Genomic DNA, 57,671 nt, shown 5'->3' on the forward strand with positions numbered 1-57,671 from the left:
TAATTTATGGAGATGGAAAAGTATTGTTGGAGCTTAGCCCAAAACAAGCAGGTATCATTGAAATAATAGAGGGGAAGGTGGAGGCTATGGCCCTTTCCAGTAAGCAACGAGAAATTCTGACCGGAGAAATTTTGGATCCAAAATGTTATTTCGGGGTGATGAAACCCGGAGAGGGTAAAATTCATAAGAGTTGTGCCGTTCGTTGTATTAGCGGAGGTATTCCGCCGGTTTTTCGATCCGGAAAGCCGGGGGACTATCAATATTTTGTTTTGTTGGGGGCGGCCGGCGAAAAAATCAATGCGGAAATATTAGATTGGGTTGGAGAAAAGGTGGAAATTGTGGCGGAAGTAAGTCAGTCCGGCGGGTGGCAAATTTGTGCTGTTAATCCCGAGGATATCAACCCCATTTAATCAACCCCTGATATGATTCGTGTGCTGCTAAGCATTAGTCTTTTCTTTTTACTTTTTGCAGATTCTTTCGCTCAGTCAAATGCTCGCATGGCTTCAGAGGCTATAGCGCCAGTTTATAAAGTGAATCGGTGGACTACCGGAGGTACCGTTGTGGTGGGCTATGTTACCAGCCAAATTGGATTCAATTTGCTGGGGAATAAGCCCCGAATTCCGGAAGATGTGGTCCTCGGGCTCAAGCGGGCTAATGTGAATGCCTTTGATCGGTGGGTGTTTAATTTTGATCCTAATGATCGTAAGCAGGCACAGGATATTTCGGATCTGGGGCTTAGGGCCTCTGTTTTGTTGCCTATCGCTTTATTTATCGATAAAGAAATTAGAAAAGACTGGTTGGATGTTTCTTTAATGTACCTGCAGTCCCAGGTCTTAGCACTGAATATTTATACCTACCTTGGAGCTGGCGCATTTGATCGTTACCGTCCGGTGACTTATGTGGAAGAGCTTTCTGTGGAATTTCGAAGCGAAAGTAATAATGCCCGATCGTTTTTTAGTGGGCATACCTCCAATACAGCGGTGGCGACTTTTTTTGCTGCTCAGGTGTTAAATGATTATCACCCTCATTGGTCGACTGGAAAGAAGGCTTTGATGTATGGCCTGGCAGCGGTACCTCCCGCTTTTGTGGGCTATTATAGAATGAAGGGCTATAAACATTTCCCAACAGACGTGATGACCGGCTTTGCGGTGGGAGCTGCCTCCGGAATTTTGATTCCTTATTTGCATAAGCGTAGCCAAAGAAGGAGTAATTTGGTTTATTTTCCATTGATCAATCAGGAGGCGGTGGGTTTGTATCTGGAGGCGCGGTTTTAGGCCGAATTATTCCCTTTAAGATTTAGTTGTTCGGGCTAAAGGATTAATTGTCAATATGTCTTGGGGTGTATGCTGGGTTTGGGTAGGCTTGCATTCTACGCATTTATCTGCTTCATTGGAATCTAGGGAATAGGATACAATCCTATATCTTTCCCGGCTTGCAGCTAAACGAGGATTTAGATAGGTATTATTCGGGATAAGCAGGAATACTCCGGCTTAACAAAAAAATCCCCTCAATTAATGAGGGGATTCAAAATGGTTATGATTGTTTAGGAATTGCTTTTATACATTCGAAGTTATGGCCTGCAGCAGTTGAGGCTTTTGTGCTACTCCAACATTGCGCCAAACGACTTCTCCATTCTTAAATAATAATAGTGTAGGAATGCTCTGTACACCATATTGGGCGGCAGCGGCCTGATTTTTATCCACATCTATTTTGATGATTTTGGCCTTTCCTTCTACCGCTTTGGCTACTTCGGAAAGAATAGGTGTCTGGGCTTTACACGGGCCGCACCAATCCGCATAGAAATCTACCAATACCGGCTGGTCGCCGTTAATTAATTCTTTAAATTTTGACATTTTTATTCCTTTCTTTTCAGTGCAACATTTCGGCAAACGAAAAGCTACCCCCATTTTGTTTCGAATTGTAGTGTTTTTTTTCAACTATAAAGATAAAATGTACAGTAATGCCGTTCAGTGCCATATATCACAAAGGAATTTTAAGGGAAAAATGGAGTGCCGAAAGGAAATTTTCGTAATTTTGCCGACTGCGAAATAATTATTTTCGGATTGAAGATAAAAAACAGTTTACCATGACTTTATCAACAAAGTATAATCCTGCTGAAGTAGAGGATAAGTGGTATCAGTATTGGTTGGAGAATAAATTCTTCGCCTCCAAGCCTGATCCAGAGAAAGAACCCTATACCATTGTAATCCCACCGCCAAACGTAACGGGGGTATTGCACATGGGCCACATGTTGAATAATACCATTCAGGATGTCTTGATCCGTAAGAAGAGAATGGAAGGTAAAAACGCATGTTGGGTACCGGGTACTGACCACGCTTCTATTGCAACGGAAGCCAAAGTAGTAAAGCTTTTGGCAGAGCAGGGCATTAAGAAATCCGACATTACACGTGAGGACTTTTTGAAACACGCCTTCGAATGGAAGGAAAAATACGGTGGAATCATCCTGAAGCAGCTGGAGAAATTAGGCGCTTCTTGTGACTGGGACCGTACACGTTTTACAATGGAAGATGATTTGTCAGCGGCCGTGATTGAGGTCTTTGTCAAATTGTACAATAAAGGATTGATCTATCGCGGAATTCGCATGGTAAACTGGGATCCCGTCGGTAAGACAGCATTGTCTGACGATGAGGTGATTCACCGTGAAGTTCAGTCCAAATTATATTATGTCAATTATCCTGTTGAGGGAGAAGAAGGGCAGTTCGTGACCATCGCCACTACACGTCCGGAGACCATTTTGGGTGACTCTGCGGTGTGTATTAACCCGAATGATGAGCGTTTCCAGCATTTGAAAGGAAAGCGTGTTATCGTGCCAATGGTGAACCGTTCTATTCCGATTATCGAGGATGAATATGTGGACATTGAATTTGGTACGGGTTGTTTGAAAGTAACCCCGGCGCACGATGTGAATGACTACGAATTGGGCATGAAGCACAATTTGGAGACCATCGATGTGATCAATGAAGATGGAACGATGAGCGAGGCGGCGCAATTCTTTGTAGGAGAAGATCGCTTTATCACGCGTAAGAAAATTGCCAAAGAACTGGATGCCCTTGGCCTTTTGGCGAAGGAGGAAGATTATAAGAATAAAGTAGGATTCTCGGAGCGTACCGATGCGGTAATTGAGCCAAGAATTTCTACGCAGTGGTTCTTGAAAATGGCCGATTTGGCCAAGCCTGCTTTGGATGCGGTAATGTCTGATGAAATTCAGCTGCACCCACCAAAATTCAAGAATACTTACCGTCACTGGATGGAGAATGTACACGATTGGTGTATCTCCCGTCAGCTTTGGTGGGGACAGCAGATTCCGGCTTACTATTTACCAAACAACCAAATCGTAGTTGCGCAAACTGCGGAAGAGGCTTTGGTTAAAGCACAGGAAATTGATCCATCTTACACCGCGGCTGATTTGAAGCAGGATGAAGATGTATTGGATACCTGGTTCAGCTCCTGGTTGTGGCCCATTTCTGTATTTGACGGATTCAAAGATCCTGAAAATGAAGATATCAAATATTATTATCCAACGAATGACTTGGTAACAGGTCCGGATATTTTGTTCTTCTGGGTGGCGCGTATGATTATGGCCGGTACGGAGTTCAAAGAGGCGATTCCTTTCAAGAATGTTTACCTGACCGGTATCGTTCGTGATGAGAAGCGTCGTAAGATGTCCAAATCTTTGGGGAACTCTCCTGATCCATTGGATTTGATCGCCGAATATGGTGCGGATGGTGTTCGTACGGGTATTTTGTTCTCTGCTTCTGCAGGTAATGATTTGCTTTTCGACACCAAATTGGTAGAGCAGGGACGTAATTTTGCCAATAAAATCTGGAATGCTTTCCGCTTGGTAAAAGGACTGGAAGTTTCGGATAGCATTGAGGCGGATCATTCGGCTACCATCTCTTGGTTCCGTAACCGTATGAATCAGGTGTTGGCGGAAATTGAAGATCACTTCGAGAAATTCCGTATTCAGGATGCCTTGATGGCGGCTTACAAATTGGTGTGGTCGGATTTCTGTTCCTGGTACCTGGAATTGGTGAAGCCAAATTATGGTGATCCAATCGACCGTAAGACCTACGAAGCGACCATCGCTATTTTTGAGGATCTGGTAAAAATGTTGCATCCGTTCATGCCTTTCCTTACCGAGGAATTGTGGCATCAAATGGCGGATCGTTCAGCAGAAGATGCTTTGATTGTGGCGCAGTGGCCTGCAGGTGGTGCTTTTGATGCCGACCTGATTGCGGCTACGCAAAATGCCTTCGATGTGATCTCTCAAGTGCGTAATGCGCGTTCTTCTAAAGGTCTAAGCCCTAAAGAAGTGTTGGATCTGCATATCAAAGGAGCGGAAGCGAATTATAACGCTTTCGAAACCATGATCAAGAAGTTGGCGAATATCGAGTCTATCGTTTATGTTACGGAAGCACCTGCCAATGCCACTTCTTTCCGTGTGAAGAATGATGAATTCTTCCTCCCAATGGAAGGCCAGATTGATGTAGAGGCAGAACGTGAAAATCTGACGAAAGAGTTGGAATATACGAAAGGATTCCTGAACTCGGTGATGAAGAAATTGTCCAATGAGCGTTTTGTGAATAATGCGCCGGAGGCTGTGGTAGCGGCAGAAACTAAGAAAAAAGAAGATGCAGAAGCCAAAATTAAGACTTTGGAAGAAGCATTGAGCAATTTGGGATAATGACTTTATCCTTATCATAATAGAAAGCGTAGCTCATTCCGGGTTACGCTTTTTTTGTATGCAAAAGGGGCGTTAGGGGCTAGCGAATTAGAGGTGTTATTGGTCTGAAAATAAATATAAATATTCTCACTTTTTATTGAACAGTAGTTTTGGTGGCAGGTTAAAAAAATGATTTAACCAATAATTTACTGACCAATGAAAAACCTAACATTTTACCTTTGCCTGTTTGTCGCCTTTATTTTTACCCTATCCTCCTGTTCGGATGATGATGGTGATTTGCCCATTTCCGAAACTCTGGAAATTAATATTCCCAATCAGGATCCTGAGGAAGGTGTCGCCGTGATTGCCGGGCAACAGATCACGGTCGCATTACAGCTAAGGTCTACCGATAATAATCTGGAAACCTTTAGTATTAATGGCCCCGGAATTGATATTACCTATGAGGATATTTTGGATACGGATGATGATGAGAATCTGGAGGGGATTCGTCCCGGTGATACTTATGATCAGGTGAACAAACAATCGGTTAATTATACCATGAATTATACCGTTTCCACTCAGGATATTGAAACGGCTATTGCAAATGATGGTACGCTGACTTATTTGTATACACTTACCGACAAAGATGGGGAGATTACAGCAGAGGCGAAGTTTACGGTTCCCCAATACGCTTTCACCGATGAGCAGTCCATTACACTAATCTATAAAAGTATTAATCAGACTGATGGAGAAAACCAAAGTGAGGAAGCCGGGATTGAGTATAGTGGGAATGATGTAGCGGCAAATATTGGAGAGATGATGGTGTTCAGCGCCACGGATATGGTGGAGGTTAGTCAGGAGGTTTATGATGCGGTCACTGCCGCGGATACAGATTCCTTCAGTGCTGCCAATACAGCTTATGAAGATGGCAGTAAGATAAGTGATATCGCGATTGGAGCCGATGCGGATTTTGAGGCTAAATATGTAGTGGTGAAAAAAGAGGAGGGGCAGTTTTCTGTGGTCCATTTCGAGGATCTGGAATTTGCTCCCGGTGATAATCGGGCATCGATCAATTTTAAATTGATAGGTTTAGCGACAAATTAAGACGGAAGTCTGAATATTCAGGATGAAAACAAGAGCGGTCATTTGACCGCTTTTTTTGTGGAAAAAATTACATAAGGAAGAGTTTGGGATCTCTTTGCAAACGTTTGTATTATTGTGATATGTATAAATCTTGAGCTTAAATTTTTAATTTATTTAGAATATTTTAAATTTCTCCCCTATTTTTTACATAACCCCCCAGCCAACATGTTAAATTTTTCCAGATTCTTACCAGTGCTTTTGGTGTTCCTGGTACACCTACTTTTTTATTCTAATACGCTTGCCAAGCCCGATTTGACTTTTGAACGATACCCAACGATAAGGGGATTGTCGCATAATACGGTCAATGCTTTTGCCGAAGACGCGAATGGTTATATTTGGGTGGCTACACAGGATGGGTTGAATAGGTTTGATGGAGCTAATTTTCAGCAGTTTAAAAAGCAAACAGTAGATAGCCTTGGGCTAAGAGATAATTATCTAAATGCTTTATACCCAGATGGGAAAGCGGGTTTATGGACCGCCTCTAATAATGGATTTCTAAGTTATTTATCTTTTAAAACACAATATTTCCAACATTGGGCCATCAGCGAGGCAGTATTAACCCACTTAAATAAAACAGCTTCAGGGACTTTATTGGTCGGATCAGATAATGGTCTGTATCATTATCATTTAGGAGAAAAGGCGCCAGAGCTTTTTGAAGGAACAGCCGGTATTTCCATTGTGAATACTGTAGAACACAAAACGCAACAATTATTGGTCGCTACTGATCAAGGGCTCTTTCAGCTTCATCTCTCCTCAGGTAAATGGAGGAATTTGATAGAAATGGAGGAAGGGATTAATGCTTTGGTCTTTGATCAGGTTAATCAAAGGTGCATTTTGGCAACGAACTCCGGAATCTTTGAGTATCAGGTTGGGACTAAGTCCTTGCAGCCACTACTTTTTACCTCAGCGGAAACTATGGTGGAGATTTCTTCCCTGGAATTAAGAGGTGAGGATCTTTGGATTGGAGCTTATAATGGCTTGTTTGTAGCGAATTTGGAAAGTCAAACCGCTGCTTTGTATCAAAATTCCATGATGCCTAATTCCTTAGGGGATAATGAGGTTATGGCATTATTTGAGGATCATTTGGGGGTGATGTGGATCGGAACGCGATACAGTGGGGTGAATAAATGGGCTGCCGGGAAAGCATTCGCCAGTATTCGCAAAACCAAATCAGGCCTCCAGGACAATATTCCGCGTGGTTATGTGGAGGATCTGTCAGGGAACTTGTGGTTTGGTTATGTAGGGAAGAACACCGTTTCAAAGTATAATTTTTCCAATCGCACTTTTGAGCATTTTGAAAATATGCCGGGAACCATTTATACCATTTTGCCAGAGGGAAATGGGAAGTTTTGGTTAGGCTCCTGGGGGGATGGACTGCTGTATTATGATATGCCGCGTCAAAAAATTCTTGGCCATTGGAACAGTAAGAACAGTAATTTACCTCACGATGAGGTGCAGGATATCTTAAAAGATGAAAAGGGAAGGCTTTGGATTGCCTCTAGTGGTGGTTTGGCAGTTTTCGATCCGGTAAAAAAAGATTTTGTTTTATACCAGCAGCAGGAAGCAGGGAATGGCTTGGTGAGCAATTATGTGCAGAATGGAACCGTTCTATTTTCTGATAATGTTATCTGGGTGGGTACCTGGGGGGGCTTGTCCAAAGGTTATCTGAACGATGAGGGCTTGGTTGATCACTTTGAAAATTTTCAGAATGTGGAGGGAGATGCTTCTTCTCTACCGGATTCCCGGATTATTTCTATGCTGGAAAAGGAAAACGGGCATTTGGTGCTGGGAACTTTCGGGGGAGGATTGTTTGAAATTGATCCGGAAGGCAAGGTGCTATGGCGTTTAACCAAACAGGATGGTTTGCCCTCTGAAGTGATTTTGGGCATTCATCAGGATTTGGAAGGACGGTTGTGGATGAGTACCACCAATGGACTGGTCCGGTATCAGGAGGAAATGCAGGAATTAGTTGTTTATGGAGAGAAGGATGGTTTGCAGGGCAATGAGTTTTTCTGGGGAGGGCATTATCAAATGCAAGATGGTCGGATGATTTTTAGTGGTACTAATGGAATGAGTTTTTTCGATCCGCAGGAAATAAAGGAAAACCCAGTAGCGGCCAATGTAATCCTTGAAAATATTTATTTGATGGGGAAAGCTTTGCGGGTAGGGGAGCAATTTCCTAATGGGAAGCAGGTATTGCCGGTGGTCCCTGCATTTTTGGAGAAAATTAAATTGAATCATCGTCAGAATATTTTGAAACTTCAATTTACCGCACTGCATTCCATGTCTCCTGAAAATAATAGAATTCGTTATCGATTAGTCGGTTTCGAAGAGGAGTGGAAGGAGACTTTAGGCGCAAGAAAAGAGGCAATTTACACTAATCTGGAAGCAGGGAAATATGAATTTCAGATGCAGGCTGCCAATCCGGATGGGGTTTGGGGCGCAACAAAAACTTTGGAAATAAAGGTGGTTCCTCCGTTTTACAGTACCATTTGGTTTATCGCTTTGGTCGTATTATTGATTTCCGCCTTAGTGGTCTGGGGAATTCGCTATCAGATTTATAATGAAAGAAGACAACAACAAAAGCTGCAGGAGAAGGTCAATGAGGCGGTTGCGGAAGTAGAGGAACAAAAACAACTTTTGGAGGAAAAACATCAGGCAGAGGCTGTTCAGCGGTGGATGAATGAAGGATTGGCGGTATTTTCGGATGTATTGAATAAAAACCGGGATGAGGTGGCTTCCTTGTGTCAGGCGGTATTGTCCAAATTGGCGGTATATCTGGAGAGTCATTTGGGGATGATTTACCTGTTTGATGAAGATCTAGGGGTTTTAAAACCTTATGCTTCCTATGGGGTGGCGCAAAAGGATTTTACGGTAGAGGTCGGCGAAGGCTTGATCGGAACCGTATTCAAGGATGGAGTGAAAAAACAGTTGGAGCGCTTACCGGAAAATTATTACCAATCGATTAATTCGGGCCTGGGTGCCTCTACCTCCTGTGGGCTGTTATTGGTGCCATTAAAGTATGAGGAAATTGTGGTCGGGGTGATTGAGTTGGGATATTTCGGTGAAATGAAAGCAGACTATGTATTATTTGCTGAACGTCTGGCGGAAATGATGACGCTGAGAATTAATGCGGCTCAAATGGCGGAGAAAACAGCCGACTTATTGGAGACGAGTCAGCAGCAGTCTATGGAATTGCAGCAGCGCGAAGAGGAATTGCGTCAGAACCTGGAAGAGCTGCAGGCCACTCAGGAGGAAAGTAGTCGACACATAAAAGCCCTGGAGGAAAAGCTGTCGGCTAGTCAACAAGTGTGATAAATCGGAAGGGTAGGAATGATTTTTTAAATTATTTCAAAAAAGGTACATGTGAGATTTCCAAATGGAACAAAGTTTCAGTGCTGCCTTTTTTATTGCTTATTAAGGGTAAGTGGTTGATGATCAGATTATAATATTGATTTAATTTAAGCGTATTTTCTTTCTTTATTCTTAAACTTACCTAAGATAGATAAAACTAATATTTAATTTGGTTTAAAAACTTAGCTGAAGTATAAATCTTCTTATTTCTTTGTGGAATATTTTAAAAAATAAGAAGATGAAGAATTTTTTCTACTTGCCATTATTGGCGATGATGACTTTGGTATTTACCTCTTGCTCAGAAACAGAGGATATCCTACCGGACTCCACTACTGTTGAGATTACGGCTACTGGTACCCCAACAGGGGTGATTACACCAGGAACTCAGATTTCAGTGGCTTTAAAGCTGCGCTCTTCGGACAATTCCTTAAAAGGATTGGTGATGAGTGGACCTGGCGTGGAGCACACTTATGAGGATATTGCCAATACCGACAAGGATGAAATGCCTAAAGAAGGTTTGAGATCCGGAGATGAGTATGTTTATACCAACTCCAAGCAGATTGATTATGTAATGAACCATACGGTTTCTCAGGACGAATTCGAAGCGGCTCAGGAGACAGGTAAAATGGTTTATGAGTTCATCCTTTCTGATAAAAATGGTCAGAAAACTACTTCTGTGGAGTTTGAGGTTAGTCCTGATGAAACGCCATTGGTGGAAGATGATTTTGCGTTCGTCAGAGTAGGTACAAATAACCCTGATCTTTCTGAGTATGGTTTGGTATGGGAATCTAATACAAGCGAAGCGGCAATTATTAAAAAAGGTGCTGATAAGTTTGTCGAGTTAGAAGCCTCTACTTATGCTGAAATTACCTCTAAAGAAGGCCTGATTGCGGCTGTAGATGCTGCCGATGATATGGCTGATTTCAGAAAGATAAGCGTAGAACAGAGTGCGGATTACAATTTAGTAATTGCTACCAAAAATGGAGATAAGTATTATATCATGAACATCACCAGAGGAGAAGTTGAAACAGGGGATGCTGCAGGAACGAAAGTTACTATCTCTGGTAAGGCTAAGAAATAATATTTATTTATTGAAATAGCAGAGGCGGCCAAATCGGTCGCTTTTTTTTTGGTAAGGAAATTTTATCACTTGTTATTGTAATAATTGAATCAATCGAATGAAAAAAATAATCATTTCAATTAAGGTGTGGCATTAATTTTGGCTTGTCAGAGGAAACAAACCTACTTTATGATGAAAAAATTATCTATACTGAGTCTGCTGCTGGTGTTAGTAGGATTTTCCGCCTGTCATTGGGAGGAGCCTATTTCCGGAGCCATAATTACAGGGGTAGATTATAATATTCAGGATGGGCTGATCCTGCAGGAAGGGGAAGATGTTCCCGGGCTTAGGGTTAACATACAAACTGAAATGGGGCTGGAGTTACTCTTCGTGCAAGTGAATAAAATAGATGATAATCGGGACCGATCTCTTTACCATATCGAATTGACGAATGCAAGTGATGGAGATTTGATTAATTTTGGTTTAAAGAAATATACTTCCACGAGGTTATTCAATCCGGGACTGATCGGAGAAAGGGATTTGACGATGAATATTCGCAATATAGTGGCACAGAAATGTGTGTTGTATCAACAGGCACAAACGGAATATGCGATAGATATAATGGTGAGAGATCAGGGAGGGGTTGAAACTACCGAAACGCTTTATGTGACGGTTATGCCTTGATTCTGCCGGTTTATAGCGAAGGTATAAGTTCACCTGCTCAGGCGGTGGACTTTTTTTTGTAATGTTTTTCTTAACCCGAAATATTCACCGCTAGTTTTAGTGGCTACCGTAAGAGTTTGCTTATCATTTAGTTGTCATTTGGTCTGCCAAATTTCTGATAGCCCAAATTTGGGTAGGCTTGCCTTCTCCTCATTCATCTGCTTCGTTGGAAAAAACTCGAAATAGGAAACTATTCCTTCATTTTTTCCGCCTGGCAGCTAAACGAGGATTTAAGCATGACTAATCCGGGTTAACAAAAAAATCCGGGACGAACGCCCCGGATTCAGGTATAATCACAGATGATTGTTGTAGATTATTGCTTGTTTGTATTTTTATGCTTCTACTTTATCGTTTTCCGGACGAAGCTGACGAACGGCAGCACCTGCCTGCCACATTTCAGAATCATGCAATTCTTTCAATTCTTCTTCCAGTCCTACACGGTAATCCGCTTTGGAGTTGGCATCAATAGAACGCTGCGCTTCGTTACCCGCTGCTACTTCATCATACAATTCCTGGAATACAGGCGCTGTAGCATCACGGAATTTTTTCCACCAGTCCAAAGCACCACGCTGAGCGGTAGTGGAGCAGTTGGCGTACATCCAGTCCATACCATTCTCAGCAACCAATGGCATCAATGACTGCGTCAATTCCTCTACGGTTTCATTGAAAGCTTCTGATGGAGAGTGACCAGCCTTACGCAATACATCGTATTGAGCAGCGAAAATACCCTGAATGGCGCCCATCAAAGAACCACGCTCCCCAGTAAGGTCAGAATATACTTCTTTCTTGAAAGTAGTCTCGAAAAGGTAACCAGAACCTACTCCAATACCCAATGCCACTACTTTTTCCCATGCTTTGCCAGTAGCATCCTGGAAAATAGCATAAGAAGAGTTCAAACCACGTCCTTCTAGGAACATACGACGAAGAGAAGTTCCTGAACCCTTAGGCGCAACCAAAATTACATCGACATCCGCAGGAGGAACAATACCAGTGCGCTCTTTGTAAGTTACGGCGAAACCGTGAGAGAAATACAAAGTTTTACCTGGCTTCAGGTACTTTTGTACAGTTGGCCAAACGGTGATCTGACCGGCATCAGAAAGCAAATACTGGATAATCGTACCTCGATCCAAAGCTTCCTCAATTTCGAAAAGTGTCTCACCAGGAACCCAACCGTCTTCTACTGCTTTGTCCCAGGTTTTGGAGTCTTTACGCTGACCTACGATCACGTTAAAACCGTTATCTTTCAGGTTCAATGCCTGACCAGGTCCCTGCACACCGTAACCAATAACCGCAATGGTCTCCTCTGCCATTACTGCGCGAGCTTTCTCTAATGGAAACTCTTCACGGGTTACTACATTTTCTTCTACTCCTCCAAAATTAATGATTGCCATAGTGATATATATTTTTAGTTTTTTGAATTAAATATGATAAGTGTTTATTAAACAGCGGCTTTTGCCTTTACCTCCTGAATGTGTTCCTTTAGTTCATCCATAGGCTTGGTGATGGCCACCCGCCCGGAGCGAACAAATTCGGCTACATTGTAGGCTTTCAGTTTCTCGAATAATTGACTTGTTTCTGAGCGGTGCCCGGTTTTTTCAATCACAAAGAAGTTTTCCTCCATGCTTAATATTCTGGCTCCCTCTCTTCGGATCATGCTTTCCAGCTCAATGCCACTCTTTAAGGCTGAAATGGGCAGTTTGTACAAAGCGATTTCCTGATGGATGGTCTCCTCCGCATGATGGTAAAAACAGCGGTACACTTCCACCTGCTTTTCAATTTGCTTGGTGATCAATTGTACTTGTCTTTCGGTGGTGTTAACCACAATGGTGAACCGGTGAACCCCCTCGACCTCAGATTGCGACACATTCAGCGCCTCAATATTGATGTGGCGTTTGGTGAATTGGTTGGTGATTCTGGCCAACAATCCGATCGCGTTTTCGGTAAAAATCGAAACGGTATACTCTTCGTTTAGGGCGACTTGTTTTACCATAGTTTTCTATTTTATTGAGGAAGGTTCCTCTTTGCCTCATTTATTTCAATCTGATGTCCGTTACGGTGGCGCCGGAAGGAATCATTGGAAAAACATTTTCTTGTTTCACAACCATACACTCCAGGAAGGTCGCCTCCTGACTATCACGAAGGTCAGTAAGGGCATCCTGCAATTGGTTTTGTTGGTTGATGCTGCTGGCACGAACTCCATAGGCTTCGGCCAACTTTACAAAATTCGGATTCTTCAGTGGCGTGCTGCTGTAGCGGTTATCGAAGAATAACTCCTGCCACTGGCGTACCATGCCAAGGAATTCATTATTCAAAACCACAATTTTTACCGCTACCGGATGCTCCAGTAAAATCCCCAATTCCTGAACGGTCATTTGGTAACCGCCATCTCCGATAATGGCCACCACTTCCCGTTCCGGGCAGGCAATTTTTGCACCGATGGCTGCCGGCAAACAAAATCCCATGGTTCCCAACCCCCCGGAGGTGATATGTGAACGGCTTTGCTTAAAGGCACTGTATCGGGCCGCTTTCATCTGGTGTTGCCCCACATCAGAAACAATGATGGCATTGCGGTCAAAAGTTTCGGCGATTTGATCCACTACTTGTGCCATGGTCAAACCATCGCCTTCCGGCTGGCACTCTGGTTGGATTACTTCTGCCTTTTCTTCTTTCAGCAGCTCATTGAACTCCTGATACCAATCCGTATAGGCTTTCTTTTCCATGGCCGGAATCAGGGCTTGCAGCGCTTCTTTGGCGTCTGCATGTACTGCTAAATCCGTCGCAATGTTTTTATCAATTTCTGCCGCATCCAATTCAATATGAAGGATCTTGGCTTGTTTGGCATAGGTCTGGGTGTTACCCGTTACCCGGTCATCGAATCGCATCCCAATCGCAATCAAAAGATCGCAGGAATTGGTCAACATATTCGGGGCATAATTTCCGTGCATGCCCACCATACCCACATAAGTAGGGTGGTCTGAAGGAATCGCCGAAAGGCCCAATAGGGTGGATGCAGAAGGGATATTGCTTTGATCTAAAAAGCTTTCCAATTCTTTTTCTGCTCCGGAAAGAATTACGCCTTGTCCCCAGATGACGAAAGGCTTTTCCGCTGCTTTGATCATTTCCACCGCCTGCGCGATTTTGTCCTGATCAAGTTTAGGCTTAGGAATATAGCTGTTAATCATTTGGCAGGGCTTGTAACTAAACTCTACCTCCTGAAATTGTGCATTCTTGGTAATGTCGATCAATACCGGACCCGGTCTTCCGGAACGGGCGATGAAAAAGGCTTTGGCCAACACCTCGGCAATATCATCTGCTTCCGTAATCTGATAATTCCATTTAGTGACTGGCATGGAAATACCGGTGATGTCTGTTTCCTGAAAGGCATCGGTCCCGATTAAATTATAGGCCACCTGCCCGGTTATACATACCAATGGAGTTGAATCCATCATGGCATCTGCTACTCCGGTAATAATATTAGTAGCACCCGGACCGGAAGTGGCTAAAAGCACACCTACTTTTCCCGACGCACGGGCATAGCCCTGGGCGGCATGAATGGCGCCCTGTTCGTGGCGGCCCATTACATGCTTAATGGTACCTTCCGCTTCATAATGATACAGGGCATCATAAATCGGCATGTTGGCGCCACCGGGATATCCGAAAATGGTGTCTACGCCCTCAGCAAGCAATGATTTAACAAAAGCATCAGCTCCTGAGATGGTGGTGATTGTTTCCGTGGTGTTTTGCATTTCACTCATGGTCTCTTTTGTTAAAATCGGTCAGTTACGCAGCCTTGTGAAGCTGTAGAAACTGATTTTGCATATTTATAAAGTACGCCGCGGGTCTTTTTCAAGGGAGGAGCTATCCAGGCTGCTTTTCTTTCAGCCATTTCCTCCTCGCTGATGTGCAGCGTCAATTCATTATTATCCGCATCGATGGTAATCTTGTCGCCTTCTTTTACCAAAGCTAGTGGTCCGCCAACCTGAGCTTCAGGGGTGATGTGGCCCACTACGAAACCGTGCGTTCCTCCAGAGAATCGTCCGTCCGTGATCAGGGCCACATCGTTACCTAAACCTGCCCCCATAATAGCGGCAGTAGGCTTGAGCATCTCCGGCATTCCGGGACCACCTTGTGGTCCTTCATATCGGATAACTACAACATCACCCTTCTTAACCTTGCCGGTGGCGATGCCTTCGTTAGCGTCGAATTCTCCTTCAAAAACGCGAGCCGTGCCGGTGAAGGAAGTTCCTTCTTTGCCGGTGATTTTGGCCACGGATCCCTCAGGAGAGAGATTACCTTTTAATATTTGTAAATGGCCGGTTTCCTTTATTGGATTATCCCAGTCCATGATAATTTTCTGATCGTCCGGTAGTCTAGGCGCATCGGCCAGATTTTCTGCCAAAGTCTTTCCGGTGATGGTCATACAGTCGCCATGCAACAGTCCTTTGTCCAGCAGAAGTCTCAATACTGCCGGCGTTCCACCGATCTCGTGCAGGTCTTCCATCAGGTATTTTCCGGAAGGTTTCAGGTCGGCCAAAAATGGCGTTTCGTCTGAAAGGCGCTGCATGTCTTCAATAGTGAAGGAGATATCCGCCGTATCTGCCAATGCCAGTAAATGAAGTACGGCATTGGTAGAGCCCCCCATAATGAGGGTCAGGCGAAAGGCGTTCTCGAAAGATTTTTTAGTGACAATGTCCAGCGGCTTAATGTCGTTTTCGATCAAGTGCTTCATCATTTCTCCTGCTCTGAAAGCTTCTTCTTTTTTGAGCTTACTTTGCGCAGGAATAGAAGCATTGAAAGGAAGCGCCATCCCTAAAGCTTCAATGGCGGAGGACATGGTATTGGCGGTATACATTCCGCCACAAGCCCCGGCACCATTACAAGCTTTCTGAACTATTGCTTTATATTCTTCCTCGGAAATGGTTCCGGCTACTTTTTTTCCCCAAGCTTCAAAAGCAGAAACGATGTCCAGCTTTTGTCCATTGTGGTTCCCGGAAGCAATGGTTCCTCCATACATCAGGATGGAAGGGCGATTCAGGCGAATCAAACCCATCAAAGCACCGGGCATATTTTTATCACAACCTACTACGGTAACACAACCGTCATAGGCTTGTGCATTAACTACGGTTTCTACGGAATCAGCGATCACATCACGGGAAGGTAAAGAATAACGCATTCCCGGCGTTCCCATGGAGATACCGTCTGATACGCCAATGGTATTAAAAATCAATCCCACCAGGCCGGAAGAAAGCACCCCTTTCTTAACGTCTACGGCTAGATCATTCAGGTGCATATTACAAGGGTTACCCTCATAACCCGTACTGGCAATGCCAATAAAAGGCTTTTGAAGATCTTCCTCCGTCAACCCCAAAGCGTAGTGTTGGGCCTGAGCAGCAGGCTGGGCGTCATCGGTCGTAACTAAATGGCTATATTTTTTATATTGATTCATAATGATATGCTAGTAAATAGGAAGGGTAAATTTTTAATCTCTTTGGCAAGGCATTATCCGACATGCTTGTCGATAAATGAAAGGGTAGAATGAACCTATGCCAAAGAGCGAATGACGACGACAGCTAAAATATTAATGACGCGAATGCGTAGGCGGGAAATGAGGTTACCACCAATCAAAATCAGTCGACGCAATCGGTCGCTTGCCAGGGTTGGCAAGGAATTTTGTTGGTAATATGACTCTTTCGCGTATTCCATAATCTTGTAAAGGAAAAAATATCGTCTTGGTTTACTCTTCAAAAGTAAAAAGTGGAAAAAGTTTATGAGCTCCAATTTTCTTACATTTTACAACGGCTAAAAGGGGTGGTTTTAGGGTAAGCGACTGGTTTTGAGTTTATTTTGCTTTTGTGAAATATGATTGGTTAGCCTTTTATTCTGGTGAAATATTGCCTTAATTTTCATCATGACGCCTCTTTTTTATGATTTTTGACATATTTTCTGTCGAGATCGGTTTGGGATAGGGTTGTGGAGGGCCCGCCTGGCAGTGGGAGATTTTCCGAAGGCTAAGGCCGAATCTATAGGGCAAGAATGATGGGGAAAGCGGGTGGATCCTGCCTTTGGTGCTGGCAAATAAAAATATTTATTATTGTGGGCAGAATAGGCCTGCCTTCGTAACTTCGCCAAAATATACATCAATCATCATTTATGGGGGTCGTTATTAAGCAGGGGGTGCGTGCCTCATTGATTACCTATTTTGGGGTAATATTTGGCGCACTGAATTTTTTATACATCATGCCAAAAATTCTGGAGCCGGATCAAATCGGAATGATTCGTCTGTTGCAGGATCTGGCCATTTTGTTGGCCTCCTTTGTGCAGTTTTCCCTCCCGACGGTTTTGGATCGATTTATTCCTGTTTTTAGGAAAGAAGGAGTGTCCTCTATTCGGTTTGCGCTGATTTATCCGCTTCCTTTTGCGGGAATTTTTCTGTTTATTTTTGCAATGAATCCTGATTTTTGGTCCGCTTTATTGATTCCCGATAATCCGGAAATGCAGCCCTACTTCCTCTTGGTTCCACTTTTGATGGTCATCCTGATCGGGCAGCTGATGATGGAGTCTTTTTATAGAGCGAATCTGAAGATAGCCTTCCCTAACTTTATCAAGGAAGTGTTTGTCCGCATGACGCAGACGCTGCTGGTGGTGGGCCTGGCCTTAAAGCTTTTTGGTTTTGAGACCATTATGCTGGGCATAGTGGTCGCCTATGGGCTTGGAGCAATTTTATTGTTTGCCTACGCCCATTTCAAAGGTTGGCTGGACTGGCGGGGCAGTGTGTTTCCGCAAAAAGAAAAACAAAAGGAAATAGCCCATTATGCCTGGTTTGTATTACTCTCCTCCGCGGGTGCGCTGGTCGCCTCCAAAGTGGATACTTTAATGATCAGTAGTATGGTCGGGCTGGATGCTTTGGGGATTTATGTCATTGCTTTTTTTATTGGGAGTGTGATTGAAATTCCAAGAAGAGCCATTTCCCAAATTGCCATTCCGCTGATTTCAAAAGCCTTTAAAGAAGGGGAGATAGAAGCTATTAGAAAGCTTTACCGACAGACTGCCGGGGTATTGATTGTCGTAGGTTCCTGGTTGTTTTTGGGGATTTGGTGTAATCTGGACTTTGTGTATGATGTAATGCCCAATGCGGAAATTTATCGGACTGGGGCTATGGTGATGTTTTGGATCGGAATGTCTAAGGTGGTAGACATGGTATTTGGCTTGAATAGTGAAATTATCCTACAGTCTGATCAGTATCGAAAGCTGACCTATTTCACCGCAAGTTTAGCCGTTTTATTAGTGTTGACGAACCTATGGTTGATCCCTATATATGGCATTAGTGGGGCTGCCTTCGCGACTTTTCTCTCGATGATGATCTTTAATTTATTGAAGCTGATCTTAATCTTGCGCGTGTGGGGAATTCAGCCTTTTGGCATGGGACACCTGTATTTTATTCCTTTCATCGTTCTGCCTTACATCATTATTCAAAGCCTGCCGGAGTTTAATATGTGGGGGGAGTTTCTGGTACGCGGTATTATAATTACGCTTTCCGTGTATTTTGGGGCCGTTATTTCAGGTGTTTCGGAGGATCTTCAGCAATTAAATAAGCGTATCCTCACTTCTTTTTCTAATTGATTACTAAGCTTTTATTGATTTTGGCGCTTTTCTTGCGCCTGTAAGATTGAATAAATTTTCAATAATTCTGCCTTTTGTATAACAATTTCTGTTCATATTTATTAGTTTGTGAACTGATTGCTATGGTATTGTTGAGCAAATCATAGTGCTACTTTGTTAAGACGAAGGTCAAATAAACAGATTGTATGAAAAACTTTATTAAGAACTTTTTAAAAGGATTCCAGCCGGAATACTCAGTGGTCGTAAAAATGTATCACGTCATTCCAGGCCAGCCCGTTAAAGTAATGGGCAATAAAGAAAAGTTCGGTAAGGGGGAGAAGGACGCTGCATCCGCCTACTTCAAACAGGTGTTACAAACCACTGGTGAGAACAAGTTTATGCCGGTAGAGGTACAACTGGTTAAAGGAAAGAAAGTAATTCGAGCGAAGTCTTTCGGTCCTGTACAGGAGATTAAAACGATGAAATTAGCGGCCTAGGCCGAGCCAAAACTCATAAAAAAACCTTCCGGAGTAATTCGGAAGGTTTTTTTTTCTGTCCTTTTGTTTTTTCGTCCAGCCCGAATGATGCATACCATTCTCCTCCCTCATCTGCTTCGTTGGAAAAAGCTTAAAATAGGGAACTACTTCTTCATTATTCCCGCCTGGCAGCTCAACGAGGATTTAAGTATGAATCATCCGGCTTAGAAAATAAAACCAACGCCAAACTCAATTTGATCCGGCTCCGGAGCACCCGCAAAGTTTTTACGGAACTGATAGTTGGCTTTGAATACCACTGATTTTTTTGGCTGTGCATTAAAACCAATAGAGATTACCTGCAGGTCGTTCATGGCCAGGCCTTCATGAATGCCTTCCAAATCTTTATGAATACGTTGATGGGTATTCAGGCGTTCATAGCGGGCGAATAAGGGTAATTTCCATTCCCCGCTTGCACCAAAGTGAGGCAGGATGTCGTAAGCGGCCTGCAGGTAATAACCGTAAGTTTCTGCTCCCAATATTTGGCCATCAATATGGTATAATTGCTCGGTGCCCGTTAACCACCCTTTGGTGTACAGGCCGAATAGTTCCAAATTTCCAATATTATAGATACCGTGTGCCGAGAACATTCCCATTTGAGAATTCAAATGCTGGCCAGCGTAAGGGTTTTCATAGCTCTTCGCAAAGGTATACCCTTTAGAGGCATCGCCATAGTAACCGGAAAGTCCGATCAGGAAGTCATCCTCATCTCCATATTGCAATTTACCATTCAGCGCCCAGGAAGAAGGAACTTCAAACATATTATGGTTTCGTCCATTTCTGGCCCAGGTGCCGGAGGTGAAATTTGGTCCATTGAAACCATTGGTAAGTCCAAAGGCATATTCAAGATCCGGTAAGGCAAACCCATAAAATAGCACCCCCATTTCCATCCAGGCAGTAGGGATAATCAGTCGCTCAACTTCTGGTCGGTTCACGGTTTTAAAGCCAATAGGCTCGTCATTTTGGTTGACCCAACCAATTCCCATCGGATAGTTTCCCACACGGATATTGAATTGATTACTTAGCAGGAAGTCGACCACTAACTCATAGGCGAAATCTAATTCTCCCTCTCTGAATTGGTCGGTGATGTATTCGGTTTGCAATTCACCAACCATAATGATTTTATCAGTGAATTTATAGCCCAACCAGATGCCTGTTCTGAAAAGGTTGGAATAGTAAAGCTCCATGTCGCCCGAGCTTTTGTCTTTTTGTCCCTGAAAATTCACATAGTTGATTTCCCCGAAGCCACTTACCGTAAATTTACGCTCTGAAGTGAAGATTTTGGAAGAGGCATTCGCAAAGCCCGGTTGTTTCTCATAAGTAAGTTCTTCAAGGAATTTTTTTTCTTCAACGTGTTGATCTTGTCCGAAAACAGGGATATAGGCCATCAATAGGCTTAAAAAGCCCAGTAGAAATTGTTTTTTCATGTCTGATTTTTGCTGGGAAAACACTGTCTCCCATTGATAATTCGAAATTGAGGTGGAGGTGATGCATTCAAAAATTTCCTGTTTCCAGCCAATGGCATGCCTTGCCCTAAAGGGTTTGGGCGCAATAAATTAGGAGCCATGAATGAAAAAACAGCGTGGCCCTGTAGGAAAGTGAAATTTGAAGATGAAAGTTATTCCTCCCGGAAAAGGCATAGTGGCAGGTGTATTCTGATGCCTACCCTAAAACCAAAAAGGAAAAATCAGACCTGTTGAGGGGGAGGGGAAAGTTTTCCCGGATCCGGATCACTATACAGGGTCGCTAGAAAATCCGTTTGTTGACTTAATATGGGTTCTCCTATTTTGGGGCTTAAGTCAAATGGTTCTGTTACTTTTAGGCTTTTGACCACCTTGCCGTAAACCGTAGCAAATGGATTGTCCGGAAAGTGCTTGGACGTTTCTTCACCGAAAACCCAGCAGGCAAAAAGTTCTACAAAACTCTCTCGCTCATAAAGGGCATAGTAGTCTGAGTTTTTAATTTCCGGGCATAGCATGGCATCGTCTGCATCAATACTGAAGTTCAGTAGTATGATGGCAGTCGTTAGGCCAAAGAGGCGAATGCTGCGATATGTACGGAAAAAACTCAACATTTTTGCGGCTGCGAAAGTGCAAAATAATTATGAATATTCTAAGCCATTCTGAGCAAAAAGCTTTCCGATTTAGTAGATTCCATAGAATCTAACAGCATTCTAACTTGAGGTTAATAGTGGTCAGCATTTTGTCTTTCTACTTTTTACTCCAACTTTTCCTCTTGCCTTTATTTTTTGCAGATAATCGGGGATGAAAGGAACTTTACAAGCGGTTTCGCCCATATCTACTTTTACCTTTCCTATTTTTTTACCCATATCCATGGCGGATTCAAAGAGGCTTTTGCAATAAGTGCCCGCCGCAATGATGAACCCGTTTTGGGTATAAGCAACCCGATTTTGGAAAAGGTGCACTTCTCTGGCGGCTCTTTCCATTAATGATTGGATCAGTTCTAAGTCTATTGCTTCATCGGGCAACAGTGCAACATGGTGACTAAGAACAACCCATCCTGCTGCCTGAATATTTTCCTCTGCTCTCTCTATCCATTCCAAGGCTAATTTTAGCCCAAATGGACTTTCAGCAGCCAAAGGAGCAACCGCATATTCCGATAGATAATACCAATAGGCTTCTTTTGCCATTTTGTTCAATTCCAATTCCGTAACAGCATTGGGATCTGCTATCATACCAGCCAGGTACATGGCATCTGAATTTCCGCTAGCCCATAATGGCATGGCCAGGGCATGGTTGACTTTAATCTTTTTCTGTATTTTTTTGAGGTCTGCGACCTGTACACCAAAAAAGGGTTCTCTTGCGCCATGCTTTTTCAAAATATTTTTGGTGCTTTCATTTCCATGGCTTTTCAGACTCGCCATTACTTCATCAAAGGTCATTTTTGTTGGTTTTTAGTGATTGTTGGTTAAATTTCGGTCTTGTCTTGCGGAATTCCATATGATATTTTCAAATTTCTCTATCTTTGTAAAATGAGCATATTCTTCCTCCAAAAAAATGACTTGACCTTCCCGCCGGGGGAACTGGCTCATGATTCCGGCGTCCTGGCCATTGGTGGTGACTTATCTGTGGAGCGTCTTATTCAGGCCTATGGGCAGGGGATTTTTCCTTGGTTTGATCCCCATATGGAACCTATGTGGTGGTGCCCAGATCCACGGTGTGTCATTTATCCCGATCGGGTGAAGGTGACCAAGAGTATGCGGCAATTGCTTCGGGCAAAAAAGTTCCAGGTAACTTATGATCAGGCTTTTGATCAGGTTGTGGAAGGTTGCGAAATGGTTTACCGCCCGGATCAGGATGGTACCTGGATCAATGAAGAATATAAATCCTCCTTTTCCGTATTACACCAGAAAGGATTTACCCATTCCGTAGAAGTTTGGGAAGAAGCGGAATTAGTGGGCGGTTTATACGGTATGGCCATGGGTAAAGTGTTTTTCGGGGAATCCATGTTTGCCCGGCGTAGTAATGCTTCCAAATTTGGTTTTATTCATCTTTGTCACAATTTGGCAGAACGCGGATTTGAGTTTATTGACTGCCAATATCATAATGACCACTTATTTTCTTTGGGGGCAGAAATGGTTCCGCGCGATTATTTTCTCGAGATTGTTCGAGATAATGCCATTGATCATCTTGAGAAGGCGCAGGATTGGAATGAAATTCATCATGGAGCATTTGACTGGAATATCCAGTAGGCTCTCCGTGATCGCCTGAGTTCTTTCCCCTTATTTAACCTCCTATTTCTTTTTTTTCTAATTTAATTCCCTGCCTACAGTCAGGGAGCATATATGAAAAACACCTTTGATGCGCAGGAGCGCCTTATTTTGATTATTCTGGCCGCGGTAAGTTTTACCAATGTATTGGATTTTATGGTGATGATGCCCCTCGGTCACGAGCTTTCTGCCATCTTTGAACTCAGTACCACTCAATGGAGTACGGTCGTTTCGGCTTATACCTTTGCTGCGGCATTGTCTGGATTTGCTTCTATCTTTTATATTGATAAAGTTGGTCGAAAGCAGTTTTTAGTTTTTTTGTACATCGGATTTCTTATCGGTACCTCCCTATGCGCACTGGCGAATTCCTACCATCAGTTGGTGGCCGCTCGTGCCTTTACCGGAATTTTTGGTGGGGTTATAAATGCCTTGCTTTTCGCTATTGTTGGGGATATTGTCGCCCCGGAAAACCGAGGAAAGGGGATCGGTTGGCTGATGATGGGCTTTTCCTCTGCTTCTGCTTTGGGGGTGCCCTTTGGTTTGTATTTTGGGGTGAAGTATTCCTGGAGAGTGCCTTTTGTTGCCATAGTTGGCGTGGGCTTGAATTTGCTGGTATTGGTAATAAAATATATTCCCCGTTTGAGGGACCATATCGGTAAGCAGTCTGCCATCCCTGTTCACCGACAAATTTTGATGGCTGGGCAAAATAAAAACCAGCGCAACGCACTTATCGGTGCTTTTTTAATGTTTTCCGGGCACTTTTTTCTGATTCCATTTCTAGCGCCTTATATGGTGGTAAATGTAGGATTAGCGGAAACAGATCTGACCTGGGTTTATTTTTGCGGAGGAGTAATTACTGTGTTTAGTTCACCTTTTATCGGGAAAATGGCTGATCGCCATGGGAAATTTCCAGTATTTATGGTCTTAACTTTGGTGACTGTGATCCCAATGCTGGCCATTAGTAATTTGTCTGCAGTCCCTCTTTATGTGGTTTTGGCCATTACCACTCTTTTCTTTGTGGTCGGTGGTAGAAGTATACCCGCCAATGCTTTGGTTCTTGGTACGGCCAAACCAGAGCAGCGGGGGAGTTTCATGGGGATTCGGGCCGCTGTACAACAATTGGCCAGTGCTTCCGCTTCTTTTGCAGTAGGCTATGTGGTTACCCAAAATGTGGACGGGAGTTATGCGCATTATCCTTTGGCAGGTTTAATTGCCGTGGTGATTACCCTGAGCTCTATTTATTTTCTGAAAGAGGTGAAAAGTGAGTATTGAGATGGTGCGCTTGGCTTATCACCTTGGCCTTAGAAAAGGTCAATTCGTTTCGACCAAAGTTACTTGTACTATACTGGTGTTTAGGTAATGATTACATTTTTTAAGGGTGAAATGAATGAAGGAGATCAAATCGTAGGTGAAAAAAGGCGTGAATTGAAACGGTAAAATAAGATTATCAGCCTTTTGATTTCAACCACTTTTTCACTTCTCTTTCTTTAACATTTAGAATGTCAGCGATGGTTTTATAATCAAATCCTTTAGAGTACATATTTTGTGCAGTGAGAATTTGATTTTCTAGACGTCCTTCCTCTTTTCCTTCTTTATGTCCTTCCACTCGTCCCTCTTCACGAGCTTCATTTTTAGCATGTTGAATGGTGTTTTTGTAGTCTCCCATCTTCTCAAGGTTCATTTGATAATTTCTCGCTTACTTCGGGGTGATTTACCGATTTTTAAGGGGTTTGGTGTTATGATAATTGTATCGTATCGGGAGGAAAATGTTAATAGAGAAGGAGATCAAATTGCAGGTAAAAAAAGGTATGAATTGAATCAATCAAAATAAGATTTTTAGCCTTTTGATTTCAACCACTGTTTCACTTCTTTTTCTTTAACATTTAGAATGTCAGCGATGGTTTTATAATCAAACCCTTTTGAGTACATATTTTGTGCAGTGGAAATTTGATTTTCTACACGTCCTTCCACTCGTCCTTCCTCTCGTCCCTCTTCACGAGCTTCATTTTTAGCATGTTGAATGGTGTTTTTGTAGTCTCCCATCTTCTCAAGGTTCATTTGATAATTTCTCGCTTCCTTCGGAGGCAATTTAGCAATTTTTGCGCGTTCAAAGAAACGTTGGAAGACCCGGTCCCTGAGAGCAGGTGGTCTTTTGTCCAGTTTTGCCAGATTTTTTAGCAGGAAAAGCCATTTATCTTGTCTGCTTTGAAGTTCTTCAAGAGATTTGTTGAATTTTGGAACTTCTAAATAAATGAAATTGATTTTGTCAGTGATTGGCCTGCCGCTAATTGAATGCCTGATTTGAGCATAGTATATGAGTTGCCTTTTGGGGAAGGCTTTTTCCTTTAATTGGAATTGAAGGATGTTTATGGAATAAACCGTTTGTAATTCATAGTTCCAATCTGGACCTTTTTTTCCTTGTTCCTGCAAGAGAAAAGATAAATAGTAAATACTTCGATCAACGAGGAAGGTTTGCTTCGCGCGTTGTAATTCAATAATGAATTTTTTATTGTCCTGATTGGTGCAAAGCAGGTCAAAAATGGCTATTCGGTCTTCCTCGGTTCTTGGCAGATGTTCATTTTTACCATATTCCAGGCTATGAATTTGATCATGGGTTGGAAGAAATTGATTCAAAAAGTCCATTAGCGCCTCTTTACTTTCTTCTTCTCTAAAGAGTTTTTTAAAGCCAAAATCCGTGAAAGGGTCAATGAATACATCTTTAGGCATGATGTTTTTTTTTATTTCCCCAACCAGAGAAGGCTTGCGAAGTTTTGCGTGTATGATGATTCTCTGAGCGATTCGAAGTATGTTTTTCAGGTAAATTCAGTGAATTAAAAAGATCAGGAGCATTACCTATTATAGTAATGGTCCCGATCGTTTTTGTGGCCTTATTACATTGCCTTATGGGGTTAAAAGAAAAATAGGGTGGCCATGCCGAAATAAATCAATAGTCCTGTGATATCGACAATAGTAGTAATAGCCGGCGAAGCCACAACCGCGGGATCGCCACCAAATTTTTTCACCGTGAGGGGGAGTCCGGTTCCAATAATGGCAGAAGTAATGACTTGAGTGCCTAATGCCAGGGCAATTACACTTGCGATCTCTAGCAGGCTGAAACCCTCGGGTATGTTGGCGGCGCTGGAGAGAAATAAAACTTTGGCCATGGTCAATATAGCCAATAAAAGCGCCAGCATGGCTGATATTTTAATTTCTTTCCAAATTACCTTAACCCATTGTTTTAAGTTGATTTGGCCTAAAGCCATTGCCCGAATAACCACCGTAGCAGACTGAGAACCCGAATTTCCACCGGTGTCGGCCATCATTGGCATGTAGAGGGCGAGAATAATCATTTTCTCCAAGGCATCCTCAAAACGGTGAATGATCATACCCGAGATGATGCCCAAAGCGGCCAGGCCAACAATCCATACCACTCGTTTTTTGAAGTGTTGCAAGGTGGAGGTGTCAAAGTAATTTTCCGGATCTTCCTCCGGCATAATTCCCATGAATTTCTCCATGTCTTCCGTCTGCTCCTGACGGATCACCTCAATGGCTTCATCGTGGGTTACAATTCCGACTAACTGACCGAATTGATTCACCACCGGTAGTGCTACCAGGTCGTACATTTCAATTTTTTGGGCCACTAGCTCCCGGTCGTCACTTACTTCTGAAGCTACATAATTATGGTGCACCACCTCCTTAACCAAGGTTTCAGGAGTAGCCATGATCAAATCTTTCATGGTGAGAAACCCCTGCAAGCGCATATCCTGATCCACTGCGTAGATATAGTAAATCATCTTTTTGGAAGGCGCATCCCGACGTACTTTGTCAATGGCTTCGGCGCATGTCAGCTTTTCCATTACCGTGGCAAAGTCTGTGCTCATAATCCCTCCTGCAGTTTCCGCAGGGTATTTGGAAAGTTCCAGTACCTCCATTCTGACCTCTTTGTGTAAGAATGGGAGTAAATTGATTTGTTCTTCTGGCTCCAGTCGGCGATAGAATTCCATGCGCTCATTGGATTCCATAGCTTCAAAGATTTCCCCAAAGGTCATTTTTTCCGTTTGATGGAAAATCAATAGCTGTTCATCCTCCGGGAAATCTGCAAGAATATAGGCCCTTTGTTTAATAGAAAAGGCGTGGTAATAGGTGGGGATTAATTCATGAGGAAGGTCTTTAAGAATTGAAGCTACCTCTATGGTGGGCATTTCTTTCAGCTGCTCAATAATGTGATCCACATTTTGATGCTCAAGCAACTGGCTTAGCCATTGTTTTTTTTCGAATTTTGTCATTGCTATTCATTTTGCAGCGGCTGCTGCCGTATTACCATTACAATCTAGAGGTAATGGCTCTTCATGGAATAGCAGGACGGTGATGGAAGCGCGCTTCCTGGTGATTATCTTTTATTATTACAAACGCCGTCACCAAAGCGTCTTTGGTAAAACTAGCGTTGCGGGAGTTTGCACACGCACGAAAAGGCACGTAGCAAATCCCTCTGCTCAAAGCGGGCATTGCTAATCTCATGTCCTAATGTCTGTGAATGGGGCTCGGGCTCCATAATCTTTGTTTTGTTATACCAATAAACCTGTCAATGATAAAAAAGACCGACAGATCCTTATTTTTTACAAAGTTTCATAAATTTTCCCGAATATTAAAACCTCCTTTCCCTTAATTTTCTTTTATCGACCGAATTGTGCACTCCATTATTAACCAAATCCAACCAAATGGATTGTTGCAAATTTATTATGGGTGTTTTCCTAATTTTTTATAGTCCAATTTGGGGTAAGCATGCTTGTTCCTCATTCTTCTGCTCTCTTAGAAAATACTCGGAATATGGAAATTCCTTTATTTATCCCGCCTCACAGCTAAAGGAGATTTTTGGCAAACATGAGCCGGGTTAAGTATTTTCTATTTTGTGAAAATCTTTGAAAAAAAAGTATGTCCGGAAAAATCTGCTGTTCAGTTACTTGCTTGAGGTTGCTACATAATCCTGTCAAAAATCCTCGAGCAAGCCTTTGGAAAACCGTTTTAGTCCTTATATTTGCAATCCCAAATGACTGGCCCCGTAGTACAATGGATAGTACGTGGGTTTCCGGAGCCTAAGATCTTAGTTCGATTCTAAGCGGGGTCACAATTGGAATATCAAAACCTTCATCTCACCGGTGGAGGTTTTTTTTGTGCCATTTTCTTCAACGAATTGCGGGATGCTTTGCAGCAATGAGTGGTTTAGCCCCTTTATATCCTTTTTTAAATCATTGCTCATCCTTCGTTTGGATGAGAAAATATGAAAAAACCTTCAGGGTATTCTAAGGATACCAAAGTTGGCTGGGTGTTAATTTCATTTTTTATTATTTCCTTCCGGACTGCCTTTAGATTTGATCATTAATTTAATGCTGCTTTGTTGGATTCTGATGGTTCAATTTCTCACCTGAATTGATTATAGTCTTGATTTTTATCCTTTTCGAGGAGTCCCTTTGATTTTGAAAGTAAATCCCCTTATTATCAAAACTAGCATTTCGGTCTTAGGCCAATAAACGGGAATCCAAATTTTGAAGCATTTCGGGCTCTTCGTCGTAAGGATTGATAAAAACAAATTGCAATGACCGATTCATTAACTGTTTGCCTGCAAGAGATTGAAAATGCCATTCCCCAGGGAGATCTATTGGTGGAGGAGGTGTCTGCTGTATCCACTTACTGGCATCTGTCTCATAGTATGTTGGTGATCATGGGCATTGTAAGGGTGCTGGAACACTCGAAGGCGGATCAATACCGATTAGCTTTAAACCTGAAGTGGTGGTTTATCCGGCTTCGCGGGAGTATTCCAAGAGGTAGAGGGCAGTCACCGAAAATGGTCAGGCCTGAGGGAGAGATCGGTGTTTCCCGATTGGAAGAGCAGCTCGTTCAATGTCAAAAAGCATTGTTGTTATTGGATAGTTTGCCTTCCAGGGCTCATTTCAGGCATCCATATTTTGGTGTATTGAATAAGGAGGAAAGTATTCGTTTCATGACAATTCATAGCCGTCATCATTTAAGTATTGTGCAGGATATTCAGCAGTCAAAAGGGCGTGTGACAAAATAAAAGAGCCGCAATTGCTTACGACCCTTTGGTGATTTTATTCAAGATATGGTTTAAAACCATCCAGCTGTCTGCAAATTCAAATTATGGGAAGTGATTTTGGATAATTTCTCAATAATGGCCCTGCTATTCTCTCAGAATATTCGGGCATCGCCTCTTCAATAATCAAATTTTCGCTATGGATTTGAACTTTTTCCAGGCTTTGCCTAAACGTTTTCTGTTTTGCTGACCGCTGCCTGAATGGTTTCTATGCCTGATTGGAAAAACTTAAAAACTTCTTTGGGCTGATGGCTTTCCTGATTCAGAAATACATCCACCGGGCAAATAATGCCCTGCATACCTTCTTTCACCCATTGACCATACAGGGGAGAACGATTCGGGATTTCTAGTTCTTTGCCCTCTCCGAAGTAGTTGATATAGCCGTATGGGTGAGGGGAAAGGCTATCCGGAATGGCGAGGCCGAAACCAATACTTTCGGTAATATTTCCCTGCTCATCCTGATTTAAAATAATATAATTCCCTAAATCGAAATGGTGTGGCCAAACCCTGGTTTTGCCATGTTGGGTATGGCCCTCCAATATAGATTCCATTGCATCATTAAACTGATCGATTAATAATCCCCACTGTGCCAGCCATCGGTGATCCGGGGAAATAAAAGCCTCTTCCTGGGCTTTAGGGTAAGGGATTTCATAAGGAAGTGCTGTTTCCAGTGGTGTTTTCCTGATTTTCCAATAGGCCAGGCGATCATTCATCCATTGTAAGATTTCTGTCGGTGTCCAGCCTTCGGTAGGTTGTAAAACCTCTTTTTTGTCACAACTGATACCCAGTAGGCCTTCATTGATTTGCAAAAACATTCGGGCACGTGGGTCTGTATTGGAGCCTTGTGTGTAAAGACGTCCGCGGTCTTCATCCCAAAGAAAGTTGGTGTGACTGGTGTCTTCTTTAGCATTTACCAACTGGTTCGCGAAGATGGCCATAAACTGAGAGCACTGGTGCAGGTAAGTAATGGCGGCGTTAAAGTTTTCGGTATTGGTTTTTATTTCCATTGTTATTGATTAGGGTTGATACCTCCATAAGCAATGCCGGTAAGGTGGTGCATCTCCCGGTCGAAGGTGGTTAAATCATGGTGGTTAAAAGCATTAATGTCAGCATACCCGCAGGCCCGGCTGATCACCTTGAGCAGCGATTGAGTACCCGTGAGATAATTGTATAACTGTTGAGCGGACTTTTCGATTTGCAATCGGGCTCTTAAATGATCTTTTTGTGTGGCAATACCCACAGGGCAATTATTGGTGTTGCAGGCGCGCATGCCCAGACAGCCAATGGCTTGTAAGGCTGCATTGGAAATGGCCACTGCATCAGCACCCAGCATCAGGGCCTTAGCAAAGTCTTCTGGCAAGCGTAAGCCTCCGGTAACGATCAGACTAACGGACTTTGCTCCTCTTAAATCCAAATGCTTTCTTGCCCTGGCCAGCGCCGGGATAGTCGGCACATTAATATTATCTCGTAAAATAAGCGGTGCTGCTCCGGTTCCCCCGCCACGACCATCCAAAATGATATAATCCACCTCTATGGCGAGTGCAAAATCAATATCTGCTTCTAAATGGGCTGCTGACATCTTTACTCCTACCGGAATGCCTCCGGTCTTGTACCGTACTTCGGTGGCAAAGGCTTTAAAGTCTTCCACCGTGACCAAATCCGGAAAAGTGGCAGGCGATACGGCATCTTCCCCTTCCTTTAGTCCGCGAACTTCTGCAATTTCCGACGTCACTTTATTGCCGGGTAAATGGCCACCGGTGCCAGTTTTGGCACCTTGCCCGGCTTTAAAATGGAAGGCCTGACATTTCTTTACTTTTTCCCAGCTGAAGCCAAATTTGGCCGAAGCCAGTTCATAGAAATAATGTCCGTTATTTTCCTGCTCCTCGGGAAGCATTCCACCCTCGCCGGAACAAATTCCGGTGCCGGCCATTTCGGCTCCTCTGGCCAGTGCTATTTTCGCTTCCTTGCTCAGGGCGCCAAAGCTCATGTCTGAAATGAAAACCGGCATGGACAGCTTTAAAGGTAAGTCTGCTCCGGGGCCAATGCTGACGGTCGTATTCACCACCGCATCATCAAATAATGGGCGTTTGTGTAATTGGGCAGGTAAAAATTGTATACTAGACCATTTGGGCAAATTATCCCGCTCCACTCCCATAGCGGCAGCTTCTCCGTGTTGGTGGTGCAGCCCGCCTCTTGCCAGGGACTGAATTTGTCGGGTAAAAGGTTCTGGAGCTTCCGGATTCGTATCTGCATATTGTCCTAAATATACATCCCGGTCAAAGGGCTGGGGGTGTTCCTTCAAGTAGGCTTCAATTTCTGCCGAAGACACTTTCAGCCAGCCCTCTTCTATTTTGTGATGAAACTTGTGAAGGGCTTCGGAATTGTTGTATTCTGATACTCCCGTATCAATCCGGTAGTCCCAGTAATGCAGTCCGCAAATCAAATTATGCCCTTCCAAATGCCCGTCCGCGAGTAGTGCGCCGCGATGAAGGCACCGGCCATAGAGGACGGAAATCATTTCCTGATCTTTAATGATCACTAGGTCTAGGCCTAAATGTTGGGCTCCAACGGGTTGGCGTTCGGGAAGGTCTTTAATTTCAAGGAGTTGGTGGTCGCAAGGATAGCTTTGTAGTCTCATAATTTTATTTACGGAATAATACTATTAACAACCGTAAATTGAATTTTTCTTTCGCTAGCCCACTTTTTTTTTGATTCTCCCCTGTGTCAGTGGTTGACTTGGATGGTTTTTCTGTGTTCCTCCGGAAAATATGGATATAAAAAAAGCCCGAACAACAGCTCGGGCTTCAATTTTTTTGGGAAGTGGCTAATTACTCAGCGATCACTTCGAAAGCAACTTCGTGCTTCACTTCTTTGTGAAGATCGATAGATGCAGTGTACTCACCAACGAATTTCACTTCACCGTTGATAGAGATTTGCTTACGATCTACATCGTAACCTTTTTCTTTCAACAATGCAGAGATTTGCGTAGTAGTCACAGAACCGAAGATCTTACCGTTGTCACCTGCTTTAGTAGCGATAGTCAACTTAGTATCACCGATGTTCGCTGCAAGAGCTTCTGCATCAGCTTTAACCTTCTCTGCTTTGTGAGCAGCTTGCTTAATGTTTTCTGCAATCATCTTCTTGTTAGAAGTGTTTGCGATGATCGCGAACCCTTGAGGAATCAAGTAGTTACGACCGTATCCAGGCTTAACGTCAACGATGTCATTTTTGTAGCCTAGACCTTTGATATTTTCTTTAAGGATAATTTCCATTTCAAATACAGGTTTTTAAAAACTACAAATCTTATTTCAATGAATCAGTTACGTATGGCAACAACGCCAAGTGACGTGCGCGCTTAACCGCCTGAGAAACTTTTTTCTGGAATTTTACTGAAGTACCAGTGATACGACGAGGCAAGATTTTACCTTGATCGTTCACAAACTTCAATAGGAAGTTGGCATCTTTGTAGTCGATGTACTTGATACCATTTTTCTTGAATCGGCAATATTTTTTGCGATTCTCGTTACGATTTACTGGTTCGTTAATCAATGTCATGACTTAGCCTTCTTTAGTTTCAGTAGTTTCTTTCTTTTTGTTGAACTCGCCTTTACGACGCTTCTCGTTGTATTCAACGGCAGCTGGCTCTAAAGCAGTAGTCAAGAAACGCAAAACGCGATCATCACGACGGAACTCAGTTTCCAAAGCATCAACGATAGTTGCAGAAGCTTTGAATTCTACTAGTGAATAGAAACCAGTCTTTTTCGCTTGGATAGGGTAAGCTAATTTGCGAAGACCCCACTCCTCACGGTTGATGATTTCTGCATCATTGGACTTCAAAATGTCCTCAAATTTGGTAACGGCTTCCTTCATCTGCTCATCAGACAAAACGGGAGTTAAAATGAAAACCGTTTCGTAATTTTTAAGTTGCATTGTGCTAAAACTTTAAATTAAGATTATCGAAAGACTTTTCTTTCGGCCTGCAAATATAGGGTATATACTTTAGAAACAAAAGCGAGACTTCTAAATTTCAAAAGATTATGCCCCCGGATTGCCAGCGAGGGGTAAAAAGAAAAAATCCTGCCAGTTTTTTAACCAGCAGGACTTTTGGGAGGTTTTTCCCTCTATTAATAAATAAGGATGCTTATCGCACCGAAAATGGTATTTCGCCCATTTTGTAGTCATCGGTGAATACTTCCAGTATGTATTTTCCCTTATCATATTCACTGCCTTTGTCGTAAACGAAAGTCAGGCTTTGCTTGGAGTTATCGAAAAGGATGTTTTGCTTTTCGGTGTAAAAGGTCTCGCGGCCATTGTACATAAAAGTACCCCCACCTTTAGAGACATCAAAAAGAACGTTGTCATTCTCGTCGATCAGGCGGATCATGATATCACGGCCACCCACAGGAGCTACTTTATTTTCCGCAATTTGGAAGCTTACCTTCAGCTTGTCCAAATGGCGCTGGCGGAATTCGCTGCCTTCACGTTCTTTGCCATTATCACTGACCGCAAATACTTCCAGGTCTTTTGTTTTTAAACGGGATGCGAATGCGACTTTATCATTCAATTTTTCTCTTTCTGCATTCAGGTTTTTGATATTGCGGTTCAGCTCGTTTTTCTCTTCTTTCAGCTCCACATTTTCCGTCACCAGCTGGTCATTAATTTGCTTGAGCTTGGCAATTTCCTTTTCCTTGCGCAGCAGCAACTCACGATAGCCTTCTGCTTTATTTTGGAATTCCATCAATTGGCGGGTGGTCACGGAATTTTTGTTTTCCAGCGTAGACTTCTCTTCTTCTAATTGGGCACGGATGGCTTGCAAATCCTCCACGTTTCCTCCCAGCTCCTGAATCTCGGCAATTTTATTGTCCAGGTCAGCCTGAAGCACCTCTACATTTTTCTGAGATTGCGCCAGTTCTTCCTGTGAAACAGTGTTCACTTTGTGAAGGTAAAAAATGTATCCCAGGCTCGCGACTAATAGCACCGCCAGGACAATAACTACGGGCATTAGATTGGCCCCTCCCTTTTTTTCTTCGGACATAATGGTATTCTCTAAATCGTTTGACACAAAAATATAAAGGCCGCATTAAAATTCAATAGGATACATGAATTGGCCGCAAAATAATTACCACCATCGAAACTCCATCCGATAGCTTTTGGGGTTTTGGCGGGGGGAAAAGCTGAGGATACCGAATCGGTAATAATCAAAAGCACAATGGACTTTGGGGTGCGCCTTAATTTCCTCCCAGGCCTGGGTCATGGCTTTGGAATAATACAGGTCGTCAAAAATCAGTAAGCTGTCCTCGTGCAGGAAGGGAAGTAGTTGTTCAAAGTACCGCATGGTGGCAGCATAGGTATGATTGGCATCTATAAAGGCGATATCAATTTTGGCTTGTTTTTCTGTCAGCCATTGCGGAAGGCTTTCATCTATATTGCCAGGAATGAGTTGAATGTTGTGAATTTGAAGTTTTTCCCAATTTTTTTGAGCGATTTGCCCAATCTCAGGAATGCCTTCAAAAGTATAAAGCTGACGGTCGGCATTTTGTGCTAAATAGGCTGCATTTATACCCAGGCTGGTGCCTAGTTCCAATACGGTTTTAGCTTTTCGCCAATCCAGCAGTCTTCGGAAGAAAACCGACATGCGAAAAGAAGACAAGCTGCTCTGCGCAATCTTTTGAATGCTGGTGGTTCTATGACCAGATTTGGCGCCTAAGTCATGAAAGCTAATGAGAGTAGGGTCCTGTAATAATTGTTTTCGAATCTGTTCAATGGCAGGTTGGGCAGGCAATGGCTTTCCTTGCGTCTGTTCAAAAAGCCGAAAGGCGAAGCTCCCTTGCAGGGAGTGGCGATCTACTGCTAATAAAAAATGCCGGATGAAATGTAATGCGGAATGTAATGACATAAAAAAAGCCTAATTGCGGTGCAAATTAGGCAAAAAGGCCGCCTCCTACAAATCTCATTAACTTGTTAAATTGGTAGCTGCAAATGTCCATTCCCACTCATTCCTGTAGCAAACCATTCTCTTTTATTTCCGAACCATGGTGTCATTCGTGGCAAAAATCTCGGCCCTACAAATACTAACAATAGGGCGTAGCAAATTGCCTGTTTGAAGTTAGATTCAAGTCAGTCAAAAATAAAAAAGAACCGGTGGAATATTTAATATAATGTATTGATTGCCCGATTTAGCTTATTACAAAAAATCCTGGGCCTCACTTAATACCATGGAAACACACTTCCCAAACTTCCTTCGAGATAATCCGGGGAATTCGTGCTTTCAAACTTTTTACTCCAATTTTATCTAATTCATCCTGAAAGGCACCATCATATTGAATTCCGGTATGGCAACGTCAAAACGCTTGCCATCCAGTTGCCTTTCCATATTGTATTTCCCGAGCATTTTTCCAATGCCGGTTTTAAGGTTGCATCCGGAGACGTATTTATGCACTGCGCCAGGCTCCAGTACAGGTTGCTGGCCTACCACACCATCACCATCCACTTCTCTTTTTTGTCCGTTACTGTCGTGAATTTCCCAATGACGGCTCATCAACTGGATGGTGTATTCACTTTGATTTTCTATAGAGATACGATAGGTGAAGACATAGTGATGCTGGATAGGACTGGAGTAGTCGGGCTGATATTCCGTTTCAACGGTAACTTTTATTCCGTGGGTGATTTCTGTAACCATAGTTCCTATTCCGTTTACTGATTCCGTGGCTGATGCACTTTTCTATAACGGCGAAGATTGTTCATGGTTTAATCTTCATACCTTACACTTGGCATTATTAGCCCATTTTCAATAAATCCGTTGTATTTAAGGATAAAATGAGTCCAAAGTGAAAAGAAGAGGTGCGTTGCAGCTAAAATGGTTTTCCTTCATTTCCAATAATTTATTAAAAAGAAACAGGAAATGGTAATGTCATTATTGTTTTTTTGGAAATAAAAAAGCCGATTCCTGTACGAAATCGGCTTTATGTTATATTTTCCTGAAATTAGTCGATCATTCTAAGGATTCGGTCAAAACGCCACTTTTCCATACCTGAGGCGGTAGGATCCATGGACCAGAAAGTGAAGTATGCTTTACCCACAATATGATCCATTGGGACAAAGCCCCAGAAGCGAGAATCTTCAGAATTGTGACGGTTATCTCCCATCATGAAATAGTAATTCTGCTTGAAGGTATATTCATTGATTTTCTGCCCATCCATGAAAAGTTCATCCCCTTTGATTTCTACATTTTCATTGTGTTCGTAATTTTTGATCACGGCGCCATAGCGTTTGACATTATCCGCATCTAATTGGACGGTCATATCTTTGGCCGGAATGGTCAGTGGGCCCCACCAGTCCGCATTCCATGGAAAGCGAGTGGCGTCCGGGTAAATGCGAGATTCCGCATCGTCTTTATTTTTCTTCAGGATGACTACATCCTCAATGAAGGGAAGGGCACGCATTTTTTCAGCAGTGATATTGGTCAAATCGGCCAAAAATCCGCCTCTCACGCGAATGACGTCCGCTACATTCACATTGTGCTCTCGCCAAACTCTTTCCTGTACGGTTTCATTGGTTTTGATGTAATACTTGAATTGCATCTCCGCAGGGTTTTCAATCGGCTGTCCGTTGATGTAAACCTGGGTGTCTTTTATTTCGATGCTTTCCCCGGGTAAACCAATGCATCGCTTGATGTAGTTGGTCTTGAGGTCTACCGGATACTGAAACTCCGTAGGGAAATTAAATACCACGACATCATTTCTTTTTACTTCAGAGAAACCCGGCAGTCGATATTGCGGAAGTTGAATCTTATCCGAATAAGATGGAATGTCCGTTCCCCAAATCTTTTGGTGGGTTAAAGGCACCTGTAAGGGCGTAGCGGCAGTTCGCGCGCCATAGTGCATTTTACTCACAAATAAAAAGTCGCCTACCAACAAGGAATGCTCCATGGATGGGGTAGGGATGGTGAAGGCTTCCATGAATAACCATCGGATAAAAGTTGCGGCAATAACCGCAAATACGATGGCATCTGCCCATTCTCTAAAAAATGATTTTTTCTTTTTGGTCTTTTCCACTTTGTCCTTATTCGTCAGGATTTCCATATGGTGTAAAATTATAATTTCAAGAAGTCATCCATGCTGCACACTCCCTTTTGTTTTGGTAACCATTCGGCCACTAAAACAGCGCCCAGGGCAAAGCCTTTTCTGCTATGAGCGGTGTGTTTGATCTCAATATCGTCCACTTCCGAACGGTAGTGTACGCTATGAGTGCCCGGAACTTCTGCTTCACGCAAAGAGATAATGTCTAATTCTTCCGCCTTTTCGGAGGATTCATTGACCCATTTGGCTTTGCGTTCTACATTATCCAAAACGCCTTCAGCAAGCGTAATGGCTGTTCCGGAAGGAGCATCCAGCTTTTCAGTATGGTGAATTTCCACCATGTCCACCTCATATTCTTTCTGAGGATTCATCAATTTAGCTAAAAACTCATTGACTTTGAAAAACAGATTTACTCCGATGCTATAATTGGATGCATAAAAAAACGTGCCATTTTGTTCGGCTACCAATTGCTCCAGCTCAGGAAGCTTGTCCAACCAGCCCGTAGTGCCGGAAAGTACCGGAATACCATTTTTGATACAGGTGGTCAGGTTATCATAAGCGACAGCAGGCATGGAGAATTCAATGGCGACATCCACGGTGTCCCCATTCAAATTGGCCAGGTCTGCTGCATTATCTTTGTCAATTTTAGCCACGATTTCGTGTCCACGGTCCAGGGCAATCTGCTCGATGATTTTACCCATTTTTCCGTATCCTAAAAGTGCGATTTTCATAATAATAAAGGTGTTTTAATTGCCGACGTTTATTTAAAAGTAAAGTTAACGGTTAATCCCGGAGCCGGAACTCCGTGAAGCGTTGGCAGGAGTGAGGGCCTTACCCCCATGGCTAAGTCAGGTGTTATTTCGAAATCCCGCAGGTGAGAGTCCACATGGGCATCCACAATTTGCAGGGCATAAAGTGCGACCATAAATACCATAGACCATTCCCGGTTACGCTGAGCGATATCAGCCCTTTGCTCCAGCTGTTCTAAGGTGAAATTATCGGCTAATGGGTTATCAACTCCATTGGCTGAATCAAAAGCCGCGGTTCGAAATAACTGATAGTATTGGTCATTATAGGCAATGAAGTAGCCTATGGCAATTCCACCTCCGTAAATGATTGGTAGTTTCCAGTATTTTTTATTATAAATCTGTCCCAGTCCCGGAACCGCGGCGGAATACATCGCTGCCCGGATGGGTACATTTTTATATTCCCGCACAGCGGGTTCATTGAGGTCTCCTTCAGGAACTTTGCCGTCGGGGGTGTAGCCCTGAATGACGGCTTGCTTTTTTGCTGATTTCAAAGTGTCCTGAATGGCCTCATATTCTATAGGCCCTGTGGGCGTGTTGAAGTTATTTTGTGCCCAAAGTGGGGCGCTACAAAATAAGCTGATGCACAGGGTGAAAATCAGACGGTTGATCATTCAGTCTAAAGGTCTAGGATGTCCATGATTCTATTGAAGTCCTCCGCAGAAACAAAAGGAATTTTAATGAACCCTTTGTCTTTGTCGTCAGATGCAATGGCTACCTTGGTACCAAAGTGTGAGCTTAGTCTTGACTGAATACGTTTGATCTGATAGGCGCGTTCCGGATCCAGTGATTTTGCTTTTCCTTCCGCTCCTTTTCCGTTGGCAAGTTCACGTACCAACTGCTCTACTTTTCGCACGGAAAGATCTTCTGCAATAATTTTTTTGAAGATGCTCAGCTGCAAATCAATATTGTCAATATTGATGATGGCGCGGGCATGTCCCATGGAAATTTTCCGATCCCTAACGGCGACCTGAACTTCCGGAGGAAGCTTCAACAGACGCATATAGTTATTGACCGTGGTTCGGTTTTTTCCAATTCGAGAACCTAATTCTTCCTGCTTCAGTCCGCACTCAGCTACCAATCGCTGGTAACATAAGGCGATTTCGATCGCATTCAGGTCTTCTCTCTGGATGTTTTCAATCAGGGCCATTTCCAGCATTTGCTGATCATTGGCCTGACGGATATATGAGGTGATGTGCTTTAAGCCGGCCAATTGGGCTGCCTGATATCTTCGCTCACCGGAAATGATCTGGAATCGACCTGCTTCCACCTCCCGAAGGGTGATCGGCTGGATGATGCCTTGTACCTTGATGGAATCGGCTAATTCCTGTAAGGCTACCGGGTCAAAGTCGGTCCTTGGCTGGAAAGGGTTAACTTCAATTTGATCAACGGCAATTTCATTGATGCCCATTGGGGTATTGAGGGGTTCTGCATCAATGCCCGCTTTGCTGAAATTTACCGCTTTGGAATCCTCCAGTAATGCTCCTAATCCTCTTCCCAAAGCGTTTTTCCTTTTTTGACTCATATTGTCTTATTCAAAATCAGTCGGAACTGATATGTTGCTCTCTAAATTAAAATGCCTGGCCTTAGGCCCAATGGTTATTTCACCAATTCGTTTTTCTCCAAAATCTCTTTAGCCAGGTTCAGGTAGCTGATCGCTCCTTTACTTTTAGCATCATGCGCAATGGCCGGTAGGCCAAAACTCGGAGATTCACTCAATTTGATATTCCTTGGAATCAGGTTGCGGAATACCATATGCTGGAAGTGGGTTTTTACCTCTTCCACCACCTGATTGGAAAGGCGCAAACGCACATCATACATCGTTAACAGGATCCCTTCAATTTCCAGGTTTGGATTCAGTCGGGTCTGAATGATTTTGATGGTGTTCAAAAGCTTCCCTAATCCTTCCAATGCAAAATACTCGCATTGTACCGGAATAATCACAGAATCCGCCGCAGTAAGCGCATTAACGGTAATCAATCCCAATGATGGAGAACAATCGATGATGATAAAATCATAGTCATCTTTAATTGGAGCAATGGCATTTTCCATTTTCTGCTCCCGGTTGCTTTCATTGACCATCTCTACTTCCGCACCCACCAAATTGATGTGTGAGGGCAGTAAATGCAAATAAGCAATGTCGGTTTCTTCTACCGCTTCCTGAACGGTGGCATCTCCCACCATGCATTCGTAAACGCTGATTTCGATGTCTCTGGGGTTCCTGCCCAGTCCGGATGTAGAATTGGCTTGGGGGTCGGCGTCAATCACCAATGTTTTAAACTCCAAAGCCGCTAAACTCGCCGCTAAATTAATAGCGGTAGTGGTTTTTCCCACGCCTCCCTTTTGGTTGGCAATGGCAATTACTTTACCCATAAATATTTAAAGATTAACGCTTTTTCCGATTTCAATAAAATGCAACGCTTTACCTGCCGCCTTTGCTTTTTCCAGGCAGCTCTCCTTTTCGACAGCGATAGGAGGGAAGGTGTCAAAGTGCATGGGAACGATCTGAGTGGTGCCAACAAAGTCGGCTGCTTTTAGGGCGTCGTCGATGCCCATGGTGAAATGATCTCCAATCGGCAGAATGGCGAATTTGAGATCAAACTCTTCTGCGATTAATTTCATATCGTAAGTCAGTGCCGTATCACCTGCATAATAGAAGCTTCCTTCTGCTGTGGAGATCACAAATCCTGCGGGATTACCGCCATAGCTCCCGTCCGGAAAGCTACTGGTGTGGATGGCATTGACCATTTTTACCTTACCAAAATCAAATTTTACGGTGCCGCCGTGATTCATTGGCGTCACTTTTTCTACGCCCAGACCTGCAAAGTAATTGGCTACTTCAAAAGTCGCCACCACATTGGCATTGGCATTTTTAGCAATCGCCTCAACATCCACAATATGATCCTGGTGCGCATGGCTCACCAAAATAACATCCGGCTGAAGGCTATTAATATCAATGTCTTTGGCCAGTTCATTTGGTGTAATAAATGGATCAAAAAGAATTTTTTGTCCACCAACTTCTACCATGAATGCGGCATGACCGAAATAAGTGATTTTCATAGCGGGTTAAAATTTAATGATGGGTGAATAAAGCTCAGTTTTCACACGTTCCACGCAAATATAAGAGATCGAAAGGGGAAAACCGTGGAAACCGTGGAACTATTTTTGTGAATATTTCAAGAAAAAATTTTACCACAAAATCAATCTAATTTAAGGTGTTGATTGTGAGTGGTGTAGTGGTTTTGCCTTGCTTTGAGGAATAAAATATAGTTTAAAAAAATGGGAAAAGCATGTAAGAAATATAATTGTCTTTTAAAATAAAAAACCACCCACTGTACGGTCATCAGAAGGTGGTTTTTTTGTTTGTTTTTATGGTTCCTCTTCCGGAAAGTCCGGGCTCATGTCCAGCATGCCGGAGAGAAAATCGCCGAAATGTGCGCCACCGCTGAGGGGTTTTTTACTGAGCATGCTGTAGGCGGCCAGGCCATGGAGCAGGAATTCCATAAATAGCGGAATTTCTTGCTGCGGTATATAGGTCAAATGTGTTTTTATGAAATCCGTGAGTGGGCTGATGGCCAATAATTCCCCGGTAAAATCATCTTCAGAGAATTCATCCATCACATCCACTACATTTCCTTTTTCGAAATATTCGCTGATTTTTCCATAGGGGTTTACCTCCTTCTTTCGGGCTTTTTCCGGGGAGGGGAAATATTTTTCAAACTGAATACGAATGGCTTTGTCCATTAAATTAGCGGCTACCGCAGCAGCGCCTTCTTGTTCTCCTTCATAAACCAATTCTACCTTTCCGGTAATGGCCGGGGTGATTTTGAGGAAGTCCGCAATGCGTGCCGCCCCTGTGGACTCTCCATTGATCAGCATTCTTCTTTCAATGGTGGAGTAAAGGGTTTCCAGAGCGGAAATGGTCAATCGGGCGGAAACGCCGCTTTTGCCATCCACATATTCGGACTCCCGGGCTTCGGCAGCAATTTGTTCTATCAGACTGAAAAGAAGTGGCGAAATATGAATCTTCTCCTGCAGCTCAGCGCTGATTTTGGCTTCTTGTCGGGTGATTTTCTCCCCGATGTCCAGCGTTGGTGGGTAGTGGGTGATGATCTGGCTTTCGATGCGGTCTTTCAATGGGGTGACGATGCTTCCGCGGTTGGTGTAGTCTTCCGGATTGGCTGTGAAGACGAACTGTAAATCCAGAGGCAGGCGTAGCTGGAAGCCCCGGATCTGGATGTCGCCTTCCTGCAGAATGTTGAACAACGCCACCTGTATGCGTGCTTGCAGATCGGGAAGCTCATTGATGACGAAAATGCCGCGGTTCGATCTGGGGATCAGTCCGAAATGGATGATGCGTTCGTCAGAATAAGAAAGCTTTTGCGCAGCGGCTTTTATGGGGTCAATGTCACCAATGAGGTCGGCTACGGTAACATCGGGGGTGGCTAGTTTTTCCACATAGCGAAGGTCGCGATGCAGCCAGGCAATAGGTGTTTCATCCCCCAAATTCAGTATTTGCTGTCTGCCGAAAAAAGAGAGGGGGTGGAAGGGATCGTCATTGATTTCAGAGCCTTCGATATACGGAATGTATTCATCCAGGAGGTTGGTCATCAGGCGGGCTATACGGGTTTTGGCCTGTCCCCTTAAACCCAAAAGGTTGATGTTGTGCCCGGCTAAAATAGCTCTTTGAAGTTCCGGAATCACAGTTTCTTCATAGCCATGAATGCCTTTGAAGGGATTCACGTCATTTTGCAAAGCCTGAATCAGGTTTTTTCTTAATTCTGCTTTGGTGCTTTGCGGCTGGAAACCCGCTTTTTTTAATGCTCCAAATGTTTTGATCTCAGTCGGAGAGGGTTTGGGTGTATTGGTCATGGTTTTGAGTTTCGGTTTTCTTTTACTGAATTATAACAGGAATTGGTTCGGCTGGAGAAGTCCGATGATGCGGTTTGGGGTATGTTTGGCTTAGCGGCACTAAATATTTCTTCTTCGATTTCTTTTGTAGTCTTCAAAAACCAGATCTCCCAGTCCCTGAAGACCGGAGAAATAGGCATTACCCTGGTTGACTTCCGTAAACTCCCGCACAAATTGTTGCAGGTAAGGGTCCGAAGCGATCATAAAGGTGGTGATCGGAATGTGAATCCTTCTGGCTTGTGCGGCCAGATTCAGACATTTGTTGACAATTTTCCGGTCCAGGCCAAAGCTGTTTTTGTAATACCCACGGGGCTCCTTCAGGCAGGAAGGTTTGCCGTCGGTAATCATAAATATCTGCTTGTTGCTGTTTTTGCGCCTTCTTAATAAATCCATGGCAAGTTCCAGTCCCGCTACGGTATTGGTGTGGTACGGCCCCACCTTTAAATAGGGTAGGTCTTTGATTTCAATTTGCCAGGCGTCATTTCCAAAGACTAAAATGTCCAAGGTGTCTTTGGGATATTTTTTGGTGATCATTTCGGCTAAGGCCATCGCCACCTTTTTGGCCGGGGTGATGCGATCTTCTCCGTAAAGGATCATGGAGTGGGAAATGTCGATCATCAGTACAGTGGAAGTTTGTGTTTTGAATTCTTTTTCTACCACTTCCAGGTCATTTTCCTGAAGATTAAAAGCGCTGATGCCATGATTAATTTGTGCATTCCGAAGGCTGTCCGTCATGGAAATTTGTCCGGGGGCATCACCAAACTGCCAGGGACGGCGGTCAGCGCCCAGCTCATCTCCCTGTTGTCCGGGGAAAGGAGTGTGGTGATTGCCTCTCTTGCTCTTGCGTAATTTGCCGAAAATTTCTTCCAGGGCATTCTTCCTGATTTTCCCTTCGCTCTTTGCGGTGATCTCAAATTGCCCATCCTGTGGGTTTTCCCGGATGTAGCCTTTATCTTTCAGGTCCCGGTAGAAATTACCCATGCCGTATTGATCGTCCGTCAACTGATATTGCCGGTCCAGGTTGTTCATCCAGGCCATAGCCTCAGACACATCACCCGAGGTGATTGTAGAGAGTTGGAGGAAAATATCCAGCAATTTTTGAAAGGGAGATTGTTGATTTCCGGAGCCTATTTGTGGGGGAGAGAATCTGTACCCGATCATATTGTAAGTGAGGTGTTTAGCTTTGAAATAACAATTTATTTGATATTTTAATTAAACAATGGTATTTCGGGGACAATTCCCTATAATTTTCATTAAGCCGGATAATTCATACTTAAATCCTCGTTTAGCTGTAAGGCGGAAAAAATGAAGGAATTTTTCCTATTTCGAGTTTTTCAACGAAACAGATGAATGAGGAGAAAGCAAGCTTGCCAAAATTGGGCTATTTTAAATCAATGAAAATAAATTAAAATGCACTGAAAATAAACTACTTATGATTAAGAGATGAATTAAGCGGTGAATAATTCGGCTTAAGAGCGTGTTTAATACCACACCCTCCGACTGCAAATTCGAATTATTGAAAGTGATTTGGATAATTTAATTACAATAGCGCTGCTATTTTTCTCAAAATAATCGGGTATCGCTTCTGCAATAATCAAATTTTCGTCACGAATTTTGGTTTTACACATGTTCTAAGCGCTTTGTGGAACTCAAATGAATAACTATGAATAAAAAAAATAGGGATAATGCCCTGGTTGAAAAAAAAGATCAACCAAAGCCTTTGGATCAAATTCTTGATGAACAGATCGAAATGAGCCTGCATGAATTTAACCGTTCTTCCATTGGGCTTTTGCTGTCGGCTTTCTCAGCAGGGCTGGAGATAGGTTTTAGTTTTTTACTAATGGGGCTGGTCTATACTATGCTGGGTTATGATGCAGATCCGGTAACGGTCAAAGTATTCCTGGCTTTGTGTTACCCGCTGGGCTTTCTGTTTGTGATATTGGGCAGGTCGGAACTATTTACCGAACATACTGCATTGGCGATGTTGCCCGTATTAAAAAAAGAAGTGGGAATACGACAGCTTTTTTCCCTTTGGGGGCTGGTGTATGCCGGGAATTTGGTGGGAGGCTTTTTGTTTAGTTTCATTATTGTGCATTACGGACCTGAAATAGGTTTTTTGGATGCCTGGGTGTTTGGGGAAATTGCTCATCATTTAGTGGATTACCCGATGTCTACCATTTTTATGAGTGCGATTTTTGCGGGCTGGTTAATGGGGCTTTTGGGTTGGTTGCTGACCTCCAGTAGAGATACGATTTCCCGTATTTTCATCATATTTTTAATCACGACCGTAATCGGACTTGCCGGTTTTCATCATTGTATTGTCGGTTCGATAGAGGTGTTTTCCGGTGTGCTCAGTGGAGCGATTAGTCTGGGGCATTATTTTAACTTCCAGATTTCGGCCACTTTCGGAAATATTTTGGGTGGTGCGTTTTTTGTGTCTTTGTTAAAATACAGCCACGTAAGGGCCTGATCGAGGTTGTTTAGAATGGGTTTGGATTTTTTTTCAATGATTTGGTTACATGGCAGAGGATCAGGAGAACTTGGTTGCTGTTCAGTCACAGGTGAAGCTATGCCGTTTAGCGGTCTGGTATCGCTGCTGAATTACCACCCCTTTTTTTTCGGATTTGTATTTTCAGGCTCTTTTTTGGGGAATGGGTAGCCGGTTAATGCGGGAGGCTGATCCTCCAAGGATTTGAAAATGATTTTTTGCCTGCAGAAATTTATTGGTATCTTTGGCAAGCCATACTGTGCGCCTCTTTGTAGTCGGGCGGCATTATGAAGCGATTAAGTCAATAGTTGTAATATTGAGTAAATCGAAAACTAAAAAATATTATGTCTGAGCAAATTAAAATTACACTTCCTGACGGATCTGTCAGGGAGTACGACAAAGGGGTAACGTCCCATGAAATCGCCCTGAGCATTAGTGAAGGTTTGGCGAGAAATGTATTGTCTGCAAAAGTGAATGGAGAAGTTTGGGATTCCAACCGGGCTATTGATGAAGATGCGGAAGTACAATTGCTAACCTGGAATGACGAGGACGGAAAGAAAACCTTCTGGCACTCTTCCGCTCACCTGATGGCAGAGGCGCTTCAGGCGCTTTATCCTTCCACTAAATTCGGTATTGGTCCTTCTATTGACAACGGATTCTACTATGATGTAGATTTCGGCGATCAGGAGTTTGATTCCGCAGATCTGGAAAAGATCGAGAAGAAAATGACCGAATTGGCGCGTCAGAAAAATACTTTTGACCGTAAGGAAGTTGCCAAAGCGGATGCGGTTGCCTATTTCGAAGAGAAGGGCGATGAGTATAAGCTGGAGCTATTGGAAGGCCTGGAAGATGGTAGCATTACTTTCTACACACAGGGTGAATTTACGGACCTTTGTCGTGGGCCACATATCCCGAATACCGGTGCCATTAAAGCGATCAAATTGCTGAACGTTGCAGGTGCTTATTGGCGAGGAGATGAGTCTCGTAAGCAGTTAACACGTATATATGGTGTTGCTTTCCCGAAAGCTAAAGAGCTGAAAGAGCATTTGGCGATGCTGGAAGAGGCTAAAAAGCGCGACCACCGTAAGTTGGGGAAAGAGTTAGAGCTTTTCACTTTCTCTGAGAAAGTAGGTATGGGCTTGCCACTTTGGTTGCCAAAAGGTGCAATCCTGCGTGACCGCCTGGAGTCTTTCCTTAAAAAGGAGCAAAAACGCGCCGGTTATTTGCCGGTAGTGACGCCTCATATCGGAAATAAGAATTTGTACATTACTTCCGGCCACTATGAGAAGTACGGAGAGGATTCTTTCCAGCCTATTCATACGCCATCTGAGGGAGAGGAATTTTTATTAAAGCCGATGAACTGTCCTCACCACTGTGAGGTCTACCGTTCTCGTCCACGTTCTTATAAAGAATTGCCTTACCGCCTGGCGGAATTCGGTACCGTTTACCGTTATGAGCAGTCCGGTGAGTTGCATGGCCTGACCCGTGTTCGTGGTTTTACCCAGGATGATGCACACATCTTCTGTCGTCCGGATCAGGTGAAAGAGGAATTCAAAAAGGTAATTGACCTGGTGTTGTATGTTTTCAAATCTCTTGGTTTTGATAACTATACTGCGCAGGTTTCTTTGAGAGATCCTGAGAATAAAACCAAATACATCGGTTCGGATGAGGACTGGGCATTGGCGGAAGCGGCCATTCAGGAAGCAGCGGATGAGAAGGGCTTGGTTACTGTGGTAGAAACGGGAGAAGCAGCCTTCTATGGTCCTAAGCTGGATTTCATGGTGAAAGATGCTTTGGGTCGTTCCTGGCAGTTAGGAACCATTCAGGTAGATTACCAGTTGCCACAGCGCTTTGAATTGGAGTATACCGGTTCAGATAACCAAAAGCACCGTCCGGTGATGATCCACCGAGCGCCATTTGGTTCTATGGAGCGTTTTACGGCAGTGTTGATTGAGCATTGCGCGGGTAATTTCCCCTTATGGCTGGCGCCGGAACAAATTGCGGTATTGCCAATCTCTGAGAAATATGCCGATTATGCTGAGCAGGTTTATAATGCATTCACAATGGAAGATATCAATGGCTTCATCGATCACCGTGATGAGAAGATTGGTCGTAAGATCCGTGATGCAGAGGTGAAAAAGATTCCATACATGATTATTGCAGGTGAAAAAGAGGCTGCGGAAGGAAAAGTTTCTTTGCGTAAGCATGGTGAAGGAGATATCGGAACCTTTACTTTGGAGGAAGCCGTGAAATATCTGCAGGAGAAAATTCAGCTCTCCATTGCCGGAGAATAATAAATGAAAGATAGTTAATGAAAACCACCCGCTCCTTACAGGGTGGTTTTTTTTTATTTGCTGTCAACTGATCCTTTGAAATTGGTATGATTATCGCTAATTTCTAGCATCTGTGATTCGATTTCGTCCTGAAGACTTTGCCTTTAGAGAATGTTGCTTTAATATTTTGTAATTTGATTTGCAAATATTCCATTCCTCAGAAAATTTCCTCATATTTGCGATTCGAATTTAAGTTTAACCATAATTAAATACATACTATCAGACCGAGAAGATCAAACCGCGGACGTATGGTGAGGCAAGAAGAGCCTTATCGCGTTAATGAAAAAATTACCGTACGTGAAATTCGTGTGGTGGGGGAGAATATCGAAGTGGGTATTTACTCTACTCGTGACGCCCTTAAAATGGCCAAAGAGCAAGGTTTGGACTTGGTAGAAATCTCTCCAAAGGCCGATCCTCCTGTTTGTAGAATCATTGACTACTCTAAGTTTAAGTACGAGCAGAAGAAGAAGCAAAAGGAGATTAAAGCAAAAGCTCAGAAAACCGTATTGAAGGAAATTCGTTTTGGTCCAAATACGGACGAGCACGATTTCAATTTCAAGTTGAAGCATGCGGAAAAGTTTTTGGAAGAAGGTGCGAAAGTGAAAGCCTATGTGCATTTCGTGGGTCGTACGATTGTCTTCAAAGACCGAGGTGAGGTATTGTTGCTTAAATTCGCTCAGGCTTTAGCGGAATTGGCGAAAGTTGATCAATTGCCGAAATTGGAAGGTAAGCGTATGACGATTATGCTTTCTCCAAAGAAAAAAGCGGGGAAATAAGATTTTTGAATATTCACGTGACGGGCGGTTTCTTTGGGAGCCGTCTTTGTTGTGTCAATATATATCTGACTATTTTATTTACTTTAAACGATTTGTATTATGCCTAAGGTAAAAACCAAATCAAGTGCTAAGAAACGTTTCAAGTTGACTGGTACTGGAAAAATCAAAAGAAAGCACGCTTTCAAAAGTCACATTTTGACTAAAAAAACAACGAAGCAGAAGCGTAATTTGACTCACGCAGGTTTGGTACACAAATCTGATGAGGCGAACATTAAAGCTCAGCTTCACATCTAATCTATTCCGGTCGGGTACCGGGATTCGGTTTATTTATTAATTCACCAGATGTTTGGTCTTTAAGATAAGCACCCCTAGTGGTCACCAAAGGTCAAAAAATTTATTATTATGCCAAGAAGTGTAAATCACGTTGCATCTAGAGCTCGTCGTAAAAGAGTTCTTAAATTAGCCAAAGGTTATTTTGGCCGCCGTAAAAATGTTTGGACAGTAGCTAAGAACGCTGTTGAGAAAGGTTTGGGATATGCTTACCGTGACCGTAAGGTTAAGAAGCGTGACTTCCGTTCTCTATGGATCCAGCGTATCAACGCAGGTGCTCGTCTAGAGGGTATGTCATACTCTGCTTTGATGGGTGCATTGAAAAAGAACAACATTGAGCTAAACCGTAAGGTATTGGCTGATTTGGCGATGAATCATCCTGAGGCTTTCAAAGCAATCGTTGCGAAAGTAAAATAAGATAGTTCTATTTCAATATAGAGGCCCGTTCATTAGTTTGAACGGGTTTTTTTATGTCAAATTATTCGCCCGCTTGGTTTAGTGCGTCATGCTTATGAACTTTATGGTAGTTTGTTAATATGGGTTCTGCTAAGCCGAATTGTTTATCGCTAAATCTATTGACTAGGTGTAAGTGATTTATTTTCAGCCTATTAAAATTTATTTTCTTTGAATTATAATAGCCTAAATTTGGGCAAGCTTGCTTTCTCCTCATTCATCTGTTTCATTGGAAAAAACTCGAAATAGGAAACTATTCCGTCATTTTTTCCGCCTTCCGGCTAAATGAGGATTTAGCATGCCAAATCCGGGTGATGTCAAGTTATTTCCCGGGAAGAGGATGGCGTTGATTATACTCCTCTACAATGTCTTTTAGGTCATCAAAACGATAAGTGCGGTTGTTGACTTTTTTCACAATTTTCTGATCGTCGCCAAAGAAGTTTTGGATGATGATTTTAAAAAAGGAGCGTTCCACTAAGGTGAGGTCCCGGCTCTTGTGGCGGTTCAGATAAAGATTGTTTCCGTCATTAGCATTGGGGATGCCCTGCGGGGGTTCCACGGTTTTGAAGTCCTGGCTTAGGGCAGGGGTGGTTTCGGTGTCTGAATATTCCACCTCGACATAATACAGATTGACCGCTCCGGCGGCTTCCAGTCTTAAGAAAGTCATTTTATTCTGTACGCCGGAAACCAGCGGGAAGCTGTGGTAGGTGGTGTTGCTGATTTGGTAGGCGCTGAGCTCGCTTGCGCTTTTGGTGGATTTTTTACCTTTCAGATTAATGAACTTAACCGAAGAGGCCATTTGAAGATCTCTGCGTGCTTTTATTTTTCCATGAAGTGTGTCGCCTTCATTGGTGACGATGTATCCTTTTTCATAATTTTTTTGGGCAAGGAGAGGGTGGGCGAAAATAAGTAAAAGGGCAATAAAATATAGTAAAGGTTTGATCATACTTTAAACTAATATAGATAGTCCTCTAAGTTAAAAGAAATGTTCGATTTGCTGCTTTTTTTTACTGGATAATATTGACGGAGAAGCTGCTATTTCTTAATTCAATTTTTGCGCTGCGGCCTTCAGTGAAATGATTTAAGGGGGTTAATTTCAGGCTGTTGAATGTGTTTTGAGTCCTTGTTGGGTTGTGCTAGTATACGCTCTATTCTTCTGTTTAGTCGGATAAATTTCGAAAGGAAAAGCCAATGGAGTATTTGTCCACCTTTCCGTAAAAGAGGGTTTGACCCAAACTATGCTGGATTTGATGCAGGAGCGCCCATAATCTCTAAGGCGTTAATGTGTGTGTGGTGATATTGCTGATTTTTAAAGGATCCGAATTTTGGTGCGTTTGTTTGTGACTCATATCTCTGCATAGTTGGAAAAAGCTCGGTTAGCAAATTATCCTTCATTTTTCAGCCTCCAAACCAAACGAGGCTTAAAGTCTAAATAGTTCGGCTACGTTATTTTTTTAATTTTTAGTTTTTAAATACGAGTGAACAGATTTGTATTTGTTTATTTTGATTATTTATATAATCAATTTTTATTTGCTTTTTAATTAAAAAATTAAACTATACGAACCTATTTATGAAAATTAAATACCTGATCATTACAGGCCTGATGCTATGGTCTCAAGTATTAATAGCGCAGCAAAGGCCACCAGGTATGGGGACTGCGTCAAGTCCCTTTATTATCACGGAATTATCTCATTTGGTGTGGTTGTCGGAGGGGAGTGGAGGCTTGGAGGAAATCACGGCTGAACAGCGTTTTAGTGCGAATTACAAGTTGGGGCAGGATATTGATGCGGCAGATAGCCAGCATATGCACAATGGGAAAGGCTTCAAGCCTATCGGAGGATCAAATGGATTTAGAGGGGAATTCGATGGCAATGGGTACTGCATAAAAAATCTGTACATCAACCGCCCTGAAGAGGATAAAGTCGGTTTTTTCGGTTATTTGGGATATCAGTATAATTATTTAAAGCTGAGTGCGCATAATATTATACTGGAAAATGCGCAGGTAACTGGACGCAATGAGGTAGGTGTTTTGGCCGGATTTTCCCGGGTAAGCACCTCTGACATTGTCATCAAAAACAGTGAGGTTAATGGCCAGCAAGCCTGCGGCTTATTAATAGGTCAAACCAGTTATAGTACTATGGAGAGGGTTGGTCTCCAGGGGGCGGTCAATGGAAAAATAGGAGTAGGAGGGATGTTAGGCGCTGCCTCTGATGGATTTAGAGCGAATGATATTTATACCGAAGTTGATGCTGTCGGTCAGCAAAACGTAGGCGGGGTATTTGGTAAAAGTGTTCGGGTCACTGGTTTTAAAGGTATTTTAAATAATAGTTCGGTGCAGGGCGACGACTCCGTTTATGTTGCGGGAAATGTAGGGCAAATTTCTCAGGGTGCAGTAAAAGAGGCCTATTTCGTTCAATCAAAATTTTCGAATTCCGGGATTATGATGATGGAGGGGGAGTTGGGCCTCAGTGATGCTGAGTTGAAGCAAGATACGCTGTGGCAAAAATTTGATGCTGATTATTGGAGTCTGGGAGGTTATGGCGCTTATGATGGCTTGGTGTTATCGACTTTTCAATATGACCGACAAGTGAATGTGGCTTCCAATATTAGTGGCTATGGGCCTGAGGGTAGTGGGGATTATACATTTGGGGATCAGGTGCGGATTTCTGCCGTGAAGCAATATGAAAATCAATACTTCTTGCATTGGGAACAAAATGGACAGGTATTAAGTCGTCAACTGGAGTATTCCTTTAATTTGGCTCCCACATCCCCTTTACGGCCGAAAGCAATTTACGAAATCTTAAAGCCATTGAATAAAGGGGCGGGGACTGCCGAATCTCCTTATTTAATCGAGACCCTGGCTGATTTAAGGGAGTGGTCGGAGGAAGTGCCGGCTTTGAGTAATGTGCATGTGGCGCTTGCTGCGGATCTGGATGCTGCCGAAACAAAGAATTGGAACGATGGGCAGGGGTTCAAGCCGATTAATTTTGCCGGATTTTTTCATGGACGGGGGCATACTATCTCCAATTTATACATTAATCGCCCGGGTAGTAATGTTGGTTTTTTTAATAAGCTTGATGTGAGTGTCTTACAGGATTTTCATTTGAAAGATGTTGACTTTACCGGTGAAAAGGTTGGGGGAATAGCCGTAGATCTGAATTATATCACCTCGGTACGACATGTTTCTGTAAGTGGGAAAATGGCGGGAAAAATTGGGGGAGGTCTATTCACGTATATGAAATGGCCTGGCAAAAATGCTGAAATTTCCAATATTCATGTCAATGTCAATTTCACGAAAAACACTTATGGGAGTGCTTTTGGAGGCTTGGCTTATAATTACCGAGACCCAAGTTTCTTTTATGTGCCGGATGGTCAGCAACGCAAAATTAATAAATTTCATCTGGAGGGACAGATTTCAGCGGATCAGATAGGGGGACTATTTGCAGATACCAATAATTCCATTTATCAGGACAATGATTTCCATTATGATCAAATTTTCCTGAATGCTACCTTTGATTACAAGTCCAGCCCGGATTTCAAAGACCCCTTTATTGCTACTCAATGGGTCATTGAAACCTCTAGTAAGGCGGCCTATTGGAGTCAGGATAAAACCGGTTTGGATACGGCCAATTTTGTCGGGGTGAGAAATAATGCGCTGTCTGATCTGGAAATTCAGGATAAAGATAATTTTGAGGGTTTTGATTTTGATCATACCTGGAGTTTGATTTCCGAGGCCCCTGAGCTTATGCAAAATGTACGTGAACTTTTCGTAGTGGAGCAGCATTTCGAGGGGGTCCACCTTTCCGTTTCGGAGTATTTTATCCCTGCCGGAGAGCGCTTGTGGCTTCATGCTCCCCTGGTGGATGGTTTTAGTTTTTCTCATTGGGAATCGGTAGGGGACCTGCAGCAAATCAGCCAGCAAGATAGTTTGGAGGTTGTAGTAGCCGGTAATGATTTAGCGTTTAAGGCGGTTTATCATGCGCTTGATGATACGCCTCCATTTGAGGGGGAAGGCACTGAATCGGCACCTTATTTAATTAAAGAGGCGGCGGATTTAATATGGTTGTCTCAGCATGCCGATTATTGGGAGGCGCTTTTTCTACAAGCCCAAAATATTACTTTTTCGGCCGAAGAATGCGAAAAGATGCAGCCTGTAGGACGGTTGGAGACGCCCTTTTCGGGCATTTATGATGGTGGTCATCATCAAATAAAATCATTGCAGTTATGGAGATCTTCCTCTAACTACCTGGGGCTATTTGGTTATGCTTCAAATGCGGAAATCAGGAATTTACACCTTGAATCCTTCAGTGTATTGGGCGAGGATCATGTCGGGGCATTGCTCGGCGGCGGATACTTTCGGGTCTATGTTGAGAACTGCCATGGAAATGACATAGAGGTAGAGGGCAGCCATAGTGTAGGTGCTTTGGTGGGAAGTCTAAATAGTGGGGAGATTAGCTCCTCTGCAGCTACCAATCTAATGGTGAAAGGTAGGGCTGCCGTCGGAGGTTTGGTCGGCTATGGCTCGTATTTAGGTGTGGATAAGGTTTTTGCAATTGGAGAGGTAAGAGGGAAAGAGGTTGTGGGAGGATTAATTGGGGCGGTGGACTTTGGGTTTCCGGTGATCAGTCAATCCTATGCTTTGTCCTCCGTAGTGGGGGATCGTCAGGCGCAGGCGCTTTTTGGTTATTTGGATACAGAGGCAAGCCTGACGTCCGTTTACTACGCTCCTCAATATCAGGATCAATCCGTTGTTGAAGGGGTGGTGGCACTGGACGAATCCGATTTTGCGCTGGAATCGAGTTTCATTGATTGGGATTTCGAATCAGACTGGTTGATCGCTCAAAATCCGGGCGTATATGCTACGGCAGTCCCACAGCTTCAATCTTCGCAATTTGTCACGATTACTGTTACCACCTCAGAAGGGGGAAGTGTTTCCTCTTCACCGGAGCGATTGAAAATAGGAGAAGATTTAACGCTTGATGTTAGCGCAGAGGAAGGCTATGTATTTGATCGTTTTTTAGTGAATGGCAACCCCCTTTTTACGGAAGATCAGATTGTCATTACTGATGTACAACAGGATCTTAATATTTACTTAAGCTTCAAAAAGTACCTCGCCGGTTCGGAGGCCCAAACATTGGCGGCTTATCCTAATCCAACTTACGGTACTGTTTATTTGCCAAATGCAGAGGCACAAAGGGTAGAGGTTCGAAGCTCTTCCGGAAAATTAATAGCGATCCAGCAGGTAAAAGCAGGAGCAATTCATCTCGCCGGATGGCCGGCCGGGATTTATTTCCTTCAAACCACTGATGGAAGAAATGCTAAAATTGTGAAATATTAGTTATGAAAAACTCATTATTATATATCGGGCTATTGATGATTTTGCTTTCCTCTTGTGATTTATTTAAGGAGAGTGAGCCAGAGGTTTATAAATCAGTAAAATATCCTGTCTTCCTGTCTGTCAACCCTATAGTTGATGGGGAGGAGATTAACATTGAAAAGGCCAATTTGTGGCTGTCAATCACCAAATTTGGGAATCCGGTAGATACGCTGAGCGTCAGGGCGGCAGAAATTGAATTATCCTTGTCCAAGGGTGCCTATGGTTTTCAGATTATTAGTGAGCCAAATAAAGGTCTCAGCAAAGCCGGTTTCTTTACCTCTGAAGTGCAGGAGCTTATCGTTCAGGAAAATGAAGAGGTGCCTGCCGTTGAGTTGGGCCTACAAACCAATCATTATGAATTACCTGTTCAGTATTCTTCCTCTGTTTTGGCGGTTTATCCCGATCTGAAGCAGCGCATTCTTTTTCAGGGACAAAGTATGGAGTTGGGGATCACAGATAGTATGGCTTATATTCAAAAAGACTTGCTGGATATTCATGAACTGGTAGAGATTGAAGTAGAGGCTCAGGTGGAAGGAAAGCAAAAATATCTATCAAGACCGGTACACCTTTCTGCTATTGCAGAAGGTAAATTCCTGAGGCTGGAGGATTGGTTTCCTTTGGAGCATGGGTTTAGTGATTACTCCACACTGGTGTTTTTTAATTATTATATTGCCGATCAGGGTGATGGGCCAGGTTGGAATTTTTTGACGCCAAAAGATGATCTGGCATTTACGAAATGGGAAGGGGAGTATTTGGTGGAAGTCATTTTTGGGCGCTCAAGTTCGGGTCTGTATTATTCTTATGATTATGTAGACGTTTTGGAGGTGCCCAGGATGATAGGGAATTTGAGTCATTTAAAAGAGTTGACGATGGTAGATGGGCCTGCGGGTCGCAATATGTGTTCAGCATTTTATCAACTGACGGAGCTGGAGGTATTACGTTTTTGGTACGGAGCGTTTGATTTGACCGAGGAGGTTTCCAACTTTAAGAATCTTAAAAAATTGGAGTATCGATACCTCTATTATGGTGATCTGGTAAATCCTCTGAATTCAGGATTTGCAAAGTGTTTGAAGTTAGAGAGCCTTGAAATAGAAAGTGCCGGTGATTTAACTTTTGCAACCACTGATTTTGAACATTTACAAAATTTAAAAAAGATTACTTTTTATGAGTCAGGCCTGAATTTTATTCCAGCCTGGGTGTTGAAAATTGAAGGACTGGAGAGTTTTAATATTATCCACAATGAGATCTCCAATATCTCGGATCTGCAAAAAATGACCAATCTTAAGCGTTTATACGTGCAAGCCAATAAGCTTTCAGGAGATATTCCGGAGTGGATCTGGGCGAAAAAAGATTGGGAAGCCTTAGGCCTAGGGACAAATCAATGGAGTAAAACATTGCCTGATCGTTTTGGGGATTTCACTTCCTTAAACCTTTTGTCTTTAAGTGGGGTCGGTTTTGAAGGGGCTATTCCAGCCTCCATTGGGCAATGCACAGCCCTTACTTATTTAAACTTGGAAAGGAATAACTTTTCAGGAAAGGTGCCGCAGGAGATTGTTGACCTGCCTAATTTGAAATCTCTGTATTTAGACGAGGAAAATAAGCTGGAGTCGAATTAAGCCCGTTTACTCTTGCTTATATCCGCGTTTGGCTGTCAGTCGGGAAAAATGAAGGAATGGTTTTCTGTTTTAAATTTTTTCCGACGAGGCAGAAGAAGAAAGCAAACTCACCCAAATTTTGGTTGTGGAAATTCAATAAAATCAGTTGAATCCATTAGTAGCCAATCTTTTAGGTTGATGTATTGATTCGGTTTCATGACTTGCATTAAGTAATCAGGGGAAATCCCGGTTTCCTGCTTTTTTGCTTTCGCTTACCCAATAAAAAAAGCCATCCTCAAATAGAGAATGGCTTTTTTTGTGGCGAGAACGAGAGTTGAACTCGTGACCTCCGGGTTATGAATCCGACGCTCTAACCAACTGAGCTACCTCGCCGATTACCTTTGGATAAAAGATGATCCTCCGGTTCCCTTAAATGCTTTCAAATAAAATTGGTGGCGAGAACGAGAGTTGAACTCGTGACCTCCGGGTTATGAATCCGACGCTCTAACCAACTGAGCTACCTCGCCTTTTGGGTGATCAACACCGACAGTAATGCATACTGCTAATTTTATTTGGTGGCGAGAACGAGAGTTGAACTCGTGACCTCCGGGTTATGAATCCGACGCTCTAACCAACTGAGCTACCTCGCCTTTTGGGTGATCAACACCGACAGTAATGCATACTGCTAATTTTATTTGGTGGCGAGAACGAGAGTTGAACTCGTGACCTCCGGGTTATGAATCCGACGCTCTAACCAACTGAGCTACCTCGCCTGATGATGAAATGAATTCATCCTCAATATTTACAAGAACTGGTGGCGAGAACGAGAGTTGAACTCGTGACCTCCGGGTTATGAATCCGACGCTCTAACCAACTGAGCTACCTCGCCAAATCTTGCTTTCTTTAATCTCGTAAATATTGATAAATCTGCCCTTTTGACCGATTTTGTGGCGAGAACGAGAGTTGAACTCGTGACCTCCGGGTTATGAATCCGACGCTCTAACCAACTGAGCTACCTCGCCTGTTCCGTTTGGGAGTGCAAATATAGGGAAATCCTGTTTTAAAAAACAAAGCCCTGAAGCATAAAAAGGGAATTTTTTGAATCGTCTTTTTTATAACTAATTGGGCAGTAGTGGAATTTATGTCGGAAAAAAAATTAAAAAATTGTAGGGAGGCAGGCTTGTTTAGATAAAAGGTTAAAATTTTTAATTTTGTAGCCGACAGGCCTGTGTGCAAATATGAAAAAACTAGATAAGTTAATCTTAAAATCTTTTATTGGTCCTTTTATCGGGACCTTGGCGGTAGCAGTATTCGTGTTGCTGGCGCAATTTTTTCTTCGTTATTTTTCGGAACTGGTCGGGAAGGGCCTTGGGGCCGGTACCTACTTTGAATTGGTGGGGTATTTTGCCATTTTCATGATCCCGCAGGCATTGCCTTTGGCGGTCTTGCTGTCTTCTCTGATGACTTTCGGTAATCTGGGAGAACATTTCGAACTGACGGCTATCAAGAGTTCGGGGATTTCCCTTTTGCGGGTTTTACGCCCCATATTTATATTCTCGGTTTTGCTCTCCATTTTTGCATTTTACTGT

At 43.1% G+C, this 57,671-nt stretch carries 48 protein-coding genes and 7 tRNA genes (2 of these 55 cut by a window edge); 21 read left to right on the forward strand and 34 right to left on the reverse strand.

What is annotated here, in order from left to right; genetic code table 11:
- Both AAA970_RS04640 and AAA970_RS04645 read left to right on the forward strand, forming a co-directional pair.
- Positions 1-410: the 3' portion of a hypothetical protein gene (locus AAA970_RS04640; RefSeq protein ID WP_338236134.1), read on the forward strand. It extends 367 nt beyond the left edge of the window; only the last 410 of its 777 coding nucleotides appear in the window; its start codon lies beyond the left edge, outside the window; it ends in the stop codon at positions 408-410.
- Between the two features lie 12 nt (positions 411-422).
- Positions 423-1,274, forward strand: coding sequence for a phosphatase PAP2 family protein (locus tag AAA970_RS04645; RefSeq protein ID WP_338236135.1), 852 nt, complete (start codon positions 423-425; stop codon positions 1,272-1,274).
- 282 nt (positions 1,275-1,556) lie between these two features.
- Here the strand turns inward: AAA970_RS04645 and trxA are convergent, their stop codons facing one another.
- Positions 1,557-1,859, reverse strand: a complete 303-nt coding sequence (trxA, locus tag AAA970_RS04650; protein ID WP_420916722.1) for a thioredoxin — start codon at positions 1,857-1,859, stop codon at positions 1,557-1,559.
- Between the two features lie 227 nt (positions 1,860-2,086).
- Between trxA and AAA970_RS04655 the strand changes: the two genes are divergently transcribed.
- From AAA970_RS04655 to AAA970_RS04675, 5 genes are all read left to right on the forward strand, one after another.
- Positions 2,087-4,705: a valine--tRNA ligase gene (locus AAA970_RS04655; protein ID WP_338236136.1), complete on the forward strand. Its 2,619-nt coding sequence runs from the start codon at positions 2,087-2,089 to the stop codon at positions 4,703-4,705.
- Positions 4,706-4,900: 195 nt separating this feature from the next.
- On the forward strand, positions 4,901-5,788 hold the full coding sequence (locus tag AAA970_RS04660; RefSeq protein ID WP_338236137.1) for a hypothetical protein: 888 nt from the start codon (positions 4,901-4,903) through the stop codon (positions 5,786-5,788).
- Between the two features lie 204 nt (positions 5,789-5,992).
- Positions 5,993-9,142: a ligand-binding sensor domain-containing protein gene (locus AAA970_RS04665; RefSeq protein WP_338236138.1), complete on the forward strand. Its 3,150-nt coding sequence runs from the start codon at positions 5,993-5,995 to the stop codon at positions 9,140-9,142.
- 277 nt (positions 9,143-9,419) lie between these two features.
- The gene (locus AAA970_RS04670) at positions 9,420-10,262 is read left to right on the forward strand and encodes a hypothetical protein (RefSeq protein WP_338236139.1); all 843 of its coding nucleotides are present in this window, start codon (positions 9,420-9,422) and stop codon (positions 10,260-10,262) included.
- A gap of 168 nt (positions 10,263-10,430) precedes the next feature.
- Entirely contained in the window at positions 10,431-10,925 is a 495-nt protein-coding gene (locus AAA970_RS04675; RefSeq protein WP_338236140.1) for a hypothetical protein, read from the forward strand.
- 371 nt (positions 10,926-11,296) lie between these two features.
- Here AAA970_RS04675 and ilvC read toward each other — a convergent pair whose 3' ends face one another.
- The 4 genes from ilvC to ilvD are packed head-to-tail and all read right to left on the reverse strand — an operon-like array spanning position 11,297 to position 16,410.
- Positions 11,297-12,355: a ketol-acid reductoisomerase gene (gene ilvC, locus AAA970_RS04680; protein WP_338236141.1), complete on the reverse strand. Its 1,059-nt coding sequence runs from the start codon at positions 12,353-12,355 to the stop codon at positions 11,297-11,299.
- A 47-nt stretch (positions 12,356-12,402) separates the two neighbouring features.
- Positions 12,403-12,954 carry an acetolactate synthase small subunit gene (ilvN, locus tag AAA970_RS04685; protein ID WP_053404277.1) on the reverse strand — a complete coding sequence of 184 codons (552 nt, stop codon included), beginning with the start codon at positions 12,952-12,954 and terminating at the stop codon, positions 12,403-12,405.
- 40 nt (positions 12,955-12,994) lie between these two features.
- Positions 12,995-14,719 (reverse strand): biosynthetic-type acetolactate synthase large subunit, encoded by a 1,725-nt coding sequence (gene ilvB, locus AAA970_RS04690; RefSeq protein WP_338236142.1) that lies wholly within the window; start codon positions 14,717-14,719, stop codon positions 12,995-12,997.
- Positions 14,720-14,730: 11 nt separating this feature from the next.
- Positions 14,731-16,410: a dihydroxy-acid dehydratase gene (gene ilvD / locus AAA970_RS04695; RefSeq protein ID WP_338236143.1), complete on the reverse strand. Its 1,680-nt coding sequence runs from the start codon at positions 16,408-16,410 to the stop codon at positions 14,731-14,733.
- A 704-nt stretch (positions 16,411-17,114) separates the two neighbouring features.
- Here ilvD and AAA970_RS04700 point away from each other — a divergent pair.
- Positions 17,115-18,584 (forward strand): lipopolysaccharide biosynthesis protein, encoded by a 1,470-nt coding sequence (locus AAA970_RS04700; RefSeq protein ID WP_338236144.1) that lies wholly within the window; start codon positions 17,115-17,117, stop codon positions 18,582-18,584.
- A gap of 185 nt (positions 18,585-18,769) precedes the next feature.
- Positions 18,770-19,060, forward strand: coding sequence for a hypothetical protein (locus tag AAA970_RS04705; RefSeq protein ID WP_053404282.1), 291 nt, complete (start codon positions 18,770-18,772; stop codon positions 19,058-19,060).
- A 203-nt stretch (positions 19,061-19,263) separates the two neighbouring features.
- Here AAA970_RS04705 and AAA970_RS04710 read toward each other — a convergent pair whose 3' ends face one another.
- The 3 genes from AAA970_RS04710 to AAA970_RS04720 all read right to left on the reverse strand — a co-directional run bounded on the left by AAA970_RS04710 (position 19,264) and on the right by AAA970_RS04720 (position 21,998).
- The gene (locus AAA970_RS04710; protein ID WP_338236145.1) at positions 19,264-20,523 is read right to left on the reverse strand and encodes a porin family protein; all 1,260 of its coding nucleotides are present in this window, start codon (positions 20,521-20,523) and stop codon (positions 19,264-19,266) included.
- A gap of 260 nt (positions 20,524-20,783) precedes the next feature.
- Entirely contained in the window at positions 20,784-21,170 is a 387-nt protein-coding gene (locus AAA970_RS04715; RefSeq protein WP_338236146.1) for a hypothetical protein, read from the reverse strand.
- Positions 21,171-21,290: 120 nt separating this feature from the next.
- Entirely contained in the window at positions 21,291-21,998 is a 708-nt protein-coding gene (locus AAA970_RS04720) for a DNA alkylation repair protein (protein WP_338236147.1), read from the reverse strand.
- 90 nt (positions 21,999-22,088) lie between these two features.
- On the opposite strand from AAA970_RS04720, the gene aat reads away from it, so the two are divergent.
- Both aat and AAA970_RS04730 read left to right on the forward strand, forming a co-directional pair.
- Positions 22,089-22,808 (forward strand): leucyl/phenylalanyl-tRNA--protein transferase, encoded by a 720-nt coding sequence (aat, locus tag AAA970_RS04725; RefSeq protein WP_338236148.1) that lies wholly within the window; start codon positions 22,089-22,091, stop codon positions 22,806-22,808.
- Between the two features lie 93 nt (positions 22,809-22,901).
- On the forward strand, positions 22,902-24,098 hold the full coding sequence (locus AAA970_RS04730) for an MFS transporter (protein WP_338236149.1): 1,197 nt from the start codon (positions 22,902-22,904) through the stop codon (positions 24,096-24,098).
- Positions 24,099-24,273: 175 nt separating this feature from the next.
- Here the strand turns inward: AAA970_RS04730 and AAA970_RS04735 are convergent, their stop codons facing one another.
- From AAA970_RS04735 to mgtE, 3 genes are all read right to left on the reverse strand, one after another.
- On the reverse strand, positions 24,274-24,492 hold the full coding sequence (locus tag AAA970_RS04735; RefSeq protein WP_338236150.1) for a hypothetical protein: 219 nt from the start codon (positions 24,490-24,492) through the stop codon (positions 24,274-24,276).
- 170 nt (positions 24,493-24,662) lie between these two features.
- Positions 24,663-25,553, reverse strand: coding sequence for an Rpn family recombination-promoting nuclease/putative transposase (locus AAA970_RS04740; protein WP_338236151.1), 891 nt, complete (start codon positions 25,551-25,553; stop codon positions 24,663-24,665).
- Between the two features lie 182 nt (positions 25,554-25,735).
- Positions 25,736-27,112, reverse strand: a complete 1,377-nt coding sequence (mgtE, locus tag AAA970_RS04745) for a magnesium transporter (protein WP_338236152.1) — start codon at positions 27,110-27,112, stop codon at positions 25,736-25,738.
- 767 nt (positions 27,113-27,879) lie between these two features.
- On the opposite strand from mgtE, the gene AAA970_RS04750 reads away from it, so the two are divergent.
- Together AAA970_RS04750 and AAA970_RS04755 are read left to right on the forward strand one after the other, a co-directional pair.
- Positions 27,880-27,951 (forward strand) — tRNA-Arg (locus AAA970_RS04750).
- A 468-nt stretch (positions 27,952-28,419) separates the two neighbouring features.
- On the forward strand, positions 28,420-28,899 hold the full coding sequence (locus AAA970_RS04755) for a hypothetical protein (protein ID WP_338236153.1): 480 nt from the start codon (positions 28,420-28,422) through the stop codon (positions 28,897-28,899).
- Between the two features lie 203 nt (positions 28,900-29,102).
- Here AAA970_RS04755 and AAA970_RS04760 read toward each other — a convergent pair whose 3' ends face one another.
- The 16 genes from AAA970_RS04760 to AAA970_RS04835 all read right to left on the reverse strand — a co-directional run bounded on the left by AAA970_RS04760 (position 29,103) and on the right by AAA970_RS04835 (position 43,891).
- Positions 29,103-29,942 carry a hypothetical protein gene (locus tag AAA970_RS04760; RefSeq protein ID WP_053404294.1) on the reverse strand — a complete coding sequence of 280 codons (840 nt, stop codon included), beginning with the start codon at positions 29,940-29,942 and terminating at the stop codon, positions 29,103-29,105.
- A gap of 2 nt (positions 29,943-29,944) precedes the next feature.
- Complete coding sequence (locus tag AAA970_RS04765) at positions 29,945-31,573, reverse strand: glutamate synthase-related protein (RefSeq protein WP_338236154.1); 1,629 nt, start codon at positions 31,571-31,573, stop codon at positions 29,945-29,947.
- 190 nt (positions 31,574-31,763) lie between these two features.
- On the reverse strand, positions 31,764-32,207 hold the full coding sequence (rplI, locus tag AAA970_RS04770; protein ID WP_338236155.1) for a 50S ribosomal protein L9: 444 nt from the start codon (positions 32,205-32,207) through the stop codon (positions 31,764-31,766).
- A gap of 31 nt (positions 32,208-32,238) precedes the next feature.
- Positions 32,239-32,490, reverse strand: a complete 252-nt coding sequence (rpsR, locus tag AAA970_RS04775; RefSeq protein WP_071932170.1) for a 30S ribosomal protein S18 — start codon at positions 32,488-32,490, stop codon at positions 32,239-32,241.
- Positions 32,491-32,493: 3 nt separating this feature from the next.
- Entirely contained in the window at positions 32,494-32,865 is a 372-nt protein-coding gene (gene rpsF, locus AAA970_RS04780; protein ID WP_053404297.1) for a 30S ribosomal protein S6, read from the reverse strand.
- Positions 32,866-33,076: 211 nt separating this feature from the next.
- Entirely contained in the window at positions 33,077-33,997 is a 921-nt protein-coding gene (locus AAA970_RS04785; protein WP_338236156.1) for a chromosome segregation protein SMC, read from the reverse strand.
- A 57-nt stretch (positions 33,998-34,054) separates the two neighbouring features.
- The gene (locus AAA970_RS04790) at positions 34,055-34,831 is read right to left on the reverse strand and encodes an O-methyltransferase (RefSeq protein ID WP_338236157.1); all 777 of its coding nucleotides are present in this window, start codon (positions 34,829-34,831) and stop codon (positions 34,055-34,057) included.
- 396 nt (positions 34,832-35,227) lie between these two features.
- Positions 35,228-35,614 carry a Co2+/Mg2+ efflux protein ApaG gene (gene apaG, locus AAA970_RS04795; RefSeq protein ID WP_053404300.1) on the reverse strand — a complete coding sequence of 129 codons (387 nt, stop codon included), beginning with the start codon at positions 35,612-35,614 and terminating at the stop codon, positions 35,228-35,230.
- A gap of 304 nt (positions 35,615-35,918) precedes the next feature.
- On the reverse strand, positions 35,919-37,016 hold the full coding sequence (lepB, locus tag AAA970_RS04800) for a signal peptidase I (RefSeq protein WP_338236158.1): 1,098 nt from the start codon (positions 37,014-37,016) through the stop codon (positions 35,919-35,921).
- 11 nt (positions 37,017-37,027) lie between these two features.
- Positions 37,028-37,744 (reverse strand): 4-hydroxy-tetrahydrodipicolinate reductase, encoded by a 717-nt coding sequence (dapB, locus tag AAA970_RS04805; RefSeq protein WP_338236159.1) that lies wholly within the window; start codon positions 37,742-37,744, stop codon positions 37,028-37,030.
- 29 nt (positions 37,745-37,773) lie between these two features.
- A complete protein-coding gene (locus AAA970_RS04810; RefSeq protein WP_338236160.1) occupies positions 37,774-38,433 on the reverse strand; it encodes a DUF5683 domain-containing protein in 660 nt (219 codons plus the stop codon).
- A 5-nt stretch (positions 38,434-38,438) separates the two neighbouring features.
- Positions 38,439-39,344, reverse strand: coding sequence for a ParB/RepB/Spo0J family partition protein (locus tag AAA970_RS04815; protein WP_053404304.1), 906 nt, complete (start codon positions 39,342-39,344; stop codon positions 38,439-38,441).
- Positions 39,345-39,418: 74 nt separating this feature from the next.
- Entirely contained in the window at positions 39,419-40,192 is a 774-nt protein-coding gene (locus tag AAA970_RS04820) for a ParA family protein (protein WP_053404305.1), read from the reverse strand.
- A 6-nt stretch (positions 40,193-40,198) separates the two neighbouring features.
- A complete protein-coding gene (locus tag AAA970_RS04825; protein ID WP_060685814.1) occupies positions 40,199-40,879 on the reverse strand; it encodes a metal-dependent hydrolase in 681 nt (226 codons plus the stop codon).
- 309 nt (positions 40,880-41,188) lie between these two features.
- Positions 41,189-42,691, reverse strand: a complete 1,503-nt coding sequence (locus AAA970_RS04830; protein ID WP_338236161.1) for a magnesium chelatase ATPase subunit I — start codon at positions 42,689-42,691, stop codon at positions 41,189-41,191.
- A 99-nt stretch (positions 42,692-42,790) separates the two neighbouring features.
- Entirely contained in the window at positions 42,791-43,891 is a 1,101-nt protein-coding gene (locus AAA970_RS04835; RefSeq protein ID WP_338236162.1) for a vWA domain-containing protein, read from the reverse strand.
- 502 nt (positions 43,892-44,393) lie between these two features.
- Between AAA970_RS04835 and AAA970_RS04840 the strand changes: the two genes are divergently transcribed.
- The 5 genes from AAA970_RS04840 to rplT all read left to right on the forward strand — a co-directional run bounded on the left by AAA970_RS04840 (position 44,394) and on the right by rplT (position 49,074).
- Positions 44,394-45,200 (forward strand): formate/nitrite transporter family protein, encoded by an 807-nt coding sequence (locus AAA970_RS04840; protein ID WP_338236163.1) that lies wholly within the window; start codon positions 44,394-44,396, stop codon positions 45,198-45,200.
- Positions 45,201-45,562: 362 nt separating this feature from the next.
- On the forward strand, positions 45,563-47,512 hold the full coding sequence (gene thrS / locus AAA970_RS04845; protein WP_053404311.1) for a threonine--tRNA ligase: 1,950 nt from the start codon (positions 45,563-45,565) through the stop codon (positions 47,510-47,512).
- 287 nt (positions 47,513-47,799) lie between these two features.
- Positions 47,800-48,327 (forward strand): translation initiation factor IF-3, encoded by a 528-nt coding sequence (gene infC, locus AAA970_RS04850; RefSeq protein ID WP_053404312.1) that lies wholly within the window; start codon positions 47,800-47,802, stop codon positions 48,325-48,327.
- 99 nt (positions 48,328-48,426) lie between these two features.
- Positions 48,427-48,621, forward strand: a complete 195-nt coding sequence (gene rpmI, locus AAA970_RS04855; protein WP_053404313.1) for a 50S ribosomal protein L35 — start codon at positions 48,427-48,429, stop codon at positions 48,619-48,621.
- A gap of 108 nt (positions 48,622-48,729) precedes the next feature.
- Entirely contained in the window at positions 48,730-49,074 is a 345-nt protein-coding gene (rplT, locus tag AAA970_RS04860) for a 50S ribosomal protein L20 (RefSeq protein ID WP_053404314.1), read from the forward strand.
- Between the two features lie 358 nt (positions 49,075-49,432).
- On the opposite strand, the gene AAA970_RS04865 is transcribed toward rplT, so the two are convergent.
- The gene (locus AAA970_RS04865; RefSeq protein WP_338236164.1) at positions 49,433-50,056 is read right to left on the reverse strand and encodes a hypothetical protein; all 624 of its coding nucleotides are present in this window, start codon (positions 50,054-50,056) and stop codon (positions 49,433-49,435) included.
- 624 nt (positions 50,057-50,680) lie between these two features.
- On the opposite strand from AAA970_RS04865, the gene AAA970_RS04870 reads away from it, so the two are divergent.
- Complete coding sequence (locus AAA970_RS04870; RefSeq protein WP_338236165.1) at positions 50,681-54,448, forward strand: T9SS type A sorting domain-containing protein; 3,768 nt, start codon at positions 50,681-50,683, stop codon at positions 54,446-54,448.
- Between the two features lie 2 nt (positions 54,449-54,450).
- Complete coding sequence (locus AAA970_RS04875; protein WP_338236166.1) at positions 54,451-56,103, forward strand: leucine-rich repeat domain-containing protein; 1,653 nt, start codon at positions 54,451-54,453, stop codon at positions 56,101-56,103.
- Positions 56,104-56,401: 298 nt separating this feature from the next.
- Here the strand turns inward: AAA970_RS04875 and AAA970_RS04880 are convergent.
- From AAA970_RS04880 to AAA970_RS04905, 6 genes are all read right to left on the reverse strand, one after another.
- A tRNA-Met gene (locus AAA970_RS04880) sits at positions 56,402-56,475 on the reverse strand.
- A 57-nt stretch (positions 56,476-56,532) separates the two neighbouring features.
- Positions 56,533-56,609, reverse strand: a tRNA-Met gene (locus AAA970_RS04885).
- 46 nt (positions 56,610-56,655) lie between these two features.
- Positions 56,656-56,732 (reverse strand) — tRNA-Met (locus AAA970_RS04890).
- A 46-nt stretch (positions 56,733-56,778) separates the two neighbouring features.
- Positions 56,779-56,855, reverse strand: a tRNA-Met gene (locus tag AAA970_RS04895).
- A 39-nt stretch (positions 56,856-56,894) separates the two neighbouring features.
- Positions 56,895-56,971: transfer RNA gene (locus AAA970_RS04900), tRNA-Met, on the reverse strand.
- 59 nt (positions 56,972-57,030) lie between these two features.
- Positions 57,031-57,104, reverse strand: a tRNA-Met gene (locus AAA970_RS04905).
- Positions 57,105-57,320: 216 nt separating this feature from the next.
- On the opposite strand from AAA970_RS04905, the gene AAA970_RS04910 reads away from it, so the two are divergent.
- A protein-coding gene (locus AAA970_RS04910; RefSeq protein WP_338236167.1) for an LptF/LptG family permease crosses the window boundary here: on the forward strand, positions 57,321-57,671 show its start. The gene runs 1,500 nt beyond the window's last position; the window shows 351 of its 1,851 coding nt (coding positions 1-351); the start codon lies at positions 57,321-57,323; its stop codon lies beyond the right edge, outside the window.

The organism is Persicobacter diffluens (genome assembly GCF_036244895.1).
Taxonomy (GTDB): Bacteria; Bacteroidota; Bacteroidia; order Cytophagales; family Cyclobacteriaceae; genus Persicobacter; species Persicobacter diffluens.

Excerpts from the sequence above, each read along its gene's own strand:
- AAA970_RS04645 (WP_338236135.1), top strand. The coding sequence starts at position 423 with ATGATTCGTGTGCTGCTAAGCATTAGTCTTTTCTTTTTACTTTTTGCA.
- AAA970_RS04655 (WP_338236136.1), top strand. The coding sequence starts at position 2,087 with ATGACTTTATCAACAAAGTATAATCCTGCTGAAGTAGAGGATAAGTGG.
- AAA970_RS04660 (WP_338236137.1), top strand. The coding sequence starts at position 4,901 with ATGAAAAACCTAACATTTTACCTTTGCCTGTTTGTCGCCTTTATTTTT.
- AAA970_RS04665 (WP_338236138.1), top strand. The coding sequence starts at position 5,993 with ATGTTAAATTTTTCCAGATTCTTACCAGTGCTTTTGGTGTTCCTGGTA.
- AAA970_RS04670 (WP_338236139.1), top strand. The coding sequence starts at position 9,420 with ATGAAGAATTTTTTCTACTTGCCATTATTGGCGATGATGACTTTGGTA.
- AAA970_RS04675 (WP_338236140.1), top strand. The coding sequence starts at position 10,431 with ATGATGAAAAAATTATCTATACTGAGTCTGCTGCTGGTGTTAGTAGGA.
- ilvC (WP_338236141.1), bottom strand. The coding sequence starts at position 12,355 with ATGGCAATCATTAATTTTGGAGGAGTAGAAGAAAATGTAGTAACCCGT.
- ilvN (WP_053404277.1), bottom strand. The coding sequence starts at position 12,954 with ATGGTAAAACAAGTCGCCCTAAACGAAGAGTATACCGTTTCGATTTTT.
- ilvB (WP_338236142.1), bottom strand. The coding sequence starts at position 14,719 with ATGAGTGAAATGCAAAACACCACGGAAACAATCACCACCATCTCAGGA.
- ilvD (WP_338236143.1), bottom strand. The coding sequence starts at position 16,410 with ATGAATCAATATAAAAAATATAGCCATTTAGTTACGACCGATGACGCC.
- AAA970_RS04700 (WP_338236144.1), top strand. The coding sequence starts at position 17,115 with ATGGGGGTCGTTATTAAGCAGGGGGTGCGTGCCTCATTGATTACCTAT.
- AAA970_RS04705 (WP_053404282.1), top strand. The coding sequence starts at position 18,770 with ATGAAAAACTTTATTAAGAACTTTTTAAAAGGATTCCAGCCGGAATAC.
- AAA970_RS04710 (WP_338236145.1), bottom strand. The coding sequence starts at position 20,523 with ATGAAAAAACAATTTCTACTGGGCTTTTTAAGCCTATTGATGGCCTAT.
- AAA970_RS04715 (WP_338236146.1), bottom strand. The coding sequence starts at position 21,170 with ATGTTGAGTTTTTTCCGTACATATCGCAGCATTCGCCTCTTTGGCCTA.
- AAA970_RS04720 (WP_338236147.1), bottom strand. The coding sequence starts at position 21,998 with ATGACCTTTGATGAAGTAATGGCGAGTCTGAAAAGCCATGGAAATGAA.
- aat (WP_338236148.1), top strand. The coding sequence starts at position 22,089 with ATGAGCATATTCTTCCTCCAAAAAAATGACTTGACCTTCCCGCCGGGG.
- AAA970_RS04730 (WP_338236149.1), top strand. The coding sequence starts at position 22,902 with ATGAAAAACACCTTTGATGCGCAGGAGCGCCTTATTTTGATTATTCTG.
- AAA970_RS04735 (WP_338236150.1), bottom strand. The coding sequence starts at position 24,492 with ATGGGAGACTACAAAAACACCATTCAACATGCTAAAAATGAAGCTCGT.
- AAA970_RS04740 (WP_338236151.1), bottom strand. The coding sequence starts at position 25,553 with ATGCCTAAAGATGTATTCATTGACCCTTTCACGGATTTTGGCTTTAAA.
- mgtE (WP_338236152.1), bottom strand. The coding sequence starts at position 27,112 with ATGACAAAATTCGAAAAAAAACAATGGCTAAGCCAGTTGCTTGAGCAT.
- AAA970_RS04755 (WP_338236153.1), top strand. The coding sequence starts at position 28,420 with ATGACCGATTCATTAACTGTTTGCCTGCAAGAGATTGAAAATGCCATT.
- AAA970_RS04760 (WP_053404294.1), bottom strand. The coding sequence starts at position 29,942 with ATGGAAATAAAAACCAATACCGAAAACTTTAACGCCGCCATTACTTAC.
- AAA970_RS04765 (WP_338236154.1), bottom strand. The coding sequence starts at position 31,573 with ATGAGACTACAAAGCTATCCTTGCGACCACCAACTCCTTGAAATTAAA.
- rplI (WP_338236155.1), bottom strand. The coding sequence starts at position 32,207 with ATGGAAATTATCCTTAAAGAAAATATCAAAGGTCTAGGCTACAAAAAT.
- rpsR (WP_071932170.1), bottom strand. The coding sequence starts at position 32,490 with ATGACATTGATTAACGAACCAGTAAATCGTAACGAGAATCGCAAAAAA.
- rpsF (WP_053404297.1), bottom strand. The coding sequence starts at position 32,865 with ATGCAACTTAAAAATTACGAAACGGTTTTCATTTTAACTCCCGTTTTG.
- AAA970_RS04790 (WP_338236157.1), bottom strand. The coding sequence starts at position 34,831 with ATGTCATTACATTCCGCATTACATTTCATCCGGCATTTTTTATTAGCA.
- apaG (WP_053404300.1), bottom strand. The coding sequence starts at position 35,614 with ATGGTTACAGAAATCACCCACGGAATAAAAGTTACCGTTGAAACGGAA.
- lepB (WP_338236158.1), bottom strand. The coding sequence starts at position 37,016 with ATGGAAATCCTGACGAATAAGGACAAAGTGGAAAAGACCAAAAAGAAA.
- dapB (WP_338236159.1), bottom strand. The coding sequence starts at position 37,744 with ATGAAAATCGCACTTTTAGGATACGGAAAAATGGGTAAAATCATCGAG.
- AAA970_RS04810 (WP_338236160.1), bottom strand. The coding sequence starts at position 38,433 with ATGATCAACCGTCTGATTTTCACCCTGTGCATCAGCTTATTTTGTAGC.
- AAA970_RS04815 (WP_053404304.1), bottom strand. The coding sequence starts at position 39,344 with ATGAGTCAAAAAAGGAAAAACGCTTTGGGAAGAGGATTAGGAGCATTA.
- AAA970_RS04820 (WP_053404305.1), bottom strand. The coding sequence starts at position 40,192 with ATGGGTAAAGTAATTGCCATTGCCAACCAAAAGGGAGGCGTGGGAAAA.
- AAA970_RS04825 (WP_060685814.1), bottom strand. The coding sequence starts at position 40,879 with ATGAAAATCACTTATTTCGGTCATGCCGCATTCATGGTAGAAGTTGGT.
- AAA970_RS04830 (WP_338236161.1), bottom strand. The coding sequence starts at position 42,691 with ATGACCAATACACCCAAACCCTCTCCGACTGAGATCAAAACATTTGGA.
- AAA970_RS04835 (WP_338236162.1), bottom strand. The coding sequence starts at position 43,891 with ATGATCGGGTACAGATTCTCTCCCCCACAAATAGGCTCCGGAAATCAA.
- AAA970_RS04840 (WP_338236163.1), top strand. The coding sequence starts at position 44,394 with ATGAATAAAAAAAATAGGGATAATGCCCTGGTTGAAAAAAAAGATCAA.
- thrS (WP_053404311.1), top strand. The coding sequence starts at position 45,563 with ATGTCTGAGCAAATTAAAATTACACTTCCTGACGGATCTGTCAGGGAG.
- infC (WP_053404312.1), top strand. The coding sequence starts at position 47,800 with ATGGTGAGGCAAGAAGAGCCTTATCGCGTTAATGAAAAAATTACCGTA.
- rpmI (WP_053404313.1), top strand. The coding sequence starts at position 48,427 with ATGCCTAAGGTAAAAACCAAATCAAGTGCTAAGAAACGTTTCAAGTTG.
- rplT (WP_053404314.1), top strand. The coding sequence starts at position 48,730 with ATGCCAAGAAGTGTAAATCACGTTGCATCTAGAGCTCGTCGTAAAAGA.
- AAA970_RS04865 (WP_338236164.1), bottom strand. The coding sequence starts at position 50,056 with ATGATCAAACCTTTACTATATTTTATTGCCCTTTTACTTATTTTCGCC.
- AAA970_RS04870 (WP_338236165.1), top strand. The coding sequence starts at position 50,681 with ATGAAAATTAAATACCTGATCATTACAGGCCTGATGCTATGGTCTCAA.
- AAA970_RS04875 (WP_338236166.1), top strand. The coding sequence starts at position 54,451 with ATGAAAAACTCATTATTATATATCGGGCTATTGATGATTTTGCTTTCC.